This window comes from Actinoplanes sp. NBC_00393, assembly GCF_036053395.1.
GTDB lineage: Bacteria > Actinomycetota > Actinomycetes > Mycobacteriales > Micromonosporaceae > Actinoplanes.
This window is the reverse complement of sequence record NZ_CP107942.1, coordinates 172151-229821: the sequence shown is the minus strand read 5'-3', so window position 1 is coordinate 229821 and position 57671 is coordinate 172151. Positions and strand designations below refer to the sequence as shown.

49 protein-coding genes (2 of these 49 running past the window's edge) are annotated in these 57671 nt (G+C 69.0%); 29 read left to right on the top strand and 20 right to left on the bottom strand.

The annotated features are described in order from the left end of the window. Positions 1 to 2039: the 5' portion of a hypothetical protein gene (locus tag OHA21_RS00985; protein ID WP_328469129.1), read on the bottom strand. It extends 1324 nt beyond the left edge of the window; only the first 2039 of its 3363 coding nucleotides appear in the window; its start codon is at positions 2037 to 2039; the stop codon falls past the left edge of the window. Between the two features lie 93 nt (positions 2040 to 2132). Then, positions 2133 to 2771, bottom strand: coding sequence for a hypothetical protein (locus OHA21_RS00980; RefSeq protein ID WP_328469128.1), 639 nt, complete (start codon positions 2769 to 2771; stop codon positions 2133 to 2135). Between the two features lie 164 nt (positions 2772 to 2935). On the opposite strand from OHA21_RS00980, the gene OHA21_RS00975 reads away from it, so the two are divergent. Continuing rightward, the gene (locus tag OHA21_RS00975) at positions 2936 to 3715 is read left to right on the top strand and encodes a hypothetical protein (RefSeq protein WP_328469127.1); all 780 of its coding nucleotides are present in this window, start codon (positions 2936 to 2938) and stop codon (positions 3713 to 3715) included. Between the two features lie 24 nt (positions 3716 to 3739). On the opposite strand, the gene OHA21_RS00970 is transcribed toward OHA21_RS00975, so the two are convergent. The 5 genes from OHA21_RS00970 to OHA21_RS00950 form a co-directional block, all read right to left on the bottom strand. Next, the gene (locus OHA21_RS00970; protein WP_328469125.1) at positions 3740 to 3910 is read right to left on the bottom strand and encodes a hypothetical protein; all 171 of its coding nucleotides are present in this window, start codon (positions 3908 to 3910) and stop codon (positions 3740 to 3742) included. A 304-nt stretch (positions 3911 to 4214) separates the two neighbouring features. Next, positions 4215 to 5270: a tyrosine-type recombinase/integrase gene (locus OHA21_RS00965; protein ID WP_328469123.1), complete on the bottom strand. Its 1056-nt coding sequence runs from the start codon at positions 5268 to 5270 to the stop codon at positions 4215 to 4217. Further along, complete coding sequence (locus OHA21_RS00960) at positions 5267 to 5767, bottom strand: AbrB/MazE/SpoVT family DNA-binding domain-containing protein (protein ID WP_328469121.1); 501 nt, start codon at positions 5765 to 5767, stop codon at positions 5267 to 5269. The genes OHA21_RS00965 and OHA21_RS00960 overlap by 4 nt, the downstream gene beginning before the upstream one ends. Continuing rightward, positions 5764 to 6666 (bottom strand): TRM11 family SAM-dependent methyltransferase, encoded by a 903-nt coding sequence (locus OHA21_RS00955; protein ID WP_328469119.1) that lies wholly within the window; start codon positions 6664 to 6666, stop codon positions 5764 to 5766. Before OHA21_RS00955 ends, OHA21_RS00960 begins: the two co-directional genes overlap by 4 nt. Beyond that, complete coding sequence (locus OHA21_RS00950; protein WP_328469117.1) at positions 6659 to 7315, bottom strand: hypothetical protein; 657 nt, start codon at positions 7313 to 7315, stop codon at positions 6659 to 6661. Before OHA21_RS00950 ends, OHA21_RS00955 begins: the two co-directional genes overlap by 8 nt. Positions 7316 to 7711: 396 nt before the next feature. Between OHA21_RS00950 and OHA21_RS00945 the strand changes: the two genes are divergently transcribed. The 16 genes from OHA21_RS00945 (at position 7712) to OHA21_RS00870 (ending at position 25293) form a co-directional block, all read left to right on the top strand. Beyond that, positions 7712 to 8566: a hypothetical protein gene (locus tag OHA21_RS00945; RefSeq protein WP_328469115.1), complete on the top strand. Its 855-nt coding sequence runs from the start codon at positions 7712 to 7714 to the stop codon at positions 8564 to 8566. A gap of 309 nt (positions 8567 to 8875) precedes the next feature. After that, complete coding sequence (locus OHA21_RS00940) at positions 8876 to 9208, top strand: pilin (protein WP_328469114.1); 333 nt, start codon at positions 8876 to 8878, stop codon at positions 9206 to 9208. A 2-nt stretch (positions 9209 to 9210) separates the two neighbouring features. Next, positions 9211 to 10542, top strand: a complete 1332-nt coding sequence (locus OHA21_RS00935) for a hypothetical protein (protein WP_328469113.1) — start codon at positions 9211 to 9213, stop codon at positions 10540 to 10542. 13 nt (positions 10543 to 10555) lie between these two features. Then, positions 10556 to 11497 (top strand): PrgI family protein, encoded by a 942-nt coding sequence (locus OHA21_RS00930; protein WP_328469112.1) that lies wholly within the window; start codon positions 10556 to 10558, stop codon positions 11495 to 11497. Then, on the top strand, positions 11494 to 13254 hold the full coding sequence (locus OHA21_RS00925; protein WP_328469111.1) for a VirB4 family type IV secretion system protein: 1761 nt from the start codon (positions 11494 to 11496) through the stop codon (positions 13252 to 13254). The genes OHA21_RS00930 and OHA21_RS00925 overlap by 4 nt, the downstream gene beginning before the upstream one ends. Positions 13255 to 13312: 58 nt before the next feature. Then, a complete protein-coding gene (locus tag OHA21_RS00920; RefSeq protein WP_328469109.1) occupies positions 13313 to 15727 on the top strand; it encodes a type IV secretory system conjugative DNA transfer family protein in 2415 nt (804 codons plus the stop codon). A gap of 212 nt (positions 15728 to 15939) precedes the next feature. Then, the gene (locus OHA21_RS00915; protein WP_328469107.1) at positions 15940 to 16848 is read left to right on the top strand and encodes a replication-relaxation family protein; all 909 of its coding nucleotides are present in this window, start codon (positions 15940 to 15942) and stop codon (positions 16846 to 16848) included. A 313-nt stretch (positions 16849 to 17161) separates the two neighbouring features. Further along, entirely contained in the window at positions 17162 to 17854 is a 693-nt protein-coding gene (locus OHA21_RS00910) for a hypothetical protein (protein ID WP_328469106.1), read from the top strand. A 252-nt stretch (positions 17855 to 18106) separates the two neighbouring features. Further along, positions 18107 to 19171: a hypothetical protein gene (locus OHA21_RS00905; protein ID WP_328469105.1), complete on the top strand. Its 1065-nt coding sequence runs from the start codon at positions 18107 to 18109 to the stop codon at positions 19169 to 19171. Next, entirely contained in the window at positions 19159 to 19890 is a 732-nt protein-coding gene (locus OHA21_RS00900) for a hypothetical protein (protein ID WP_328469104.1), read from the top strand. The genes OHA21_RS00905 and OHA21_RS00900 overlap by 13 nt, the downstream gene beginning before the upstream one ends. Before the next feature lie 114 nt (positions 19891 to 20004). After that, on the top strand, positions 20005 to 20988 hold the full coding sequence (locus OHA21_RS00895) for a DUF4192 domain-containing protein (protein WP_328469103.1): 984 nt from the start codon (positions 20005 to 20007) through the stop codon (positions 20986 to 20988). Positions 20989 to 21078: 90 nt separating this feature from the next. Beyond that, a complete protein-coding gene (locus OHA21_RS00890) occupies positions 21079 to 21600 on the top strand; it encodes a hypothetical protein (RefSeq protein WP_328469102.1) in 522 nt (173 codons plus the stop codon). Then, the gene (locus OHA21_RS00885) at positions 21597 to 22115 is read left to right on the top strand and encodes a hypothetical protein (RefSeq protein ID WP_328469101.1); all 519 of its coding nucleotides are present in this window, start codon (positions 21597 to 21599) and stop codon (positions 22113 to 22115) included. The genes OHA21_RS00890 and OHA21_RS00885 overlap by 4 nt, the downstream gene beginning before the upstream one ends. A gap of 115 nt (positions 22116 to 22230) precedes the next feature. Then, the gene (locus tag OHA21_RS00880; protein ID WP_328469099.1) at positions 22231 to 23190 is read left to right on the top strand and encodes an ImmA/IrrE family metallo-endopeptidase; all 960 of its coding nucleotides are present in this window, start codon (positions 22231 to 22233) and stop codon (positions 23188 to 23190) included. A gap of 44 nt (positions 23191 to 23234) precedes the next feature. Beyond that, complete coding sequence (locus OHA21_RS00875) at positions 23235 to 24164, top strand: DUF2637 domain-containing protein (protein ID WP_328469097.1); 930 nt, start codon at positions 23235 to 23237, stop codon at positions 24162 to 24164. Positions 24165 to 24282: 118 nt separating this feature from the next. Further along, positions 24283 to 25293, top strand: coding sequence for an NlpC/P60 family protein (locus OHA21_RS00870; protein ID WP_328479079.1), 1011 nt, complete (start codon positions 24283 to 24285; stop codon positions 25291 to 25293). A gap of 281 nt (positions 25294 to 25574) precedes the next feature. Here OHA21_RS00870 and OHA21_RS00865 read toward each other — a convergent pair whose 3' ends face one another. Further along, positions 25575 to 26750, bottom strand: a complete 1176-nt coding sequence (locus tag OHA21_RS00865) for a helix-turn-helix domain-containing protein (RefSeq protein WP_328469095.1) — start codon at positions 26748 to 26750, stop codon at positions 25575 to 25577. A 114-nt stretch (positions 26751 to 26864) separates the two neighbouring features. After that, positions 26865 to 29360 (bottom strand): BTAD domain-containing putative transcriptional regulator, encoded by a 2496-nt coding sequence (locus tag OHA21_RS00860; RefSeq protein ID WP_328469093.1) that lies wholly within the window; start codon positions 29358 to 29360, stop codon positions 26865 to 26867. 151 nt (positions 29361 to 29511) lie between these two features. Between OHA21_RS00860 and OHA21_RS00855 the strand changes: the two genes are divergently transcribed. Then, entirely contained in the window at positions 29512 to 31344 is a 1833-nt protein-coding gene (locus tag OHA21_RS00855; protein ID WP_328469091.1) for an Hsp70 family protein, read from the top strand. 2 nt (positions 31345 to 31346) lie between these two features. Beyond that, a complete protein-coding gene (locus OHA21_RS00850) occupies positions 31347 to 33119 on the top strand; it encodes an AfsR/SARP family transcriptional regulator (protein ID WP_328469089.1) in 1773 nt (590 codons plus the stop codon). A gap of 86 nt (positions 33120 to 33205) precedes the next feature. On the opposite strand, the gene OHA21_RS00845 is transcribed toward OHA21_RS00850, so the two are convergent. The 5 genes from OHA21_RS00845 to OHA21_RS00825 form a co-directional block, all read right to left on the bottom strand. Continuing rightward, positions 33206 to 33394 carry a helix-turn-helix transcriptional regulator gene (locus OHA21_RS00845; RefSeq protein ID WP_328469087.1) on the bottom strand — a complete coding sequence of 63 codons (189 nt, stop codon included), beginning with the start codon at positions 33392 to 33394 and terminating at the stop codon, positions 33206 to 33208. A 150-nt stretch (positions 33395 to 33544) separates the two neighbouring features. Continuing rightward, entirely contained in the window at positions 33545 to 34468 is a 924-nt protein-coding gene (locus OHA21_RS00840) for a phosphotransferase family protein (RefSeq protein WP_328469085.1), read from the bottom strand. Next, entirely contained in the window at positions 34468 to 35802 is a 1335-nt protein-coding gene (locus tag OHA21_RS00835) for a hypothetical protein (protein ID WP_442875230.1), read from the bottom strand. The genes OHA21_RS00840 and OHA21_RS00835 overlap by 1 nt, the downstream gene beginning before the upstream one ends. A 236-nt stretch (positions 35803 to 36038) precedes the next feature. Beyond that, positions 36039 to 36251: a DUF397 domain-containing protein gene (locus tag OHA21_RS00830; protein ID WP_328469083.1), complete on the bottom strand. Its 213-nt coding sequence runs from the start codon at positions 36249 to 36251 to the stop codon at positions 36039 to 36041. Beyond that, positions 36248 to 37138: a helix-turn-helix domain-containing protein gene (locus OHA21_RS00825; RefSeq protein WP_328469082.1), complete on the bottom strand. Its 891-nt coding sequence runs from the start codon at positions 37136 to 37138 to the stop codon at positions 36248 to 36250. Before OHA21_RS00825 ends, OHA21_RS00830 begins: the two co-directional genes overlap by 4 nt. Positions 37139 to 38012: 874 nt before the next feature. Between OHA21_RS00825 and fxlM the strand changes: the two genes are divergently transcribed. Genes fxlM through OHA21_RS00795 form a run of 6 tightly spaced genes read left to right on the top strand, consistent with a single transcriptional unit; the run spans position 38013 to position 45713 of the window. After that, entirely contained in the window at positions 38013 to 39380 is a 1368-nt protein-coding gene (gene fxlM / locus OHA21_RS00820) for a methyltransferase, FxLD system (protein WP_328469081.1), read from the top strand. 50 nt (positions 39381 to 39430) lie between these two features. Further along, on the top strand, positions 39431 to 39604 hold the full coding sequence (locus tag OHA21_RS00815) for an FxLD family lanthipeptide (protein ID WP_328469079.1): 174 nt from the start codon (positions 39431 to 39433) through the stop codon (positions 39602 to 39604). A 58-nt stretch (positions 39605 to 39662) separates the two neighbouring features. Then, complete coding sequence (locus OHA21_RS00810) at positions 39663 to 42617, top strand: lantibiotic dehydratase (protein ID WP_328469077.1); 2955 nt, start codon at positions 39663 to 39665, stop codon at positions 42615 to 42617. After that, positions 42614 to 43840, top strand: coding sequence for a lanthionine synthetase C family protein (locus OHA21_RS00805; protein ID WP_328469075.1), 1227 nt, complete (start codon positions 42614 to 42616; stop codon positions 43838 to 43840). The genes OHA21_RS00810 and OHA21_RS00805 overlap by 4 nt, the downstream gene beginning before the upstream one ends. Before the next feature lie 17 nt (positions 43841 to 43857). Continuing rightward, positions 43858 to 44658: a thiopeptide-type bacteriocin biosynthesis protein gene (locus tag OHA21_RS00800; RefSeq protein ID WP_328469073.1), complete on the top strand. Its 801-nt coding sequence runs from the start codon at positions 43858 to 43860 to the stop codon at positions 44656 to 44658. Next, positions 44655 to 45713, top strand: a complete 1059-nt coding sequence (locus OHA21_RS00795; protein ID WP_328469071.1) for a hypothetical protein — start codon at positions 44655 to 44657, stop codon at positions 45711 to 45713. Before OHA21_RS00800 ends, OHA21_RS00795 begins: the two co-directional genes overlap by 4 nt. Before the next feature lie 410 nt (positions 45714 to 46123). Here the strand turns inward: OHA21_RS00795 and OHA21_RS00790 are convergent, their stop codons facing one another. Continuing rightward, on the bottom strand, positions 46124 to 47593 hold the full coding sequence (locus OHA21_RS00790; RefSeq protein WP_328469069.1) for a DUF6351 family protein: 1470 nt from the start codon (positions 47591 to 47593) through the stop codon (positions 46124 to 46126). 173 nt (positions 47594 to 47766) lie between these two features. Next, positions 47767 to 49095, bottom strand: coding sequence for a PQQ-dependent sugar dehydrogenase (locus tag OHA21_RS00785; RefSeq protein ID WP_328469067.1), 1329 nt, complete (start codon positions 49093 to 49095; stop codon positions 47767 to 47769). Between the two features lie 397 nt (positions 49096 to 49492). On the opposite strand from OHA21_RS00785, the gene OHA21_RS00780 reads away from it, so the two are divergent. Beyond that, entirely contained in the window at positions 49493 to 50533 is a 1041-nt protein-coding gene (locus tag OHA21_RS00780) for an NAD(P)-dependent alcohol dehydrogenase (protein WP_328479077.1), read from the top strand. Positions 50534 to 50541: 8 nt separating this feature from the next. Here OHA21_RS00780 and OHA21_RS00775 read toward each other — a convergent pair whose 3' ends face one another. The 4 genes from OHA21_RS00775 to OHA21_RS00760 all read right to left on the bottom strand — a co-directional run bounded on the left by OHA21_RS00775 (position 50542) and on the right by OHA21_RS00760 (position 54865). Continuing rightward, positions 50542 to 51936, bottom strand: coding sequence for an MmgE/PrpD family protein (locus OHA21_RS00775; RefSeq protein ID WP_328469065.1), 1395 nt, complete (start codon positions 51934 to 51936; stop codon positions 50542 to 50544). Positions 51937 to 52041: 105 nt separating this feature from the next. Beyond that, positions 52042 to 52941, bottom strand: a complete 900-nt coding sequence (locus OHA21_RS00770; protein ID WP_328469063.1) for an ABC transporter permease — start codon at positions 52939 to 52941, stop codon at positions 52042 to 52044. Beyond that, the gene (locus OHA21_RS00765) at positions 52938 to 53765 is read right to left on the bottom strand and encodes an ABC transporter ATP-binding protein (protein ID WP_328469061.1); all 828 of its coding nucleotides are present in this window, start codon (positions 53763 to 53765) and stop codon (positions 52938 to 52940) included. Before OHA21_RS00765 ends, OHA21_RS00770 begins: the two co-directional genes overlap by 4 nt. Continuing rightward, positions 53762 to 54865 (bottom strand): ABC transporter substrate-binding protein, encoded by a 1104-nt coding sequence (locus OHA21_RS00760; RefSeq protein ID WP_328469059.1) that lies wholly within the window; start codon positions 54863 to 54865, stop codon positions 53762 to 53764. Before OHA21_RS00760 ends, OHA21_RS00765 begins: the two co-directional genes overlap by 4 nt. A 449-nt stretch (positions 54866 to 55314) precedes the next feature. Between OHA21_RS00760 and OHA21_RS00755 the strand changes: the two genes are divergently transcribed. From OHA21_RS00755 to OHA21_RS00745, 3 genes are all read left to right on the top strand, one after another. Next, positions 55315 to 56730, top strand: coding sequence for an aldehyde dehydrogenase family protein (locus OHA21_RS00755; protein WP_328469057.1), 1416 nt, complete (start codon positions 55315 to 55317; stop codon positions 56728 to 56730). Between the two features lie 26 nt (positions 56731 to 56756). Then, the gene (locus tag OHA21_RS00750; RefSeq protein ID WP_328469055.1) at positions 56757 to 57497 is read left to right on the top strand and encodes an alpha/beta fold hydrolase; all 741 of its coding nucleotides are present in this window, start codon (positions 56757 to 56759) and stop codon (positions 57495 to 57497) included. A 100-nt stretch (positions 57498 to 57597) separates the two neighbouring features. Continuing rightward, positions 57598 to 57671 carry the 5' portion of an MFS transporter gene (locus tag OHA21_RS00745; protein WP_328469054.1) on the top strand. 1360 nt of this gene lie beyond the right edge of the window, so 74 of the gene's 1434 nt are visible here — the first part of the coding sequence; its start codon is at positions 57598 to 57600; its stop codon lies off the right edge, out of view.

Sequence of the window (57671 nt, the reverse complement as noted above, 5' to 3'; positions counted from 1 at the left end):
ACGGGTGGCACGGCTAGCAGGTGCCACGTCTGCCAGGCCACCTCGGCCGGGACGAGCATAAGGTCGACGATCTCGGCGATCCGGTCATCGGGGACGAGTTCTTGCTGGGCGGCGAGTACACGGATCGCTGCCGCTGCGACCCACGGTGGCCCAGCGTGCGCGATCGGCACGAGGTCGATCCATTCCTGGGTCCCGTCGGCCTGCCTTACTGCCAACTTGTGATCTCCGGCAAGCACCGCCTGGACGACGGCTTCCGACGGCCGCGCTGCCTTTTCGAGAACGTCGGACAGGATCCTTCGGGTCAGCCTTTCCCCACTGATGTACCCACCGGCACGCTCCTGCAGCAGACTGCGCCGCGCCTGCCGGATCGCGGCGCGCAACCGGCTGCTGTGGAGATCCTCCAGCGCGCTGAGGTAGCTGTCGTATGAGCCTCCGAGGAAGCTGCGCCGGTCCGGAATGCCGGCCAGAACATTCGACAGGGCGGTGAGGTCCGGCAAACCGGCCAGGGACGCGGTCTGCTCGAGGCTGGTGATCGCGCTGCGGGCGTCGCCGCCATACTCTGCACGCACCGATTCCATAAAGCTTCGGCGCCAGTGGTCAACTGATGTCTCGACATCGCCTGCGGTGGCGTACGCGCGGGCGCATCGGGCGAACGCGAGTGCCGCGGCCGCCGGCGGTATCCGGCCGGCTCCGGCGTCGATCACAATGCTGTCGTAGTGGGACGCCACGTCTCTGGTCGACGGGGCCCGCTCCAGCCGGTCAAGGCTGGCGTCGGCGACGGCGCAGCGTAAGCGGCACCGCCATACCCGGTCGCGGCAGATCGTCGCCGCATGCTGGCCGTGATCAAGCAATCGGTTCGCGGTGGTGCTGCTGTCATTGGGGTCCGCGGTGGCCGTACTAGTCGGCGGGGGTGCCGAGAATGCGCCGGTGAACAGTCCGTCGGTGAGGGCCTGTTCCATCGCGATGCACGCTAGGACGGCGTATTCCGAATCGTCCGCGTCGCGCAGGATGTCCAACGCAGGAAAGATCGCGGCAGGGCTGCTCGTCCACCCGTACCATGCGCTAACTTCATCGAGCGCGGCCCACCGGGCCGCCCGCACCGGGTCGTCAGGCAGGTGTGCCGACAGGCTACGCACATCCGGTGGCGAGTCGGCGCCGAGAAAGAATCGTGACATCGCGACATCCCACAAGATGTCGGAGGCCAACGCAGCGAGACCGGCATCGAGCAGGGTCTGTGCTGCTTCGCGGATGAAGGTGTCGGCATGTCCTCGGTAGCCGTGGGCGCGCAGTTCGCCCGCAATGCTCGCCAGCAGCTGCGCTCCGTTTTCCGGATCCTGCTGGGCGATTGTCCTCGCGCGAGAGGGCACCTCGGCGAGACCCAGCTCCTCCAAGGGGCCCTCCAGCAGTCCGTACGCCGACGGCCTGCCGGGTGTCGGCGGAGGGGGTTCGACGCCGCAGAAGGCCCGCGACCAGTCGGGGCCGAAGATGGCGTACACCAGACCGCTCGCATCACGCAGCGACCGGGACAGGTGCTCGGCACCATAGACGTCTACCGCGAGCCCTCGTTCGTCGTACTTGGCGCACAGGGACAGCAGATCGTCAGTAAAGCCCGTGTCCTCCTCGATGGGCGCCGAGGTAGCCAGGACGAACTGACTGGCTCCGAACCGCCGCGTCGACGGGTCCATACGGCTGTCCGGCTTCCCCGCGTATGCCTCAACTGCCTCACGGACATCCTCGATCGTGATCGACTGAAAGCGCTTCGCCTGATAGACAACCGTCCTTCCATCCCTGGTGGTGCCGACGACGTCAAGGCCGTACTGCTTCTGTCCTCTTCTGCCGTAGAAGTGCGCGTTGCGTAAACCCTCGACCTGCAACGCAAACTCCGCCACCAACCGCTCGAATACTTCGGGTGTCAGCTCCCGTAGCGGTAGCTGACTTTCCTGCACCATTGGCGTACGCAGTCGATCTGCCTGCCGGGCAGCGAATACCCGGGCAGAAGAGATTTCCTCAAACTCTGTCACGCTCACCTTGACCGCCATCGACGCTCGAGGCGCCGTTCAACGCTGCACTAGTAGCTTCGTCGGATGCGACCGTTCACCGTCGCCGTTCGATTCTTTCCCGAAGAACGTATCTCAGCCGAGCCGGCGGAGTCCCTCCCGCGCCGCTAATCTAGCCGCGCTCCGCTTACATTTGTCCGGCTCGTTCATATAGGCGGTTCCCGTTGGACTTGCAGATGGGCGGTTGTGTAGTAGAGCCGTCCAGACGTGAGCGACCTTCGCATCCGAGATTCGAGCCCGGAGCGGGCCGCTAGATTTCGCTGTCGGCCCGTCGTGCCAACGAGCTGGTTGCTCCGACACGATGGTTAGAGATCCTCGACTCGCTGCCCTTGTCCAAACACCGGTGTTGGTGACGCCCGGAACGGTCGAGCGCTCGGAGGTCAGTTCGACCATGTTGCGGGATGTCACGTGCTCGGCGGGGATGTCGTTGTCGGCCACCATCAACTGGATTCGGTCCTTGTACGCTTCTGCGAGCGTTACCAGCCGGGCATAGATCCGGTGGGCGAGTTCGCGGTCTCGATCACCGGCACCGATGGCTTTGCGCGGCGAGTCGATGATCAACAGGCCCGGCAGCAGTAAAGCCGGATGATCAAGCGCAGTCGTCAGCAGGGTCAAGTGATACGCAATGTTGAGCGCCGCTAGGAAGCGCTCGACCCGCAGATCCAAGACCGGCAACGGCAGAACACTGACCGGATGCCTGCCGGAGTCGTTCACCGGGCGAGGGATGCGTAGGAGCAAGCAATCGGCCATGGTACCGACCAAAGGTGACCTAATGGGCGCTGGGGGCCGCTTCAAGCGCCGTCGAGGAAGCGGGGGATCAAAGGGGCCTGACCATACGGCGCATCAGACGAGAAGCGAGTAGATCGTATGGTCGTCCGGTGAACGCCCTCATCGACGCCATCCGCTGGTTCAACGTCGACCGAGCCGCGGTACTCGTGGCAGTCGCCGCGCTCGTCGGAATCATCTTCGCCGCGCGGTCGGCAAGGTCAGCGCGAGAGCAGGCCGCAGCCGCGAGGGAGCAGGCTACCGCAGCACGCGAGCAGGTGAAGGTCAGCCGCGAGCAGACCGCACTATTGCTGCGCCAGGTTGAGCAGTCGGAGCTCGTGGAATTTCAACGGCGGACGGCTGAGCGCGATGCGCTGCTGCCCGCCGTGGTGGTGTCCATCCAGCAGGGACGCACAGACCCGAGCGTGCTGGTGCTGGTCGTTGAGAACCTGGGCAAGACAGCGGCCCGCAATGTTCGCATTACGCCCTCAACCGAGCTGATCCGATCCGATGGCAAGAAGATGCACGAGTGGCGGATCTTCACAGACCCGGTCCTGGTGATGCCGCCCGGGCACCGGATGCAGCACCTCTTTGGAATCGGAGGAGTGATATTCAATGGCAAATTCCCGACAGTCTTCAGTTTCAGGGTGGAGGCGGACGGCCCGTTCGGCGCTCTTCCCACTGAAACTTACGACGTCGACTTGGACGCGTTGCGCGACGTGTGGATCGGCGAAACCTCCTTCCACACCCTGGTCCAAGAGATCAAGCGAACAAACCGAGGGTTAGACGAACTCAAGGACGCTGTTCGCAAGCTTGACCCCGAGTACAAGGCGTGGCTCCGCCGCGGGTTGGAGGAACCCCCGTCCGAAACACCAGAAGCAGGGTATCCGTGACCCGGAGGGCGGCCGGCTACAGCTTCAGGCCTTCATCGCCGTAGCCGGCGTAAAGCCGGGCTCGGTCAGTAGGTCGAGGACACCGCCGCCGTCGCCGTAGCTGAGCGTGTCGGTGTTCCAGTCGATCTCGACGCCGTCGCGGTTCTCCTGCAACCAGAGCAGGTTTTTGAGAGCGATACGCGTTTCATCAGTCATGCCATCGACCGTAGCCAGGCTCCGCTCAGAGGTCATCTTTCGTACCACAGCGATTGCCCGGGGCTGCCGCTTCGGAGCCGCTAGACCTGTCATCTGGACATCGAGACCGAACTCGACGCCAGCGAGGTTAGCCGCCAAGACCTCGGAATCGGTTGGCCCATGCTGTTCCAGGTTGTAACTCAATCTAAACCTTGACCAAGAGCACGAAGCGAAGATCAACGTCCGGTCGGTTTACGGGAACACGCTAACCGCCCTGTTGGGACAGGACTGCGGCAATCAGGGAACCCGCGAGCCCATCAGCGGCTCACTGGCGAGAACGATCTCGCTGAGACAGCGCTAGCGGATGCGCCTCCCGACTGAGCGTCGACAACGCCACGGCGACCTCCTCGACGTCCGCCTTGATGTAGCTGGAGGTAGTTCCGGCGTCGCTCCTGCCGCTGTGGCCAGCGTAGGCGCGGGCGATCGCGTATCCGAATTGGCGTTCGACCCAGGTGAGGGTGGTGTGACGGAGCCAGTGGGTGCTGATCTGTTGGGTGGCCACCCAGGGCAGGTGCTTGCCGATGCGCTGCCAGAGGTAGTCGTAGCGGCGGCGGGTGATCGGTTGGCCGTTGCGGTACCGCAGCAGTTGACCTTCCGTTTGCCCATCACCCCGCTGCGCGAAGTGCGCTACCAGAGCTGCCGTCAGGCTGGGCGAGATTGGCTGCCATCGTATGGTTTCGCCTTTCTCGTGGAGCCGGACGAGGCATTGCTCAACGTCGAGATCACTGCGCTGGATGGCGAGGGCCCCGGCCCGTCGGCATGCCGTCTCGATGTGCAGGCGGAGGATGAGCGAGTCGAGGTCGGGATCGTTGCCGGTGCTCGCGGCGACCTCGATGATCTGCGCGAGGCCTTTGTCCGGAAGCGCGCGGCGTGTGCTGGCCTGCCGCCGGGGTTTGGCGACGCGGGCCGCCGGGTTCTTCGATTTGTCGATCAACCGGTCGGCGGCTGCGTACCGGTAGAGGCAGCGCAGGGCGGCGATGAGGTGCTCCGCCGCTGATCTGCCACCCCGGGCGTTGCGTCGAGCCACCACGGTGCTGCGCACTTCCTCCGCGAGCTGCCTGATCTCCAGCGGCGAGGGCTCGTCGATGCGTCGGTTGCCCCACTTTTCGCGGACCCGCCGCCAGTAGGTCTCGTACAGACGGCGGGTGCCTGGGCTGACCGCGGCGGCGACTTGGGGAATGTACTGGTCGAAGGTTGGCGGCTCCGGCTTCGGCCCGGACGTCTGGTCGAGGAGTTGCTCGGGGGTGATGCCGAGGTGGTTCAGCAGGGCGGTGATCGTGGCGATGCTGGCGGCTGCGGACGATTCTGCTGGGACGGTCACCGCGCCCGCCAGTTGACGTCGTGGTGGCCTTGCAGGATGGCGGCAAGCACCAGTGCTGGATAGATCTGCAGGAGCTGCGAGGTTTCGTTCGCCGCCAGCAGAAGGCGATTCCCCTGATTGATTCCGGCCCGGTGGCGCAGCGTGGCCGGAAGAATCAGTCGCCCGCTACGGCGGATCGTCCCCCGAAGACTCCGCGGGGTAGCCGTTCCCAGCGGCCGTTGCACTGTCACGACCTGCTCCTCGGAGACGGCGAAGGCGACAACGTGTCCCGGCCGCCATCCCAGCGTGTCGATGATGCTGGCGGCGACGACTCGCCCGCGGCTGTCGACCACGGACACGGCGAAGAACATCGGATGGGCAGGCCTGCGCGTGATGATCGGCGGTAGCGGCAGACCGGTGGACTGATTCGACGTACTGCGGCTTGCTGGCACATCCGAGTCGAGATCATGCCAGCCGGGCACCGCCGGAAGGGCCTTGCGCAGTGGGCGGCCGTTCAAGGCCGCCGCCTCGTCACGCGCGTAGCTGCAGGGCTCAGGACGACGATGTCGTCGTATCGGATGGCAACAGCCGTCTTCTTGTCACCGTGGGTCGTGGCCGGTCGAGTTTGCCGGCTGGCGCCGTACGGCGTGAGTTGTCCGTCCCGCAGTACGGCGTGGGCGGCGTGCCGGCGGGCGACGACGTTCAGGTCGGCGGCGACTTGCTGAACGATCTTGTCCGAGGCGGCGTCGAGGACCTGGTCGCGCGGGTGCGGCGTGGACACCAGCACGATGAGCCCGCCCGGCTTGAGCAGCGGCACGCAACCCAGCAACACGGCGGTGATGCCGTCGATCAGGTCGACGCGGTCGCGTCGGCACGATCTTCCGGGCGGCGCGGGCGGCGTTGCCGACGCGCGGACGCGTTGTGAACGCCCGGGCATGGTTCGGCTGGACGGCGGCGCGGTGAGGATCAGGCTGGCCGCGCCACGCAGCTCTCGTGGCACACCGTGCGGCAGTTCGGTGGCGTCGCCGCGCAGGATCCGGCTGTGGCCGGTGGCTCCGTTGCGGCGGGCGAGGGCGATGTTGGCGCGGACCAGCGCGACCCAACCCGGGTCGCAGTCGACGCCGAGCGCGTCGCGGCCGGCGTGGGCGGCTTCGATCAGGGTGGTGCCGACGCCGGCGAACGGGTCGACGACCAGGTCGCCGGGGCGCGTGTAGTCACGGATCAGCGTGGCCGCCAGGTCCGGTGCCATCCGGTCCGGATGCGCGGTGGATCCGGCGACGTACCGGCCGCGCCGTTGCGCGATGAGGCTGCGCTGCCCGACCAGTAACGATGCCATCGCCGGCCGCTGCGACGCAGGTTGCTCGGCTGCGACGAACGGATCGTCGCAGACGCCATACTTCGGTTCCCGCTCAGGCATGGCGACTCCGGTGCACCGCGAAGACGAGGAAGTCCATGTGCAGGGCGCCGTCGGCGTCCCGGTGCGCGACGGGCGTATCGGGTTGATCGGTGATCGCGACGATGTGCTGCGACCAGCCCAACCCGGCGAGCCGTGCGGCCGGGAGCATCGGGGTGGTGTGTTCCGCGTAGGTCTCGCTGCCAGTCGCGGCCAGGGCAACGATGGTGCAGCCGTCGGAACGCATCAACCTGCGGCAGGCACCGAACATGTGCACGAGCCGCTCCTGGCTCAGCCCGGTCCGCTGCTCATGAGGCGGCCACGGCAGCACGATCAGCGAGACCATGCCGGTCACATGCTGCAGGCCGTTCAGCGCGTCGGTCCCGGCAACCCAGCGATAGGTGCGGCCGCCGGCACCGGCCGCACCAGCGAGCGCCGGATCATGGCCGATCGACACCACTATATCGCCGGGGCTGGTGTAGAAGCCGATCAGCGACGCCGCGACCGGTGGGGTGAGTTCGTACGGATCGGGGTAGGTGCCGGGAACACGCCAGACGGAGATCGGGATCGGCGGTTCCCAGGACGCCACGGCGATGGAGCCGGCTGCGATCAGCGCGGACGGCGCGAGCGGATCCGCGGCGTCCCGGTCGAGTTCAGGTTCTTCTTCTGTCATACGCAGGTTCGGCTTCCGTGCCGGACCGGCCGTGTTCACAACAACGCATGGCCCAACCGCAGCCCCACCACGCGTCGACAGCACGGGCGCAGCCGCCAACCGGCAGTCAACTGGCCCAGCCGGGGCCGGCTCCGTCCCTGATCCCTATGCGGGATCGTCGGGCAACGAGAACCAACCACGCCCAACACGGCGGCCCTGCCTGCGACGACGGCAGCATCGGTGTCCAGCGATGTCGGAACCCGTACTGCACTGGAGCAGTACCGCGCTGAGCTGGCCCAACAGGCCAACTCAGGGCGGCAATTCGGGGTCTGGCCCGCCGGTGACTTGTTGGTCAACCGGTTCGCTCGGCGTGCGCTCCTGGATGTCGTTCCCCCGTCATCAAGGAGTGACCACGCCATGACCACCTCCCGCCGAGCCGGAACCGGCCAGTCCTGGCCGTCCACGCCGCTGGACGCAGCGCAACGTGCCTTCGACCTGCTCACCTGCCAGCCGCGGCCGCTCACCTTCGACGGCCGGCCGTTCGCCGGGCTTCCGGACCGGCAGCTGCCGCTGGACGAGCTGAAGAATCTGCTCGTCTCGAACGCGACACCCCGGGCCGTCCGCGACGACGTCTGGCGCGACCTGGTGACCAGGGCACGCCGTGACGGGCCCGCCTGGGTGCTCGCCGCGGTAGGCGTCGCCATGCCGGGGCTTCGCCGCACCGCGGGTCGGCTCGGCCGAGGGTGGACCGGCGACTCCAGCGACCGCGACAGCGAACTGCTGACCGGCTTCCTCGACCGAATGCGCACTCTCGACATCCGCCAGAGCCGCATCGCCGGCAAGCTGATCGACGCCGGCGCCCGAGCGGTCAAACAGGCGATCAGCCGGCAGTCGGAGGCCGCCGCGGTCCGGGTTGCTGGGTCGTGGTCGCTGCCGCCTCAGCAGCCGTGGGATCACCCTGACTGGGTACTCGCCCGAGCGGTCGCCGCGGCGATCATCACGCCCGACGAGTGCCTGTTGATCTCCAGCACCCGGCTCGACGGCGTCGCTCTCGCTACGGTCGCCGACAAGCTCGACATCAGCGTTGCTCTCGCCGGCGCCTGGCGGCGCGCGGCGGAGTTGCGGCTTGCCGTCGCCATACGCGCCGGAGAGGTTGATTGGGTTCCCCTGGTACCGCCGAGCGCCACGACTCGATTGGACCGGCCGTCACCGAGCTCGACCAGGCGCCGTGGCGCTAGGCACCAGGCAATGCCGGTGCCCAACCGCAGCTAGCTGCGTCCGGAGATTCCGACGCGGCGGGCAACCCGGGACGCCTGATCCGTCGCCCCGTTGGACGCTGTTGGCGACCCGGGAACGTGCAGGTGCTGGGTTGGGCGCCCAACCGGGGCCCTTGGTGGTCAAGGAATCGCCAGCGAAGCACCTCGCCGCTGGCTCCCGGCGTCGCCGCAGGGCGGGTGGAACGGCTGAGACGGCCGTGTTCACAGCCACCGTCTCTCGTACCGGTGAAGGAGCAAGGCTCCCACGGTCCGCCCGAGCTCTGCGGCGACGTCTCCCATCCACTACCGGGAGGTGTCACCCACCATGTGCCGCACCACAAGGCTCGCCGTGCTGCTCGGCACGGCCGTTCTCATCCTGCTGACTCCCGACCTGGCCGCGGCGGCGCCGACCGCACCGCCGTCGGTCAACGACCTGACCACCGTCATCAACAACCTCCGCTACTGGATCATGGGAGTTCTGGGGTCGGTCGCCACCCTGTTCCTGTGCATCGGCGGCGCCCGCTACCTGATGGCCGGCGGCGACCCGTCGGAGATCGAACGAGCCAAGGGGAGCTTCAAGTCAGCCGCCGTCGGCTACGCCCTCGCCCTGCTGGCCCCGGTCGTGCTGACCATCCTCAACAGCATCCTGGTGAAATAGCCATGACCGACTGGTTCATCGACGGCACCATCGGCTGGCTCGCCACCGCCGTACTCGCCGTCATCGCCGTGCTGTGGAAGCTGCTGTCGCACACCGCCTTCATCACCCCGGACGTGACGACGCTGCCCGCCGTGGCAGCGATCATCGGGCGGGCAACCATGATCGTGAACGTCAGCTTCGTACTCGCGATCATCGCCGCCGGGGTGACGGTGATGATGCGCGAAACCGTGCAGAGCCACTACGGCCTGGGCGAGCTGGCCCCGCGCCTGATCATCGGCTGGATCGGGTCGAACTTCGCGGTGCCGATCTGCACCCAACTGGTCGAGGTCGCCAACGCGGTGACCGCCGCTCTGACCGGTGAGGGCGTGGTCACCAGCGGCGCCTTGCTCCGCCTGCACGTGGTGATCGTGGAAGCCCTGACCAGCCCGCCGAGCATGATCCTCGCCGTGGTCATCGGCCTGCTCATCGTGGCGCTGACCCTGATGCTGATCCTCGCGTGGCTGGTGCGGTTGTGCGTGCTGATCCTGCTCGTCGGGGTGAGCCCGCTCGCGTTGGCTTGCCATGCCACCCCGTTCACCGAGGCGGCGGCCCGGCTGTGGTGGCGGGCCATGCTCGCGGTGCTCGCCATCGTGCTATTGCAGGCGCTCGCCTTGCACACGGCGCTGGCGGTGTTCCTGACGCCGGACGCCGATCTCGCAGCCTTGGGCGTCGCCCGCGATGACTCCGGCACGCTGGATCTGCTCGTCGTCGTCTGTCTGCTGTGGATCACCGTCAAGATCCCGGCCCTGTTGCGCCGCTACGTCACCGGCGGCAGCGGAGGCCGGAACCCCGCCGCGATGTTCCTGCGGATGGTCGTGGCCCAGCAGCTGACCGGCCGGCTGCGCAAGTCGTTTGCCCGGCCCCGTGGCCGTCGCGGGTTCACGAGCACTGCGGCGGCCGGGCCGCCGACGCCCGGCGCGGGTGGCACTCGCCCCGCACTGGCGGGCCTGTCAGGTACCGCCGGGCAGAGGCGGCTGCCGCGGCCGCGCGGCGCCGGCCAGGGTCGGGTCGGGGTTGCGTGGCCGACCGGTCGCGCGGTCAAGCCGTACACCCCGCAGGAGATCGCCGGTGGCGTGGACGTGTACACCCGGACAGTGCCGAAGCGGCCGACGCCTACCCTGCCGCGGTCGTCGCGTCCGCCGATCCGGGCTGCCGGGGTGCAGCCGGATCGCACACCTGCCGGGCCGCGGCCGCCGTTGCCGACGGGTGTCAATCCGGCGACCGCGATGCCGAAGAGGCGCCCGGTACGGCCGCCGACGACCGGCCCGTGGCAGCAGCCGCGGCGCCGCAGCTGAACGGGGCTCTGCTATGGATACTGACCTCGAGGTCCGTGCCCGGGTGCCCGCCGACATCGAAGCCCCTGACCGAATCGTGTGGGGCTTGAATGCCCGGCAGGTGGCAATCATGGCCACCGCTGCGGCGATCGGCTACCTGATCTTCATGAGCGCCGACGCCCTTGTGCCGGTGCCCGTTCTGTTGGCGTTGCTCATCCCGTTCGCCGCGGTCGCGGTGGCTCTCGCCGTGGGACGCCGGGACGGGCTGCCCTTGGACGCGTGGCTGTTGGCCGCGCTGCGCTACCGCCGAGCCCCGCGCCGTGCGGTGCCGGCCCCGGAAGGCGTCAGCGACGCTCCGGCGTGGGCGCCCGCGGCGGCTGGGCCGTCACTCGCGGTGCTGCGCCTACCGGCGCAGACGATCAACGACAACGGGGTCATCGATCTCGGCCAAGGTGCGACGGTGCTGGTGGCAGCGGGCACGGTCAACGTCGGATTGCGTACGGGTAAGGAGCAGGCCGCCCTGGTCGGCGGCTATGCGCGCTGGCTGAACAGCCTGACCGGCCCGGTGCAGGTGGTGGTATCGGCCCGGCGGGTGGATCTGACCGGGCACGCCGTACGCATCACCGACGCCGCCGAAGGACTGCTGAACCCGGCACTGGCGCAAGCGGCCCTCGACTATGCGGATTTTCTGCTGGACGTGGCCGCCGACCGTGATCCGCTGTGGCGCACGGTCACCGTCGCCTGCACAGCCACCGGCCAGCACGGCGCGGCCGCGGAGGCAATGCGCCGCGCCGAACACACCGCGGCGGCCCTGGCCGCACTCGGCGCGCAGACCCAAGTACTGGACGGGCCGACCGCGACGGCGGTGCTGACCACCGCCGTCGACCCTTACCAGCCGACCGACGCGTCGTGGCCGCGTACCCCTGCTGATCACGCAATCACCGCGCACGCCAGCTATCCGGAGGCAGTTCAATGAGAAAACGTGCAGCGCGAGCCGCGGAGGTAGGCGCGGGTCAGGCGGCGATGGCCGCGGCCATCGGCCCAGCCTGCGTCGAAGCCCGCCCGCACCGGCTACGCGCTGGCGACGGCTACACCGCCACCTTGGCCATCACCGGCTACCCACCGGAGGTCGGGTTGGCCTGGCTGGACGCTCTGCTCGCTTGGCCCGGCCGCCTCGACGTGGTCCAGCACGTCGAACCCGTCGCCGCCGAGACCGCGACCGTGCGGCTGCGCCGCCAGCGGGCCCGTCTGGAGGCCAGTCGGCGCCTGGACGCCGATCACGGCCGGCTCGCCGACCCGGTGACCGAAGCGGCCGCTGAGGACGCCGCCGACCTGGCGGACCGGGTTGCGCGCGGCGCGGCCCGGCTGTTCCGGGTCGGCCATTACCTGTGCGTGCACGCCGCCACCGAGCAGGAGCTCGTCGAAGCGGTCGCCGAGGTGCGGGCCGCCGCGGCGTCGGTCATGTTGGACACCCAACCGGCGACCTGGCGGCAACTGCAGGGTTGGACGTCCACGCTGCCGTTGGGTGTGGACAGCCTGCGGATGCGCCGCATCTTCGACACCGACGCGCTCGCCGCCGCCTTCCCCCTCGCCTCCGCCGACCTGCCGGCCCCGCTGCCCGGCGAGCAGATGCCGGCCGGCGGCGTGCTGTACGGGCTGAACACCGCCAGCAACGGCGTCGTCTGGTGGAACCGATGGGCCTGCGACAACCACAACAGCGTCGTGCTCGCCCGCTCCGGCGCCGGCAAGAGCTACCTGGTCAAACTCGAGACCCTGCGGTCACTGTACGACGGCGTGCAGGTCGCCATCATCGACCCCGAAGACGAATACCTGCGGCTATGCGACGCCGTCGGCGGCACCACCATCCAGTTGGGTGCGCCCGGCATCCGCATCAACCCCCTCGACATCCCGGCCGGTGACCGGCGGCCGGACGCGCTGACCCGCCGCGCCCTGTTCCTGCACACCCTGACCGCGGTGCTGCTCGGCGCCCAACCACCGGCGGCCGAACGCGCCGCCCTGGACCGGGCGATCACCGCCACGTACGCGGCGGCCGGCATCACCAACGACCCGGCCACCTGGACCCGGCCGGCCCCGCTGCTGCGCGACCTAGCCGCAGTGCTGGCCGCCGCCGACCAGCCGGCATCCACGAATCTGGCGGCCCGGCTGTCGCCGTGGGTGGAAGGCTCGTTCCGGGAACTCTTCGACGGGCCGACCACCTTCCGCCCGCGCGGGCACCTGGTCGTCTGGTCGACCCGGCAACTCGCCGACGAGCTGCGCCCCGCCGGGATGCTGCTCGCCCTCGACGCAATCTGGCGCGACGTCGACGCCACCGCGGGGCACGGGCCACGTCGGCTTGTCGTGGTCGACGAGGCGTGGACGCTGCTGCGCGACGGCGAAGGTGCCCGGTTCCTGTACCGGCTCGCCAAGGCCGCCCGCAAACGCCGCGCCGGGCTCGCCGTCGTCACCCAGGACGCCGCCGACCTGCTCGGCTCCGAGTTGGGTCAGGCGGTCATCGCCAACGCCGCCACCCAGATCCTGATGCGCCAGGCCCCACAGGCCATCGACCTGATCGCCGACACGTTCGCGCTGACCGCCGGCGAAGCCCGGATGCTGCTCACCGCCGGCCGCGGCCAGGCCCTGCTGCTGGCCGGCGCCCACCGGGTCGCCTTCCACACCGTCGCCTCCGACCGCGAACACCAACTGTGCGCCGGCCTGACCGACCTCGACGACTGACAGGAACCCGCCGATGACCCCGACGCCGCAACCCAGCACCAGCTGGCCGAAAGCCCCGATGCCGGCTCCGCCTGACTCCTGGCTCGTCGACGCCCTCACCGCCACCGTGTCATGGCTGATGCAGCGGCCGTGGCTGGCGCTCACACTACCGTTGATCATCCTTGTCGGCACCGCGACCAGCACCCAACTACGCCGACGCCGGCACCGGCGCCTGACCCGCCACGCCCACGAGGTGATGATCACCCCACCGCCGCAGGTCGAGCCGGCCGGTGCGACCACCTGGTGGGCCAACCTGTACGAGCTACTCACCCCATCGCTGCGACGGCGCGTTCTGCTCGGGATACCGCACGTCGCCTTCGAGTACCGATGGACCGGCCGACAACTGACCATCCACGTATGGCTGCCGGGAACGGTGTCTCCCGGCCCAGTAGCCGCAGCAGTGCGTGCCGCCTGGCCCGGCGCAACGGCCACCATCACCGATGCCGCCGCGCCGCTGCCGATCTCGGACCACAGCCAACGGGCACACGATGAAGGTGGACTTCTGGCTCCGACGCTCCCGGCGTGGTACCCGCTCGAAACCGATCACGATGCCGACCCAACACGAGCGTTGATCGCAGCAGGCACCAGCCTCGCCCGGACGGAAGATGCCTGCGTACAGATTCTCGCCCGGCCGGCATCGCCGCGCCGGATCACCCAACTACGACGCGGCGCGGCTGCGCTGCGCACCGGCCGTCCCACGACCGGCCTGTTGGATCCGGTCGCCTGGCTGCGGGCGGGACTCGACCTGGCGACGGAGTTGCTGACTCCCGTCCGCAGTCCTCACCCGACACGGCCTTCGGCTCGGCCGCTGTCTGCGGATCCGGTCCGTGATCGGGATGCACGGCTCGCGATGGACAAGGCGCTCGCACCTCAGTGGGAGGTGAGCCTGCGCTACGCCGTCGCGGCACGACCGGGCCGCGGCGCGGACGCGGACGTCGATGCGGTCCGCCGCCGGTTAGTCACGCTCGCCCACGGGTTGGCCTCTGCCTTCGGCACCTACACCGGCCGTAACCGGCTTCGCCGGCGCCCTCTGGCGCAGCCGGCCGCAGTACTCGCTCAGCGCCGTCTCTCCCGGGGCTTCCTGCTGTCGGCCGCCGAGTTGGCCGCGCTCGCCACGCTGCCTACTGACGTCGCCGTTCCGGGCCTCGACCGGGCCCGCGCCAAAGCCGCCCCGGCACCGATCGCCGTGCCCGGCGGTGGCCGCAACACCACCGTCCTCGGCCGAGCCGAGGTCGGCGGACACACCGTAGCGCTACGTACGGCCGACGCCCGCCAGCACGTGCACCTGCTCGGCGCCACCGGCTCCGGCAAGTCCACCCTGATGACCCACCTGGTCCTCGACGACGTGAAGGCCCGCCGCGGGGTGGTGGTCATCGACCCCAAGGGCGATCTGGCCCTGGACATCCTGGACCGGCTCCCGGCCGACGTCGCCGACCGGCTCGTCATCATCGATCCGGACCAGCCGGGCGGCGCCACCCTCAACCCGCTGCTCGGCGCCGACCCCGACCTGGTCGTCGACAACATCGTGTCCATCTTCAGCCGGATCTTCCAACGGCACTGGGGACCACGGATCGACGACGTGCTGCGCGTCGCCTGCCTGACTCTGATGCGCCGGCCGAAGCCACGGCTCACGCGAGTGCCACCACTGCTCAACGACCGCAAGTTCCGGGCCGACTACATCGCCGACCTCGACGACCCGGAAGGGCTCAAGGGCTTTTGGGAATGGTACGAGTCGACGCCACCACAGCTGCGCGCCCAGGTGATCGGCCCGGTGCTGGCCCGGCTGCGTTCCTTCCTACTGCGTGACTTCGTCCGCAGAACCCTCGGCACTCCGAAGTCCAGCTTCGACATGGCTCGGGTGCTCGACGGCGGCATCCTGATCGCCCGGCTGCCGAAGGGCCAACTCGGCGAAGAGACTGCCAAACTGATGGGCAGCCTCGTGTTCGCCTCGGTGTGGCAGGCCGCCACCGCCCGCGCCGGCATCCCCGAGGACAAACGCCGCGACGCCTGCCTGTACGCCGACGAGGCGCACAACGTGCTCAACCTGGCCGGGTCGGTCGGCGACATGCTCGCCGAGGCCCGCGGTTACCGGCTCAGCCTGGTGCTGGCCCACCAGAACCTGACCCAACTGCCTCGCGACATCCAACTGGCGTTGTCCGCCAACGCCCGCAACAAGGTCTACTTCAACTGCTCGCCGGAGGACGCCCACCAGTTGGCCCGGCACACCCAACCCGAACTCGACGAACACGACCTGTCCCACCTGGACGCCTACACCGCCGCGGCCCGACTGGTGGTAGCCAATCGGGAGACCGCCGCGTTCACCCTGCGCACACTGCCCCCCGCTCCGCTCGTCGGCGAAGCCGACACGCTGCGCAGAGCGGTCGCCCGCACCGCACCCGTAGAACCGCCCGACGGTGAGCACGACAAAAGCTGATCAGCGGGTAGGGGCCGGTCCGGGCGAACCGGCGGGTGAACCCCTGAGCGGACCCCTGGGCGTGAGATGCACTGCTCGGAACTACCCAACCACCCGCCGTCGCAGCAGCTAGGAGGCCGATGGCCAGCGATCCGCAGCAACCCCGAAATATCCCTGCGGGGGATATTCCTCGACCGGGGGAACCTACCCGTAGAGCCATCATCCGCGACGACTTGCTCGCCGTCTCCTGGCGGTTGCAACCTCGCGACTACGTGATCGCGCACCTGCTCGCCGAACACCGGTTCCTGACCACCGATCAGATCGCGGCGATCCTGTTCCGCTCCCCGCGCACCTGCCGCAACCGTCTCGACGTGCTGCGCCGGATCGGGTTCATCGACTGGTTCATGCCGGTGCACCCCACCCGCGGCCGGCTGCCGGTGCACTGGGTGCCCGGGCGGCTCTCCGCCCGCTACGTCGCCCTGTATCACGGGCAGCGGGTGCCGAGCGGCCGCGCCGTGCGCGACGAGCACGACGCGCATCCGGCGGCGGCGACCCGCATCGGTCACCTGCTGCACGCCGACGGGGTCAACCAGTTCTTCATCGACCTGCTCGTGCACGCCCGCACCCAACCGGTTGCCCGGTTGGCCCGCTGGTGGTCGGCCGCCAAAACCTACGCCAAGGTCAACCACAACACCCGGCCCGACGGGCACGGCGTCTGGGTCGACGGCGAGAAGCAGGTGGCGTTCTTCCTGGAACACGACACCGGCACCGAAGCGCACGCGGTGCGCGCCGGCAAACTGCCCGGCTACCGCACCCTGCACGACAAGGGCGGCATGAGCTGGCCGGTACTGTTCTGGCTGCCCACCACCGCGATCGAACAGCACCTGCACGATCATCTGACGGCCCGGCCCGGCGGTGCCGAGGGCGTCATCGTTGCCACCGCCGCCCGCGACTACGCCGCCGAACACGGCGGCCCGGCCGGCCCGGTGTGGCACCTGGTCGGCCACGGTTCGCAGCGGCGGCGGCTGGCCCAGCTGCCCGGCCCGGTCGGCACCGGCGGGCAGGCCTACCATCCCGGCCCACCCGCCGCCGACGAAGACCCGCTGCATCTGCTGACCGGCAACCCGGGCGCCGGTTGGTGACGACGACGAGCCGCCGGCCCGGCTGGTTGGGTCCGGCCGCTACGGTGAGACCTTCTTCTTCTCCACCTGTTAGCTCCACCGCACCACCCGGCGTGACCCGCCAGCGCAGCGACGTCGCCTTTCGCCCACCCGCCGCACGGCCGGTCGGCGGCGACTCCCGCCCTGGCGAAACCGCCCCCAGCACCACCTTCTTCGCGGCCCCCGGCCGCCCACGAGCGACCTCCGCCTGACGGCGCCCCGCGCCCGGCGCGTCCTCGTACTCCCTGCCGCCTCGTCGCGGCGCAAACCCTGATCCGCATTGGAAGGAGCCGCCATGCGCGCTTCGCCTCCCACCGTCAGTCCGACGGTCAACGCCCCCTGCATCGTGGTGGTCTGCCCCTCATCCGATTCCCGGGTGCCGTTGCCCGAGCGGGCCATCAACGCGGTCACCGCCCACGGCGTGAGCGCCGACCGGCTGGTGCCGCGCTTTCTCACCCGGTCCCGCTGGTCGCGCCAGCTGATCGGCCATCGGTACGGGCGTGCCGCCGGCGGTCCGCTGCGACTGCTGAACGTGGACGCGATGCGCGCGGCTGCGGCCGCCGCAGCCGGCAGGCAATGGCTGCTCTGGCAGCAGGTCGTCGCGGGCACCAAGCCGGCCGACCCGTTCTGGGCCTATGTCGAGCGGCATCACGCCGACCCGGACCGGCACCCGCTGCGCCGCATGCAGGCGGAGTACCTGGCCCAACCGCGGATCCTCGCGATGACCGCATACAACGCGCTGCCCGGCAAACCCTGCCCACTGCCGACGGCAGCGCTGGAGGAACTGCAGAACGGCTACCTGACGTACGTCAACCTGGCGTCGCTTGCCGCAGTCCCCGCTGACGGCCTGATCACCGCCGACGGCGCCCACCTGTCCTCCGCCAGCCAGCGGCTGGCCGACCGGTTGGCCTACCTGGACGCGGCCAACGCCCACCTGGCCGATCTGACCGGCGACACGGTCCTGCTCGCCGTCGCCACCCAACGCTGACCATCTGGCCAGCTCGCGGCTCACTGCCGCATCGCACCTGACCACGAGGTGCCCCTGATCCGCCGGTCACCGCCACCCGTGGGCGGTCGACCGCGGCGATCCCCCTGCGGATCGCGTTCGGAGCGGCTCTTCGCTGCTCCTTCTTCCATCCCGTAGTCCCCCTCGCCTCACAGGCAGACGCCAGGCGCGGACACCGGGATGGAGGTCCCGGTGCGTCTGACGTCCGGGGACGTGTCCCACGGAGGTACCACCATGCCGTGCCGGCAACCGGCCCTCACGGTCAACCCCGAACCCGCAGTACCCGACAGCCCGCAGCCTGTCTGCCCCGGCTGCCAGCAGCCCCATCCCGGTGAACTTTGCCTCTCCTGCCGCCACTGCGCCCGCTGCCGCCATCTCACCGCGCGACACCTCACCGTACGGACGGTCCGCGGCTCGACCATCTGCCTGAACTGCCGCGACGTCAGCTACTGGCAGTGCAGTGGCTGCGACGGCTGGAATCGCGACAACGATCCATGCGGCAACGGCTGCCCGTGCGACTGCGGCAACTGCGACGACTGCGACCAGCGCGACCGCGACTTCGGCGGCCTGATCCACGACTACGGGTACCGGCCGCGACCGGTCTTCTACGGCGACGGCCCGCTGTATCTCGGCCCGGAAATCGAACTCGAAGTCATCGGCGGGGATGCCTACCAGTGCGCCCGGATCGCTGCCGATGCCCTCGGCGATCTCGGCTATCTCAAGCACGACGGATCCCTGGACAGCGGATTCGAGATGGTCGCGCATCCGATGGCCTACGACTGGGCGATCGAACACTTCCCGTGGCCGATGCTGACGGAGCTGAGCCAGTACGGGGCGGAAGCCACCGACGCCACCGGCATCCACGTGCACGTCTCCCGGGCCGGGTTCTCCTCGGTACCGCACACCTACAGGTGGATGAAATTTATCTACCGCAACGAGGCCGACGTGGTCCGCCTCGCCCGCCGGCAGGCACCCAGTTGGGCGGCGTTCAGGCCGGAGGACCGGCGCGCCGTCAAGCACTACGTCAAAGGCGCGGTGTGGGCCGACCGGTACCGGGCGATCAACACCAACAACCCGGACACCCTCGAACTGCGCATCTTCGCCGGGTCCCTGAACCCGGACGTGATCAAAGCGGCGTTCGCGTTCGCTGCCGCGTCGGTGGAGTACACCCGCACCCTGACCGTCGCCGCGATCACCGCGGGCGGCTGGGCGTGGCCGGCGTTCACCGACTGGCTTTCCGATCGGCCGATGTACGCGCCGCTCACTCGGGAGTTGGAGGCGCTGTCATGTGCCTTCTGACGTTCCTGCCGCCGGGCGTGCAACCGGATCCGAACGCCCTGTACAACGGCACCCTGCTCAACGACGACGGGCACGGCTTCGCGATCGTCGCCGGCGACCGGCTGCTGGTGCGCCACAGCATGCACGGCGAGCAGCTGATCGACGAGTTCGCGGCGACCCGGCGGACGTTCGCTGACGGCCCGGCCCTGTTCCACTCCCGGTGGGGCACCGCCGGAGCAGTCGATCTGGACAACTGCCATCCGCTGCGCCTCGGCGGCGACACCCGCACCGTGCTCGCCCACAACGGGGTGCTGCCGATCGACGTGGCCGGCACCGATCCGCGCTCGGACACCCGCATCGCCGCCGACGAGCTGATCCCGGCGATGGGACCGCTGCGGCTGCGCCGCACCCGGCTGCGGCTCAAGCGGTGGATGGGCGCCCAAAACAAGATCGCCATCCTGACCGTGGACCGCCGCTACCGGCGCAACGCCTACCTGCTCAACGAACAAGCCGGCACCTGGGACGGCGGCATCTGGTACTCCAACCACGGCTACCAGGACCTCGTCGCGCCACGCCACCTGCTGGGCCGCAGCACCGCCGAGCCGGGCGCCTGCTGGTGGTGCACCATGCCGCTCGACGAGCGCCTGCACGACTGCCCGTACTGCGGCGCCTGCCAGGACTGCCAGTCCCCCGACGGCTGGTGCCTGTGCCGGCGCCCGCCGCTGCGGCAGGCCGGCTGATCCACCCGTAACCCACTCCCCAGGCCGGGGAACCCGACGTATGTCACCCCGGCAGGTGCCGGGAGTGTGTCCGTGCCCGGGTTCCCCGGTCCTTCTGGACTGGAGAAGAATCCGATGAACAATCCGAACGTCTTTCGCCTGACCAGCCTGCCCGACACCGTCGGCCTGGCCCCCTACTTGATCGGCTACCAGCCCACCGACAGCCTCGTCGCCCTGGCCCAACACGACCACCAAATCGTGTTCGCCCTGGCCACCCCACTGCCGCAGGGCGCCCGGTTCGACACCGAGGCGGCACGCATCGCCCGGCTACTGGTCCGCAAGAACACCGAGACGGTGTTCCTGATCGGCTACGGCACCGCCCAACCGGTCGAGGTCGCCGTCGACGCCACCACCGACGCGCTGCGCCAGGCCGGCATCCCGGTCATGGCCGCCGCCCGCGTCCACGACGGCCGCCTGTGGCACCTCAACTGCGCGGATCGGCTGTGCCCCGCCAGCGGCGTCCCGTTCGATGCGGCCTCCACTGCCACCGCGGCGCAGGCCACCGTCGCCGGGCTGGTCGCCCTGCCCGACCGGACCGCGGTCGCGGCCGGCCTGCAGCCGACCTGCGACGACGAACGCGACGCCACCAGCGCCGCCGTTGCGCGCGCCTTCATCGAGGTCGCCCACCAGTTGGCCGCAGCGGCGGGCGGTGACCGGAACGCCGAGACAGAGCTCGGGCGCCTTGCCGAGACGTTGGCCGCCGAGGCGGTCTCCGCCGCCGGCTCCGGCGAACGGCTCTCCGATCAGCGGGCGGCGCTGCTGTTGGTGCTGCTGAGCATGCCGCGAATCTGGGACACCGCCGCCCGCCACGTCGACCACACCGACGCCCAGATCCGCGCCTGGACGGACCTGACCCGCCGCGCGGAAGACCTGCTCGTGCCCGGCCCGGCCCTCATGCTCGTGCTCGCCGCGCTGCAGGCCGGCAACGGTGTGCTCGCCGACGCCGCCGTGCACCGGGTCCTGGACGCCGACCCGGACGACGCCCTGGCCCGCACCCTGCTGCAGGCCATCCAACTCGGCATCGACCCGCAGGTGGTCAGCCGCATCCTGCGCCACTGATTCTCTTCCACCCGGCCCATGCCCGGCCACCCACTTGGAGCACCGGGCGCAGCCGCGCCCGGTGCTCCCCTATTCACGGGAGCAAATCCGATGGCTTACACCCACTACTGGAGCGTGCCGGTCACGCACCCCGAGTACCGCACCGCCTGGCCGCAGCTGGTCGGTGACACCGTGCGCATCATCGACGCGGTCCGCCGCCACGGCATCGTCATCGCCGGACCCCGCGGCCTCGGACGGCCGGTGCTCGACCCGGCCTGCGACATCGCCTTCAACGGCGACGCCACCAGCGACCTCGACAACGACACCTTCGTTCTGCCGGCCCCGCCGGACAGCAACACCACCGTCTGGGAGGCGAACTTTTGCAAGACCAGCCGCAAACCGTACGACGCCGCCGTCGCCGCTGTCCTGCTGCGCGCCCGGCTCCTCATGCCGGAGGTGTTCCTGCTCAGCAGTGACGGCAGCTGGGATCGACAGTGGCGCATCGGCGCCCGCCTACCGGGCAGCCGCAGCCATGCACCCGCGACCCGGGCTCTGATCGCCGAACTGTTCGGGCCGTTCCCGCACACCGACCCTCTCGCGGCCGTCGACCCGAGCGTGTGGGGTCTGCGATGAGCAACCAACGACCGGACATCCCGGTCCACCTGCGGCGGCGGCCGACCAGTGCCGGCCTGGTCGTACCGGTAGCCACACCACGCACCGCCGACGGGCAGCCGCTGTTCGGCCTGCTGGAGAACTTCCGGCAGCGGCACCTGTTGACCCGGCGACTGTGCCAGATCTGCGGGCAACCCCTCGGTGAGCGGCTCATCGTGTTCGCCCGGCCCGCCGACCTGCTGCTGCACTGCACGTCGGAGCCGGCACTGTGCCCGCCGTGCGCCGCCTACAGCATCCGGGCCTGCCCGATGCTGTCCGGCCGCCTCGAGCACTACCGCCGGCAGACCCGCTCCGGTGTCGCCGGGATCGCTGCCGACACCGGCAGCGAGCTGCGCGCAGACGCGCCCGCCGACGCCTGGTGCGCGGTCTGGCTGCGCGACTACGACGTCGTCACGCATCCCGTCCGCGACCAGGTGCTCGCCGCGTCCTGGCTGCGGCACCCGCCGCTGACCATCCGGCCGATCCCGGCCCGATAACCGAACACCGCCCCCTTGCGGGCGGCCTCACCTCGCGCAAGCGGGCAGGTCGGGGTCGCCGGGTGCGGTCCCTTCCTGCCCGCCGCCAGGCGTACAGGAAAGGAGATGGCCACGCATGGCCAGCACCATCGATCTCGAACAGATCAAACAGGACTTCGACGACCGGCTCGCCCTACTCGCCGAAAGCCCCCTGCAGTGGGCCGAGTTCCTCGACCAGGTCGCCGTGTTCGGCGCCCACTACAGTCTCGGCAACCAGCTCCTGCTGCTCTCCCAGGCCGAGCAGCGCGGCATCGTCCCGTGCTTCTTTCTGCCGTTCGGCAACGCCGACGCCACCACCGGCTGGAAGGCGCACGGCCGGCGAGTCCGGCGCGGCGAAACCGCCTACAAGATCTGGGCCCCGGTGCGGCGGCGCCCCACCGACGCGCAAGCCGAGCAGTGGGAGGCCGACGGCCGCACCGTACGCCGTGACGCCAGCGGCCGGCCCGTGCCGCAGATTGTCGGGTTCCGGCTGGCCAGCACGTTCGAACTCGGCCAGACCGACGGTGACCCGTTCGACCCGCCCACCGTGCTGCGACACCGCCAAGGTCGCGTGCTGCCGCAGCTGTTGACCGGTGACGACCCGACCGGCGCTTACGACGACCTGGTCGCACTGATCCGCGCCGACGGCTACACCTTCCAGCTCGTCGCGCCGGGAAGTCGCCACCTCGGCGCGGCGAACGGCGTCACGGTGCCCGGTTTACGGCAGGTGTTGATTCGCGACGACCTCAGCGACGCCCAACGCGTCAAGACCACCGCGCACGAGCTCGCCCACCTGCGCTGCGGCCACGTCGAGCAGGTGCCGGCCGGCGAGAACCTACATCGTGGACGGTGCGAGACCGAGGCGGAAAGCGTCGCGCACATCGTCTGCGCCGCCCTCGACCTGGACACCAAGGACTACAGCGACGCGTACGTGCTCGGCTGGGCCGACGGCGACCTCGACCTGATCCGCGACTGCGCCGACATCGTGCTGCGCGTCGCCCGGCAGATCCTCACCGACTTGGACCCCGCGGCTGCAGAGCTGGAGGCGGCGCTATGACGGCCTCCGCCCTCCGATCGGAACGTTCGCGCACGGCCACAGTGATGATTGGCATCCTGCTCGGTGCCGTCACCCTGTTGCTGGGCATCGTCATCCTGACCCCGATCGTGCTCTCCAGCCAGGACCTCATCGCCTGGGCTGCAGCCGGCACTGGCCTGAACCTGTCGCACCCGTGGCCGTTGCTGGTGGCGATCAGCCTCGACTCCGCCGCCGGGGCCTGTGTACTGCTCAGCGTCTACTCGGCGTGGCGCGGCGACCCGGCCGGCATCTTCGGTGTCCTCGTCTGGGGCTTCGCGCTGGGATCGGCGTTCGCTAACTTCCGGCACAGCAGCCAGCCCGGCGCCGCGCCGGACGCCATCTGGTTCTTCCCGCTCATGTCCATCGCCGGCCCTGCCCTGTTGGAAGCCGTCCTCGGCAGATTCCGTCGCTGGATCCAACGCCAGAGCGGCCGCCGCAACCGGCAGATACCCGCCTTCGGCTGGCGCCGCTGGACACCCGGCCTCGGCGCACCCCGCGACACCTACGGCGCCTACCGCACCGCGCTGCTCCTCGGCATCGACACCGTCGACACCGCCATCACCACCTACCACCAGCTGTGCCCGGACGGCTCCCTGCGCGTCGCCGCGGCCCTACGCGAACTCCACGCCGCCGAGCAGCTTCCGGTTCCGGAAGACAGGCCACCGGTGTATGTGCCGGTCGACTTGATGCGCCGGATCCCCGCCAATGCCGACGCCTACCAGCGTTGGCGCACCGCGTGGGCCGACCTCACCAGCCAGGAGCACCCCGACCTGGCCGCCGTCGCCGCCCGGCACCATTTCAGCAAACGACAAATCGAATGGGTACGCCGCGCCGGCCAGCTCGGCTTCCTCGACTCACCGGTCCCACCCGCCTACCGGCTCGCCGGACTGACCGTCAACGGCGCCCGGCCGGACAGCCACAACAACAACCCCGCAGACCACTCCACTCCATCTTGATCGTCGGTGGGTGCCGGCAGCCGCCGGCACCCCCGCACTCAATCCCCATGTCCGGGCGCGCACAGCGCCCTTTTCGTGTTTCTGGAGGTTTCATGCTGCCGTACCTGAACGAGCCGGCATGATCGGCAAACTCCTTGCGGGAATCGTCGCCGTGGTCTTGGGTATCGTGCTGTTCTGCGCCGCCGGGCCAGCGTCGCTCCTGGGCGGCGGCACGGCCGTGCCCTGCAACCCGGTCAGCGCCCCGGCATCCGCCGGCTCAGCCCAGCTCGCCGGCTACGAGCCGGAACAACTCGAGTATGCCGCGACGATCGTCGCGGTCGGCAGCCAGCTGGGTGTCCCCTTTCGCGGTCAGGTCATCGCGGTCGCCACCGCCTTGCAGGAATCCGGCCTGCGTAACCTGGCCGGCGGCGACCGCGACTCCATCGGGCTGTTCCAGCAGCGCCCCAGCCAAGGCTGGGGCAACCCGCAACAGCTGCTCGACCCGCAATACGCCGCCACCAAGTTCTACGCCAAGCTGCTGACCATCAACGGATGGCACACCATGCCGCTCACCGCCGCCGCCCAGCAGGTGCAACGCAGCGCCTATCCCGAGGCATACGCCAAATGGGAACCCGACGCCACCCGCATCGTTCGCGCGGTGGCCGGCGGCGGCTTCGCCACTCCCCCGCCGTGCGTCGACATCTGCCCGTCCGCAGGGGATGGTTCCGGCCGATGCGCTGACGTCACCGCCGTCTTCGACCGGGCGCGATCATGGCTGACTGGCTGGTCAGGCGGGCCGGTGCCCTACCTGTCGAGCGGCAACCCCGCCGACTGGTTCCGCGGCTACCGGCGCGACTGCTCGGGCTACGTATCCATGGCGTTGGGCCTCGCCGGGCCGGGACTGAACACCTCCGGCCTGGCGGCACACTCGACGGTCATCGACAAGATGCAGCTACGGCCCGGCGACCTGCTGATCAACACCGCACCGAATCTGCGCGGCCACGTCGTACTGTTCGAACGCTGGTCAGACCAGTCGATGACCAGCTATTACGGCTTCGAGCAGACCGGCGGCTCGGGAACCCTGCACCATCTGATCCCGTACCCGTACTTCGGCACCTATCCGATGACGCCCTACCGCTTCGCTAGTTGATCATCACGGGGTCGGCCCTTCGCGATAGGCGCCGTCAGATTGACGATTCCGGTCCGGACGTGCCTGGTCGAACCGGAGGTCTTCGAATCCAGGCCGGGCAGCTGGACGGCCACGTTCAGTCCCGTTCGAGATGGGACGGCGACCGGGCTGGCAACGTCTGAGGAAGCTATCCCGGTCGCCGTCACCTGCCGATTCTGCGCCCAACCCCGCCCGCTGCCTGGAAATTCGTGTCCGCGGACAATGCGACTGTGTCCGCAATTCTGCGGACAGAGGCCGGCGGGTCAGGGGTCGCCGGTTGGACGCGCAGTAGCAGCCTCTTCCCGTAGGTCGGAGGCTTCCGGTGAACCGGCCCGGGCGACGCTGGTGACCAACTCGTCGACGCGCCACCAGTTCGACGGCACTATCCGGCCGGACCGGATGGCCGCGCGCGCCTGCGCAGCGGCTTCATCAGCGCGTGGCTTGGTGCCGGTGAGCAAGGCCAGACCGAGGTCGAGGCGGGCGGACGCGATCCGCCGTGGCCGGGCGCCGTCCGCCTCCAATTCTGCGATCACGTCTCTGGCCACCTGTTCGGCGGCCGGGTCGCCGGACCATGCCAGGGTGGTCGCCGCGTACGAGTGCGCCTTTGCCGGGTCGTACTGATAGTGATGTTCCGGATGCTGAGGTGGCGTGCGGCTCTCGGCCATGGCCTCCACCCGGCGCAGCGCCTTCCGGGAGGCCACCGGGTCACCGAGCCGCGCCCAGGCTCGCCCTTCCTGTGCGGTCGCTTGCACGATTGCCGACCCGTCCGGCGGCCCGACCGCTTGAGCGTGCCGGGAGAGTTCGACCGCCTGCCGATAGTTGCCCCGGATCAGCTCGTCCCACGCCCGTGTCTCGAGGGCCCATGCGGTGATCTCCGGTTGATCCGTCTGATCAGCCAGTCCGGCAGCGACTTTCATGTGGGCTGCGGCCGGCCCGCGCTGACCCAGATCGATGTGCAGAGTGGCCCGCAGGAGCGACAGCCAGCCACCCACGACCAGCAGGCGCCGGTGTTGCTTCAGCGTCTTGCGACCGTCGAGCAGTTGGTCGACGAACCGCAGGTACCGGCGTACGCGAGGCAGAAGTTCGGCCGGTGGGGTGGTCGCATACGCCATGGCCATCAGGTTGGCGTCGTGTTCGAGAGCTTCCAGGGTCTCACCGCTGACATCGGAGGCGGCAGCCCGTTGCGCGAGTTCCAACGCTTCGAACTCGCCTTCGACATCATCGGGCGTGGAGGTGCGCAGTGTGGCGGTGAGGCGGCCACGGGCGTTCAGTGCGGTGTCAAGCGCGGCGACGACCTTGAATGTGGGCCGGCGGTCACCCTTTTCCAGGTCGTTGATCAAGCTGTGGCTGACGGCGGAAAGCGCAGAAAGTTGTCGATACGACAGACCGCGATGTTGGCGAAGCCGGATCAGCTCGTCACGGAAAGCGGTGGTGTCCACGTGTGACCTCCTGCCTGTGGCCAGGGTACCGGTTGCCCCGCCCGCGTCGCCGGTCTGTCACCTGGCCGGCGCGGAGCAACGACGTCGCATGGAAGAGCAGCTGTTGGGCAGCGGTCAGAACCCCTCGCTGTGCCTGTCCCTGGAGGCGATCAACTCAGCGGCGAGTGTGGTGGTCTGCTCGGACGGTTCTTCATTGATGTGGTGCAGGGCCGCATGCAGGTGCTCCATGACGGATCGCGCGCCGGCGTGGTCGCCGACCGCGACGATTGCGCGTATCGCCCGGCGGGCGAGTTCTTCGTTGATCGGGTCGATTGCTGCCGCGTCACCGAGTAGGTCGGCAGCCGCCTTGGGGTCGTCCCGTTCGATGAGTTCGGCCGCCTCGAGACGGGCGCGCACGCCGAGGCGGCGGAAGTGTTCGCGGGGTTGTTCGATCCATTCGTAGTCGCACCCGGCGGCGAGGACCCCGCTGTGGGCGTCGACTGCGCGGCTGAGCAGCGCCAGCCGTGCGCCGGGTTCGGCGGTCGCGGCTTGGCGCAGGGCGTCGGCGACCTGCCAGATGTCGATGTCGAGCAGTTTCGGGTCGAGGTGATAGTGACCACCGGTGTTGATCACGGGTTGAATGCTCTTGTCGCCCGCGGCCTGGCGGATGGTGCGGCGCAGGTTGGCGACTTCGGTGGAGAGCCGTTCAGAGGCGCGGCGCACGGTGGCGGCTGGCCAGAACGCTTCCATGAGGTCGGGCAGGCGGGCGCCGTCGCGGTGGACGGCCAGGTAGACGAGCAGCCCGCGGGCGTGGTGGCGTAGGCCGGTCATCGGTTTGCCGTCGCTGTCGAGGATCGCCGGCTCGCCGAGCAGCCGGACGCGCACGGTGTGCGGTGGCGAATCGTTTGGCGGCTCACCAGCAGCCGCCGGTTGAACGACGGGCTGGGCGGGTGATGATGACGGTGGGCCGTCCGTTGCGCTCACGGCCGCAGTGACCGGCGTTCCGGTGTGCGCTTCATGCAGCACGTCCAGCAGTTGCAGAGCCGTGGGAGTGTCGAGCACGGCGATCCGTTCGGTGCCGGTTGTTCCGTCGTCGGCGACGGTCAGCGTGTCGCCGTCGGTCCAGTCGCCGAGCACCACGACCGCGATCTGCAGGGATGCTCCGAGCCGTACCGTGGTCGCCAGTCGGCCCCGTAGATCTGTTGGTGGCGCCGTGGCCAGCAGCAGCACCTGCGGCATCGGTGGGTGGAAAGGTTCGGTGGCGCGCAGTTCCGCCAGGTCGGCGGCGTCGTGTTCCTGCAGGATGCGGCGTCGTTCGACGATCAGTTCCTCGGCGCGGGTGAGCGCCTCCCCCAGGTCCGCGGTGGGGTGCAGTCGCGGCATGTCGGCGTAGCGTTGCCCGGCGGCACCGAGCAGCACCTCAAGGGTGTCCGCAGCCACGATGACCTGGCCTTTGGCGTCAGGGTCAGCGGGACTGCCCGACGACAGCGTGGCGACGAGCAGGCCGCGGGCGGCGGCGTGCGCGCCGGGGCCGGTCAACCCCCAGCCGTCCGCCGGCATGCGACCGTCGAGTCCCGCGAGTTGCAGCCCGTCCAGGCCGGTGGTGGGTTGGTCGGCGGGTGCGGCGGCGTTGTGCTGCGCGACCGTGGGTTGCGGTGCCGGCGGATCAAGCAGGGCGGGGTCGCGGCGCCGGACCTGCCGTTTGATCGTCGTCAGGACCGCGGGCAGCGGGCGCAGGTGGGAATCGTCGATGTCGGAGTCGATGACGGCGGGCGGGACGTAACGCCGGCGGCGTTGCAGCCACACCATGACTGCGGCGGCGACGAGTGCCGCGGCGAGGGGAAGGCTGATCCATCCGCCGGGCAGCGTCACGCCCTCGTCTGCCGTCGCCCTGTCCTCGTTGGCCTGCTCGGTGGCGGCGGGCGCGGCTGTGGCGGCGGGCTCGGAAGGTTTGGTGGGTGCCGGTGTAGCGGGCTTCGGGCGGGCGGGTGTGCGTGGTTTCGGGGCGGCGTCGGCCGGCAGTTGCAGCCGCCAGCCCGGGTAGATGACGTCCGGGTCGTGCAGACGTCCACCGACGTCGGGGAAGTGTTTGTTGCGGTTGAGGGCGAAGATCTCTGGCCAGCGTTCGGCGTCGCGCAGCTTTCGCTGCGCGATGCCGCTGAGGGTGTCGCCGCGGCGCACCGTGACGGTCGCACGGTGCTCCGTTTGCGCGGGTTCGAGGGTGCGGGCGACCGGCTGGTAGTCCGGGACGCTCGCCGTCACCGGAACCGCTTCGTGGGCGTCGGCCGTGGTGGTGGCGGTCGTGACGGTGGCGGCGCCGATGAGCGTCGCAGCCAGCCCCTGCAGCGGGCCGGGCAGGTAGCCGGCGGCCCGACTCCACGGCAGACGGCGCACGCGGGCGGCCACGGCCGCCGCCACCAGGACAGCCAGCAAAGCCCAGACAAGCCACATCACGGTACGGGCAGTCGCGCCCGCGTACCGGGGATGCAGCGGGTCATTGGCCCACAACTGCCACTGCTCGGCGGACGGCGTCTGCGCCGGCAGCGGACTCCCGGCGACTGCGAAAAGCAGCGCCGGGACACCGAACAGCAATGCGCAGGCGACCACGACCACCCGAATTGCTGCGACCATCCGAATCACGGCGTACCCCTCCCCGCGGCTCTCAGTGGGCTGACGCTATGCCGGTGACCAGGTCGCTGGGGCCTCACACGGGCTCACAACACCTCACAACTGCTCACACACGGGGCTGACGGATCGGCGGTCATCTGTTTCACTCATCGTCATGCTTCCGTGGCTGGCGATCGATTACGGTGCCGCCTCCACCCGGGCGGTCCTCGTCTGGCCAGGCGGATCCTCGACGGTGCTTGACTTCGGCGGCTCCCCCGAGCTGTCCAGCGCGGTGCACGTCAGCAAGGCCGGGATCGCGGTCGGGCCGGCGGCGTGGCAGCAGGCCACCTCCGATCCGGACGGCTTCGTGCTGTCGCCGTTGCGGGCCGGCACCGAGAACCTGACCGTCGCCGGGACCGAGGTTCCGGTGGCCGACCTGGTCGCCGCCACCCTGCGACAGGTCGGCGAGGAGGCCAACCGGGTCGCCGGGGAACGCCTCGAGGACGTCCGCCTGGTAGTCCCGGCCGGGTGGGGGCCACGGCGGCGTACCTGGCTGCGCAACGCCGCCCGCCGCGCCGGACTCACCGTGTCCCGCCTGGTCGAAGCACCGATCGCGGCCACCGCACAGATCAGCCGCGACGCCCGTACCGTGCTGGTGGTTGATCTCGGTGCTGGTTGCGAAGCAACCGTGCTCGCCGAAGGCGAGGTGCTCTCCACGCTGGCCGACCCGGACTGCGGCGGTGACCGCATCGACGCTGCCCTGACCATGACCCTGACCGGCGCCGAACTGGACACTCTCGCGGCGGATCAGCGGTGGCCGCTGCTCGCCGCGGTCCGCACCGCCAAGCAGGCCCTCGCTGAGCAGCCGGCGGTGACGATGCCGGTGCCCGGCGGCAACCCGCCGATCGTGGTCAACTCCAGCGTCGTGCGGCAAGCCGCTCAGCCGGTGCTGGAACGGGCCGGGCAACTGGCCGCCGAGGCTGTCACCGCCGCCGACCTCAAACCGGACCAGCTCGACGCCGTCTACCTGATCGGCGCGGCCGCGACGACACCGGGAGCTGTCGACACGGTCGCTGCAAAGCTCGGCACCACGCCGCAGGTGCTGTCCCGCCCGGAGCTGACGGCCGCGCTGGGCGCCGCCGACAGCGGAGCCGGCGACGTCGCTGCCACGCTTGGGAGCCCGGATGCGGCACTACGGGTCCCGCCGCTGCGCCGCATCGTCGCCCTCGCGCTGCCCGGGCTGGCGTCGCTCGCCCTGTTCGGGCATTTCGTGTTCACCGCCGACTTCAACAACGGCACCCCCACCTGGCGCGGCGAGGGCTACTACGTCCTCGCGGTCTGGGGTGAACTCACCGTCGCAGCCGTACTCGCGGCGATCACGTTCCTGCAGGCCGCGTCGCTGTTCGCGGCGATCCTCGACCAGCAGAACAAAGCGCCGGCCCGTGCATACCCCGAATCGCGCATCACCAGCGGCATCGCCCTGGCGGCCGGCGCCGGCGCCGCGGTCGCGTGCCTGTACGCGATCACCGCGGCCGTCTACTTCGCCTACCCGACCGGCCAGTTGCTGCGCTGGTCGCTGATGCCGATCCTGCCGCTGCTCGCCTGCGTGCTGCTGCTCGCCGCGCTCACCTGGAAACGCCGGCCCGCCCCGGCCGGCGGCTGGGACGCGTTCCTCACCTTCTCCCCCAGCTCGATGATCACCGCCGCGGTCGGCACCGTCGCGGTCGCCCTGTGGTGGCACGCCGGCCTGCCGTGGTGGGCCAACGACTGGAACGAACTCGTCGGCTACACCGGGGGCCTGCTCATGGGCATTGGCATCACCTGCGCCCTGGTCCGCCACCCCGCCGCCCGGATCGTGCTGGCTGTGCTGCTCGGCTTCTTCACCGTGATCATCTCGCGGTCCGGGCCGAACATCCTCGCCGTCATCTACGCCCTCGCGGTCGCCGCCTGGTTCGCCCAGCGCACCTGGACGCTGGCCCGCACCACACCCACCGCACCGTCTGGCTGATCATGCGGTGGGTGAACCGGCTGGCCACCGCGGCGATCCTGCTCGCCGTCGTCACCGTGCCGCCGCTGCTGGCCACGCTGTGGCTGGCCCACCACCCGTGGCGGTGGCCCAGCCGCACGCAGGTCGACAGCTGGTTGCAGCAGCCGCTGACAGCCGGGACGATCGTCGCCTGCTGTGGTGCCGTCGCCACGATGGCCTGGCTGGTGCTGGTCATCTATCTGGGGCGCCGCGCCGTGCGGTGGGCGGCGACGGTTTGGCGGCGGCTGCGCCGCATGCCGCTGCCCACCCCGGCACAGGTGACGGCCAGCTCGATGGCCGGGGTCGCGGCGTTCACGCTGCCTGGCGCCGCGTCCGCGGACACCGGCGTCGCCCGGCCGGCGGTCGCTCAGCAACTCCCGGAACCCCGCGCCGCTGACGGCGGGATCACGTTGCCCGGCGGCGGGTGGATCCCCTACCCCACCGCCGCGGCGGTCACCGCTGCTGGCTCGCTGATCTGGTTCCACCGTCGGCGCCACTATCGTCCCGGGCCACCGCGCGCAGACGGCCACACCAGCGACCCCGACCTGCAACGACTCCCCCCAGCCGCGGAAGCCATCGCCGTCTCCGGCCCACCGCCGCAGGCTTCGGTCCCGCTTGCCGCACCACCTTCCGGCGTACTTGCGCTCGCCGGGCCCGGCGCGGCCGCAGCCGCGCGCGGCCTGCTGGTGAGCGCAGCGCTCACCACCACCAACAGCACACCAACCCACGACGTACGCGTAGACGCCACAGACATCGACGCGCTGCTACCCGGCATCGATCCTGACCTGCGACAGGCCATGACCGTCCGACCATTCCCAGGCAGCCCTGCTGGAAGCGTCACGGTTCTCACCTTCGACGCCACCGTAGCTGCGTCAGCCCGGTGGCACGTCGCTACCGACGGAATGATCATCGGTGCGGATGCCGCAGCACCGCGCCGGGTCTGTGTACTCGACCAACAGACCGCCACCGACCTGATCGATCTGGTACGGCACACCCGGGACGACGCGGCCGCCCCGAACCAGCTCGTGGACCATCGACCCGGCGTGGCGCACACGGTGGTAACCGGAAAGCCCGATGCGCCCGGCCGCCTGGAACTCCTCGGCGGTTGCCAGCTCGTCGTCCAGGGACAGCCCACCCGGCTGCGCCGCAGCGCGGGCCTGCAGATCCTCGCCTACCTCGCGGTCCACGCAGACGGCGCCAGCCCTGCTGAACTCATCCGCGCCTGCTGGCCCGGCGTACGGCCGGCGTCCATCACCCAACGGCTACACACCACGATCAGCGACCTGCGCAAACAGCTCCAGCCCGAGCTCGGCAGCAACCCGGTGAACCGGCACGACACCCGCTACCAACTGAACACGGCGGCCATCGACACCGACCTGTGGCAGTGGCGCACCGCGGTCGCCGCGGCCGGGTGCGCCATCGAAACCGCGGCCCGGATACAGGCCTGCCACGCTGTCGTCCGTCGCTACACCGGGGAGTTCGCCGCCGGACAGGACTGGCCGTGGCTCACACCCGTCCGCGAAGCGCTCCGGCGCGACGTCATCGACGCCTACGTCGTCCTCGTTGAGCATGAACCGCCGCCCGGAGCTGTCCGGCTGCTCCAGACAGCCATCACGATCGCGCCCGACAACGAAGATCTGCAGCTACGGGCCGCCGAGGCGCTGCGACGCACCGGTGACCACGACGGCGCGAACAGCCTGCTAGCGAGCTTCCGTCGGCGCGTCGCTCGCACGACGAACACGCCGGGTCAACCGTGAGTCTTGCCTGATGCCAACCGCTGACCGGAAGACGAATCCAACTCTCCACCGGATCCCGGGCAAGAACTCCATCTCGCAGTCGCCCTTCACCGCCGATGACTGGCGATCCACGCCAACACGTCATCGGCGTTCCACACCTTGCCCTGCGCGAGATCGGCAACCGGCGCAGGAAAGTCGGCACGACGAGTCAACTGGTAGACCCGCTGCCTGCTGACACCGCCGAGAAGCACGCTGATCTCGGCAGCACCGACAAGGCGGAGGCTCGTCTGCGCCATGGCGACTAGTATAGGCGCCAGACAAGTTGTCACTAGCCGCGCTTTGGATGCCTGTGGGTTTCGTGCCCGTGCTGGCCGGGGACGTCACTCGCCGTTTCTCTACCCGGCTCCCCGACGCGCGCGGCGGGTACGGGACCCCGCGAGCTGCGGTTACTGAGCGGTCAGCGGGGGCAGGTCGCCAAAGGCCGTCCATCTGGTTTGCCCGTCGTTGTTGCGCACGGAGTCGAGGCGCAGGCGGAACTCGGCGTGGACGCCGGGAGCCGAGGCGAGCAGCGGGGCTCCGGCTGCGATCATCTTCAGTTCCCGAGCTTCTCGGAGCAGCGGCCAATCCGGGTCGGTGGTGATGTCGTATCCATAGGCACGGGCAAGGTTTTGGTGCCCGCCTGTGCGACCGAAGCGAGCCTCGTTCGCGGGAGCGGGAACGAGGTCGACTTGCCACGGTCCACGGCAAGTCGCGTCGAAGTCACACAACACCACTCGGCCGTCCGGCTGTCGCAGCAGATTGCCCTCGTGGGCGTCGGCGTGGACCAAGCCGACCTCCGCGCTGGCGATGAAGGCGGCCAGACGGGGTTCCAGCCGGTCACACCATTCGAGCAGGAATTCGCGATCGGCTCCGTCGAGGGCTTCGGCATCGGCGATCCGGGTACGTGCGTCTCCGATGGGATCCCACGCGGGCAGCTCAAACGGAGGTAGGCCCAAGTGGTGGAACGTGCGCAGGGCTGCGCCGAGGTCCGACGCATCCGGCTTTGGCTCTGTTGCGGGGACGAGTTCCCAAACCGTGGCCAAGAGTTGGCCGTCCTGGACCGGCTGGGAGAACTGCTCGGCGAGCCGGATGGTAGGCGCGTCTACGGTGGCGAACCAGACACCGAGCGCTGCCACCTTGTGGACACGAGCGTGCAGCCGATGGCTGCGGGTGATCCGTACGACCAGATTGGCGGAGGGCAGCGCGAAGACCGCGTTGTTGGTCAGACGCAGCAGAGTTGCCTCGCTGGCGTCCGCCCCCAGTTGGCTCGCAATTCGTAGGAGGGTCTGGCGCATCGCTGTTTCGGTGAATCTGCCGGCCACGGCACTCATTAACAGACGCTCCGCTGCGGCTGGATCGAGGGCAAGTCGTGGAGGAATTCCACGACGTCGGGACGGTCGAGGTGATCGGCGGCATCTCGTCGCAGATTCGCGATGCGCTCGACGACTCGCTGCGATGTCAGTTCGGTGGCGAGTTGCTGCGCTGCCCGGCCGGCCTGCACAGCCAACTCTGGGGCTCCGGCCAGGAAGTACGCACTGCACAGGCCGACCTGGTTGAGTACCGAGCTGCGGACGTTCTCCGGGTCGAAGGAGGCGATGGCATCGTCGACCCAGCGCACGGCGTCGTCGCCGTAGCGGCGATCCGCACGGGCGAAGTCTCGATACACACGTCCGTACTGGGCCAGGAGCTCGCCGAGGTCGAGGAAGCCCATCCATTCGGGTTCTTCGCCCGGCCGGACCGCTCCGAACGCTTCGCTGGATTGTCCGAGCGCCCGCCTGGCCCCCTCGGCGTCACCGAGGGCAGCACGCGACGCTGCTTCCGCACCGTGCAGGATCGCGAGGATTCCCGGCGTGGGATCCAGGCCGTGATGGGCTGCCTGCAGGGTGTGGAGCGCATCGCGGTTGTGACGCAGATGCTGCAGCTGTTTGGCCTGGCCGTAGCGCACATAAGCCAGCAGACGCCGATCACCGGATTCGACCGCGTAGCGCTCCGCGGCGGCGAAGTGTCGTTGGGCGTCGGCGTGCCGGGTGGCGTCGAAGGCTGTCCAGCCGGCGAGGTACCGGGCGTTGGAGATTGCTGTGAGCAAGTGGGGCCGCAACGCGTCGGAGACGACGTGGTCCAGCAGGCCAGTCGCCGATTCGGCGAACTTGCCGAGATCGTCGACCAGCATCCCGCCGCCGAACTCGTGATCAACGGAGCGGTAGAGGGTGGTGACGGCATTGAGCCGTGACAGATCGGTGGCGCCGATTCGCCGCCGATGCCCGCTTTCCGGTCCAGCAAGCCCCGCGGCGCTCACCACAGCTGCCATGCCGAACAGCATGGAACGCCGACGGAGCTGGGTGGTGGCGATGTTCGCTTCACCCAAGATCAGGGCTTCCGCAGCCAACTCTGCCTGATGCGCATCGAGCTTTCGATGCCGGACAGCGTCATGTCCTTGGTCCAGGGCGCCGGTCCACCGAGGGCTGTAGAGGTCGATGTCGAGGTCGGACTCGACGTTGAAGACCTCGCGGAGCGCTGCCCGACGTTCCTCCGTCGGCCAGCGAGTCTCGCCGCGTTCGAGTTTGCCGACCCAGCGGAAGTCCACGTAGAAGGCCGCAAGGTTTCGGCCTGGATACAGGCGGTCCAGCACTTGGTTGATCGCGTCGGCGAGTTCGGATCGAGACATGCACTGGCGTTGGCGGCGAGGTGACGGCAGTCGCTCCCGCGCCGCCTTGATCACCGTATTGGGGGTGATCAGCGCGTCGGGTCGGCGAGGCATCAGCACCTCCCTCAATACTCGACTACTCGCCACATCCGGCTGAACCTAGCGTGAGCGGCGAGGTTCCGTGCCGCTGAATTGTCCGTTATATCGGCGATCCCGACAACACCGCCGCGGCTGCGCCACTGCATGATTCGAACCGTTCATGGCAACCTTGGGTCGAATTCCCCGGAGCGGACGGCAGCGAGAAAGGCTCGCCATCCGCCCTGGTCGAACTGCAGGATGGCTCCCTGAGGATTCTTGGAGTCCCTCATGCCGACGGTCGCCCCGTCCGTCGAGACGGCGACTTCTACGCAGTTGTCGCCGGCATCGCTGGCGGTGGCCTTGCGCCAGTTGGTGTAGGCGGCTCGGGTCATGCCGCTGCTCCTTCCGTCGGGCAAAGCCGTGGGGCGATGGTGGCCAGCATCTGCATCGAGGCGCGCGGCGTCAGGGCGGCAGCCTTGAGCCGGCTGTGCAGGCTGAGGTAGGCGTCGACGTCGGCGAGTTCGGTGAGAACGAGGTCGGTCGTCAGAGTGTCCACGGCTACGGCGAGGGTGCCGTGTTCGTCGCGGTAGCGGTAGATGGAGTACGCCGATCGTGGCGCACGGTGTCCCTTTATCGGGGCGTCGATCGGCAGGATCCGTACGGTGATGGACGGGTGCCGAGCGCAGAGGTCAGCGATGTGACGCAGTTGGGCGGCCACGACGGCAGGGTCGGCCGCACAACGCCGGACCGCGAACTCGTCAAGCACCAAGTCGTATCGCGGACCCGATTCAGCCAGCAGGAGCCGTTGCCGATGTGCTCGCGCTGCCACGGCGGCGTCGGGATCGAAGTCGGCGGTCTGACGGGCCGGGTCGCTGCGCATCCGGGCGCTCGCGAAGTCCGCCGTTTGCAGCAGGCCTGGGATGAGCCCGAGGGCGTACTCCTCGATGGCCTGGGTGCCGCTCTCCAGGTCGGCGTAACGCGCTTGCCGGTGTCCCATACGAGCTGCGCAAGCCTCCCACCAGCCGACACTCCAGCCATCGGCCGCGGCGTGCATGATTTCCTCGCGTCGGCGCGAACCGACGCTCAAGTAATCGCAGACAGCGGCGACAACGTCGATGTCCGGGCCTTTGCGTCCGTTCTCCAGATCGCGGAGCTGATGCCGGGGAATCCCCGCGGCCTCCGCGAGTTGGTCGCCGGAGCAGGCATGTTCGTGACGCAGCCGACGGATCTCCCTTGCGAGCCAATGACGGCGCACAAATGGGCTCGGTACGGTCACCATCGACCTCCGCACAACACGTTAGACGTGGTGTCTATTCGATGGGCTGACTGTAACTCGCGAACGCCGTGAGCAATACCGGCAGAATCCGGCGACGTACGCATAATCGCAGTTCAGCGCAGAGTCGGACCGTAAGTAGGTACGAATGGTCGAATCGCAAGTAAGGATTCCCACCCGTCTCCGCTTGCGCAATCGTGATTGTGTGCCGCACAGCCGGCCAGCCGAAGATCGGAACGTCATACAGCCGGGAGACCGAGATGACGAGCAGCACGTACTACGCGACGTCGGCTGCGCAACAGTTGAGCGCAGCTCAGACGACTCTGGACACCCACGTCACCTCGAGCGCCACCGGCCGGTGCCTGGCCTGCGGCGCACCGGGGCCGTGCTGGCGACGGGAGAGCGCAGTGGCGATCTTCTCGCGAAGCCTCCGGCTGCCCGTACGCCGCGCCGGCGCCAGCAGACCTGAGTTGATCAATGCTCGCCCAGTTCGGCTCGCTCAGGCGAGTTAGCGGCATCCGCGGACGTGGGCGATCGCCGGCAACGGCAAGGCGATCGAGCGGCGACCGACGGCCACGGGGGAATCCAGGTGAGGAACGGTGATGGCGGGGATCGCGGCGTTGCTGCTGGGCTACCTGGCAGGCTGTGTCACCACCACTGCCAGGCATCGATGGTGCACTGTCTGCGGCGTCTCACTGGAGTGTCCGACCCACGGAAGCACCGCCACGTTGTTTCGGGCGCCGGAGTGACCGGTGGAGCGGAGCACACGAGGGTCAGGCCGAGCTGGGACTGCTCGGTCTGCGGCAAGCCGTGGCCGTGTGCTGACGCCAAGGCCACGCTCTCGCACGAGTTCCGCGCCTTCCCGTCGATCCTGAGGGTCTTGGTAGCGGCGCAGATGTACGACGCTCTCGACGACTTCGCCGCCGCCGGTCAGCCGTTGCCGGCCGACCTCTACCAGCGGTTCGTGTCCTGGACACGCCGCGCTCCCCTGGCCAGCGTTGATCACCACATGCCTGCGACGGAAAGGAACGAGATGGAGAACAAGTCCGAGGAGCGTGCCGGCTGGTTGCGGGAGGCCATGGTGGTCAAGCTGCGCGAGCAGGACGCGATCGTCTCGGATGAGGTGGCGGCGGCGTTCGCCGCCGTGCCCCGGCACCAGTTCGCACCCGGCGAGCCGCTGGAGCGGTCTTACGACCTGAACGTCACCCTTGCGCCGAAAACCCTCGCGGACGGAACGGAGACCAGCGTCGTGTCCGCCGCCGAGATCCAAGCCGCCATGTTGGAACAGACACAGATCGAACCCGGCATGAACGTGCTGGAGATCGGCTCGGGCGGCTACAACGCGGCCCTGATCGCCGAGTTGGTCGGCCCGACCGGCTGGGTGACGACCGTGGACATCGACGCCGACATCACCGCCCGGGCAGCTGCCTACCTGAGGCAGTCAGGTTACGGCCGGGTCAGCGTCGTCACCGCCGACGCCGAACACGGCGTGCCCGACCACGCCCCGTTCGACCGGATCATCGTCACCGTGGGCGCGTGGGACATCCCGCCCGCCTGGATCGAACAGCTCACCGAGACCGGCAGGATCGTGGTCCCGCTGCGCTTCGCCGGCATCACCCGGATCATCGCCTTCGACCGCGCTCCGGGCAGCTCGGTGCTGACCGCGGCCAGCTACCGGCTCGGCGCGTTCGTGCCAATGCAGGGTGACGGCGCCACGCAGGAACAGCTCGTCGCGATCACCCCGGACGTCGCTTTGCGGCTCGACCCGCAGCAGCAGGCCCGGTTCGACATACCGGCGCTGCGCAAGGCCATCCACGAACCGGGCATCGAACGCTGGTCCGGCACCGCCTTCGACATGCCCGACGAGCTGCAACTGTTCCTGCTCACCAACGGCGGCCCTCAGATGCCAATGCTGCACGTCAGCCAAGCGATGATCGACCAGGACGTGTTCCAACCCAGCGCGCGCCTCGGCGTACCGGTGCTCATCGCAGGCGGCAGCTTCGCCTACCGCACCAAACGCACCAACCCGCAGACCAGCAGCGGCTACGAGACCGGCGTGATCGCCCACGGACCGGACGCCGAACAGGTCGCCAACCGGCTCCTCGAGCTGATCCGCGACTGGGCCCGCGACCATTTCCTGCGCGGCTCGGCGCACATCGCGTATCACCCGGCTGGCGCTGACGCGACCGGGCCGGCCGGGTGGAACACAGTCAAGCGGCACGGCACCCTCGCCGTCACCTGGTCCTGAAGGCTTCCGGAATTCCCGGAGGAACCACATCTCTCTTGCAGGAGGTTGTTGTGACCATCCAGCTCACCGATCCCCCCGCCCCGCAGCCTGCGCCCGTCGCGGCCGAGGACTTCGAACTCGACATCGAGTTCGTCGAGGCCGGCGACACCGTCAAGCACCTCATCTACGCGACCAACGACGGCTGCGGGTCAACCTGCCAGTCGGCCTGCACCAGCTGCGGATGATCGCGTCCCTGGCCCGGGGTCGCAGCCCTGGGCCAGGGCAGACTTCGGGAGGTACGGCATGTACCGATGCCTGGAAGACGCACTGCTGGCACGCGTCGCGGTCTGCTGCATCGACCAGATCGGCGCATGGCCAGACTTGAACAGCGCAGCAACGTGGCGGCCGTGGCTGTCCCGGACGCTGCAGATCTCCGGCTTTGCCGGCGCTCTCCGGCAGGCCAGCCCCGATCTTAGCGCCCGCGTCGACACCGTCTTGACCATGTCGGTCTCCGAGCGGGATACACGCGGCGTGGTGCTCGCGGTGATGCGGTATCTGCTGCGAGCCACCACCCGCGCCACGCCTTACGGATTGTTCGCCGGAGTCGCTCCCGCCAGCGTCGCAGCGACCGGCACCGCCCGACTCGGCGTCAACCATCGCCCGATGGCGCGGATACCGTCGGCCTGGCTGACGACGCGAATTGATGAACTCGAAGCCGATCCGAGCCTGCGGCCGCACTTGCAAATCCGTGCCAACAACCTCGTCGTCCAGCGCGGCGCGCATGCCCTGCTGGAGCATCGCGCCGGCGAACGGCCTGACGGCGCACCCGTGCATCTACGAGTTCGCGCCACCGCTCCGGTGCGGTCCGCGCTCGCCTTGGCCACAGACCCGATCAGCTGGGGCGATCTCACCGCCAAACTCGTCGCCGAAACCGGCGCCGCACCGGCCGCCGCAGATCGCCTGGTGGAACAACTCGTCCGACAGCAACTGCTGTTGACCAACCTGCGGCCACCCACGATCGTCACCGATCCCCTGACCGCCGTCGTGACCCAACTCGAAGGGCTGCCTGGCGAACCCGCCGACACGCTACGGAGCCTTCGCGCCCAACGCGTCCATCACGATGCCTCGATCAACGTCGACGCAGCGGCGTATCGCCGCCAGGCAATCACGGCCACTATCGGTGAGCCAGCCGGTGTTGACCTGCGCGCAGACTGCGACGTCACGGTGCCACGGACGGTGACGTCTGAAGCGTGTCGCGCTGCCACCGCGCTGGTGCGCCTCGCTCGGCCCGCCACCATCGGCTGGGCGGCCTGGCACCTACGATTCCTCGAACGCTACGGCCTGCACGCCCTGGTCCCGGTCCGCGACGCCGTCGACGCCGAGATCGGCCTCGGCTACCCGCACGGATTCACCGGCACACCGCCCGCGCCGGCGCCCGCACTGACCGACCGCGACCGTGCTCTGCTCGCTCTCGCGCAACGCGCCGCCCTGCGCAGGCAGCAAGAAGTGGCGCTGGACGACGATGCCGTGGCCGCATTGGTCGGCGATCAGTTGTCTGAAGCGCCGCAACCCACGACCGAACTCACGGTACGTGTGCACGCGCCAACGATGGAGGCGATCCAGGCCGGCGACTTCCGTCTGTCTGTCGTTCGGGTGTCCCGGCACGCCGGCAGCACCACAGGCCGGTTCCTCGATCTGCCTGATGCCGCCGACCGGCAGCGGATGGCCATTGCCTACGCGGCCGGCACGCCGGCCGCAGTGGAAGGCGCGCTGATCGCCCAACTCTCGGCCGCAACGAGATACATCAGTACGCAGGACGTAGCGCGATCCCCGCGCGTACTTCCGTTCCTGGTCTCGATCGGTGAATACATCGGCAACGCCCCCGACGTCATCGAGCTGGACGACATCGCGGTCACCGCCGACGCCGACCGCCTTTACCTGATTTCGATGTCCCGGCGGCGCCCCGTCCAGCCGGTACCGGTCAACGCGGTCGAACCCGTGCAGCGCACGCTGCCACTCGTCCGCTTCCTCGCCGAAGCGCCCACCGCCTTTATGAACCAATGCACGCCGCTCGACTGGGGACCGGCAACCCGCGACCTTCCGTTCCTCCCGTCGCTTCGGTACGGCCGCACGGTCCTCGCCCCGGCACGGTGGCTGCTGACGAGAGCCGATTTGTCTGGCTCGCCAGCCTGCACGTCGGCCCTGGCCGACTGGCGCGAGGCCACCGGCTGCCCGGATCGGTTGTCACTCGGTGGCAGCGATCAACAAATCACGCTCGACCTGCGCGAGCCCGCCCACGAAGCACTGCTGCGTGACCACCTCGACCGCACCGACCGCGCCGTCCTGCACGCCGCTCCGCCCGCCGACGCCTCCGACTGGATCAACGGGCACGCGCACGAGATCGTCATCCCACTGGCCGCCACCACTCCCCCGCTACCCGCACCTCGACTGCCCGACCACATCATCGACGTCCGCCGGCACGGCAGCTTCCCCGGAAGCATCAACCGGCATTACCTCAAGATCTACACCGTGCCGGGCCGGCAGAACACCATTCTGCTGGACCACCTGCCGGCGTTGCTCGCCCAGCTGCCGTACGGCGCCAAGTGGTGGATACAGCGGTACAGCGACCCGGAGCCACACCTGCGACTACGGATCACGGGCACCCTGTCCACGACGACGATCACCGGATGGACGGAGCAGCTGCGCGACGCTGACGTGACATGCCGGGTCCAGTGGGACACCGACTTTCCCGAGACAGCTCGCTTCGGCGGACCAGTCGCCTACCCGGCTGCCGAGGCCGTATTCGCGGCCGACTCCGCAGCAGCACTCACCCAACTAGCAGCCGCCCGGCGCGGATCAGATCCGCAGGCGCTGACCGCCGCCAGCCTGCTCGACATCACGACGGCGCTGATCGGCGACCCCAGCGAGGCGGCGCGCTGGCTCATCGGCCACACCCGTACCCACCGGCCAGCACCAAACCGTGCGGTCTACGACCAGGCCATCGAGTTGGCAGGGCCATGCGGCCTGACCGCGCTTCCGGAGGTCCGCAAGGCCTGGCGGCGCCGACAGATAACGCTCGGCACCTACCGCGACATACTCTCCGGCACCGGGACCGCCACCACGGACCTGCTACCCGACTTGCTGCACCTGCATCACGCCCGCGTTATGGGTCCCGACCTGGACAGCGAACGCGCCTGCCTGCACCTGGCCCGCGCCGCCGCGCTGAGCTGGAGCACCCGAGCCAGGAGTAGCCGGTGAACGAGACAATGCCTACCGTCGATCCGCAGATCGTTGACGCGTTCGCCGCTGGCCTCGCCGACCCGGCAATCCTCAGCGCGACATCCGATCCTCGGAACGGGCCTCAGTCACTCGCCGGCGGGGCCGTCGGCATCGCCCTTCTGCACATCGAACGCGCCGTCTCCGGGCACGGTCCCGAAGCCGCCGCCCACCACTGGCTCCGCGCAGCAGCCGGCCAGATCAGCGCCGGCGCTAACGCGAACCTGTATCACGGCGTACCGGCGCTGGCCTTCGTGTTGCACACCGCAAGCGCACTCGGCGGCTACGCCCGCGCCCGGCGAACCTTGGATGACAAAACGATCGCCATCACCCGAGCACGACTCGACGAGGCGTACGCACGGATTCACCGCGGCGAGCCCCTGCCAATGCACGAATTTGACCTGATCCACGGCCTGACTGGGCTCGGCGTCTACCACCTGCACCGCCACCCCGAGCACCCGATTACCCGCGACGTCCTCGCGTACCTGATCCGTCTCACCTACCGACTACCCGGCAGCACGCCACCAGGGCGACCACCGTGGTGGCTGGCATCCGGGCTTGCCGGCACCGCCGACCCACGGTACCCGCACGGGCACGGCAACCTCGGCGTCGCCCACGGCATCAGCGCCGTCATCGCCCTGCTCTCGCTCGCCGCCATCCACACTGAAGGCGCTCCCGCCGTGGTGGATGCGATCGCTGAGCTGTGCGCTTGGACCGACGAGCATCGCCACGAAACAGGTGGGGAATCGTGGTGGCCGGGATTCGTCACCGACGCCGCCGGCACGCCGCTGCGGCACCGGCCGTCCTGGTGCTACGGCACCGCAGGCACAGCCCGCGCCCAACAACTCGCCGGCATCGCCCTCGGCGACAGCGTACGACGGCGCCGCGCCGAGACCGCGATGCTGGCTACCCTCCGCGATCCGACCCAACTGGCTCGGCTGCCAGAACTTGGACTGTGTCACGGCAAAGCCGGGCTGCTGCAGTCCGCCCACCGCATGGCCACCAGCAGCAGCGATCCCGACCGGGCAACCCAACTCGCCGCCCGCCTTCCGGTGCTCGCCGCCCAACTCACCGCTCAGCTGGCGTCCATCACCGCTGGGGTTCACGAGTTGCTGGACGGGACTGCCGGCGCCCTGCTCGCCCTACACACCGTCCGCCTCGGCGAACCGGCCACCAGCTGGGACGCGTTCCTCCTACTCACCTGACACTCCTGGAGGCAACCGTGACACGATCCGCCTGGCGCCAACTCACCCTCGGCTTCCCCGACCCTCACCAGGCCGAGAGCACCGCCACAGCCCAGCTGGCTCCCGTCATGGCGACTGCGGAAACTCGCCAGCTGATCACGGCTTGGTTCTTCGTACGCAAAGGCACACGTTGGCGGCTGCGCTACTCAACCACGTCCGCCGCCGACAGCTACCTGATCGACCGCCTTACCCGCCTTCGCCGCACCGGTCATCTCACCGAGATCATCCGCGGCATCTACGAGCCCGAGTTACACGCCTTCGGCGGCGCCAGCGGCATGGACGCCGCTCACCGGCTCTGGCACATGGACAGCCGGAACATCCTCATAGCCTCCCCGGGGCGCCGTCGCGAGCTGTCGATCGTGATGTGCGCCGCGATGATGCGGGCCGCCGGACTCGACTGGTACGAACAGGGCGACGTCTGGGCGCGAGCCGCAGAACATCGCGACCCGACCGGCCTCGTTCCTTCCCTACAGGCATCCGTTCAGCGCCTGATGACCGTCGACCCGGACAGCCTCACCCACAACGACGCGCCCCTGACTGCGGCCCGAGCCTGGATCGAAGCGTTCAACAGCGCCGGTGCCGCTCTGGGTCTCCTGCACGAGAAGGGAAGACTGCAACGCGGACTCCGCGAGATCCTCACCCATCACGTCCTGTTCGCCTGGAACCGCCGCGGACTGTCCAACCCTGAACAAGCCGCCCTCGCCGTCGCAGCCAAGACCGTCGTATTCGGCGCCGACCCTCGAGTAACAGCACCCGCCGGAAGCGAGGCAACGTCGTGAACCCGGACATGCTTCGCCGGATCCCGCTCGTCGCCCGACCGCGACCGGCCTGCACACCCCTGCACCAACGGATCGCCGACCTGAATCACCGCGCCACCCTCGCCGCACGCACCGGCGATGTCACCGCCGCGGTCGCGGTGTTCAACTTGGCGGCGTTACTGGCCTCCGACTGCGGCTGCGCCGACCTCGCCCGCCAGTGGTGCCACCAACTCGCCAACACCGTGTTCCGCCACCGGCGAGACCCGCGCCACGGACTCGAACCGATCGTCAACCTCGCACGGCTGCACATCCGCGCCGGCGATGGAACTACCGCATGGCACCTACTGGAGAGCCTCTACCAAGCCGTCGACAACCGGACCGACACCGTCATCGGCGGGCTTACCATCCCCGTCGAACAGATCACTTCTACCGCCGCGGTTCACGGCCGGTTGCGCTCCTGGCTGTGGACAGTGCTGCTCTCCACCGGCGCCCAAGCCCTCGCTGCCGCCGGCCGCTGGGACGACGCCCGCCACCGCCTCGAACGCCACAAAGGGATCGGACGCCGCATGCTGGACGGCCGACAGATAGCCATCATCGCGCACATCGTTGCCGGTGACCGAGACGCAGCCTTGACGATGCTCCGCACCACCCCGCCCGGAGAACCCTGGGAAGATGCAGTCACTGCCTGCTTCCGCCTCGCTTGCGGAGACAGCAGCGCGTCGATCGAAGCGACAGCCACCTTCCTAGCCCTCGACCAGGCCGAACCCCACTTCGCAGTGTTCCGAACACGACTGGGCCTAACCGTGATCGACGCCCTCAGCGCCCCAACCCATCCGGCCTCACACGCCATCGCCGCCTGTCTCACCCGATACGCGGCGGAAGACGGGTACGCAGCCCGAGAGCTCTTGACACACCCGCTCATCCACAACGCCCTGACTGACTATCAGGCTCGCCAGCTAGCCGCACTCGTCGAGGATTGCGGCCTGGACCACCGGGCCAACCCGCAGGATCTCCTGTCGCAGCTCGGCGCAACTCTTGATATCGCCGATGCCGTTGTTACGCGGAGGAGTCACTGACGCGGTTCGAGTGGCGCTTGTCCTAGAACGGCCTTTCGACGGGGTCGCAAGCAGGCGGCGGCTGGCAACCCGGAGGCGGCGGTCCGTATCGCTTACTGCTACGCCGTCGAGCATCGGCACGACCCCCTCCTCTGACCGTCACGAGGTTGGTCGTAGCCAGGTGAAGGCCGCCTGCCGCCCGTATGCAATCTGAACGGGTCGTACCGTTCGGGCTTGACGTGATGGCCGGACCGCGACGGTCGTCGCCAGATACTCACCTAGACCAACGATCCGCGGCGGGGTGCCCCCGTGCGGCGCCGCGGGCCGACCCCCAGCTGCCTGGTCGCGATCCTCTCATGCGCTCCGAGGCCGTGGCACCGACAGGCGGCCTCGACTGGATGCCCCCGGCCTGCGGCTTCTGCATATGGCGATTACTTCTTCACCCTGTACCTGTCGTTCGACCAGAATCCACCGGCGAATTTGGGGTTCTGGTATTCGATGAAGCGCGGCACGAGCGCCGGGTCGATCTGGGTGGCGCGATCGTTCAGGGCGGCGGACGACGTGCTGGGCCAGACGCCGGTGCGTACGCGCTCGTTCATGGTCTCGATGGCCGCCACGGATTCGTTGGCGCGGAAGGAGCAGTGGCCGGCGCCGTTGACGTGGATCAGCCGTACCAGGTTTCCCTTTCCATGCTTCCTTGCTTCCTGCAGGTATCCGAAGTTCGCCACCGGCTGCACCAGCGGGTCTCCGATCAGGTTGTTCATCAGGAAGGGCCTCCTGGGCTTTGTCGTGTAGTCGCCGTGAAGGTGGATCTCCTTGACCGCGGCCGGATCGGCTTCGATGCGGGGAGCGTTGTTGACCTTCTTGAGGTCGGCCGCCAGATTCAGCCCGGCCTGCTGGTAGAACTTGCGCACCGTCGCCTGCTGTTCGGGACGGGTCATCGTGAGGAAGATCTTTCGGTAGTCGAATCCGGTGGTCCAGTTGAAGGCTCGCCCACCGACCTGCTGCTCCTGGTTGCGGCGGGTGTTGACGTCGAAGGCGTACAGGTTGCGCAGCGTGTCGTACATGTACGCCTGCACCTGGTCGAGATCGTTGATGTCCGGCGAGGGCAGGGCGCTGTTGGTCCAGGTGTTCATCTGGCCCAGGGTCAGCGCCAACGCGATGCGCGCCTTACCTTCGGGGGTGGCTTGCGCCGCATCGATCGCGGCCCGCCAACTGTTGGCGTCAGCCTGGAAGTTCGTCCCGGGATGCTGGACGATCGGCAGGTCGATGTCGAAGAAGACCTTCGCCGCGAACAGCGAACTCAGCCTGGGCGTGAGGTACGGGATGTATCCAGGAACGGTGCAGTTCGCCACGGCGCCGTCGATCCGGTCGGGGTAGCGCTCCATCGTGTATCCCGCGACCACGCCGCCGCTCGATCCGCCGGTGGTGATCACGTATTGCGGCTCGCCGTAGTGTTGTGTGAAGACGTCGATGACCTGGATGAGCTGCGCTGCTGATACCCGCGAATCGCGGCCGCCGAGCTCGAAGGGAATCCGCCGAATGCCGGCTGCGGCGTAGCCGCGGTTGAACAGCGCGGTGTAGCTGGCGCCGACTCCCCCGGTGACAAAGTCCAGGTCCAGAAGCAGCGTGCCGTTCCACCCTCGGTCCGGCATGGTGATCCGCCAGTCCATGCCGTCGGGGAGCAGACCCGTGGTCGTGGTGACCGGGATGTCCTCGGCGGCCGCCGCCGGCAACGGGGCGACATGCGGAGCGAGGACGAGGACGAGGACGGCGGCCAGAACGGCCCGAAGCATGCGGGTTCGCGCAAAGCGTCTGGGTTTCATGGCAGCGCCTCCGTATATACGAACACTCAAACGGATATACGAGATATGTGTAGCGAGCCGAACGAAACAAGTCAACCGTCGATGTCTGACCGCGCCTTGCCAGCGACCAACCAGGCCGCAACGACTTCCGGAGTATGCGGCCGGAACTGCTGCGAACCGGGCCCGGCTCAATGAAGCCGCCAAGAATCTCGCCGCCCTCCGCCCTGGGGCCCGGGAGCCCGGTCTGCCACCGGGTTCCCGGACTTCGGTCAGCGCGCCGGGGTCAGGCGATAGACCAGGCCGGCCGCGTCGTCGGTAACGTAGATCGCGCCGTCCGGTCCGGGAATCGCGTCCACGCTGCGGCCCCATCGGGTGCCGTCCGCGTTCTGGAATCCGGTCACGAGGGCTTGGGGCGGGGTAAGGGTGCGCCTGCGGTGATCCCAGGTGCTGTAGACGACGGACGGCTCACGCGGCGGCTGGCGGTTCCACGAACCGTGCGACGTGATCAGCGCGCCGCGGGCCAGCGACTTCGGCAGTGCGGAGCCCTGGGTGAAGGCGAAACCGAGCGGGGCGCTGTGTGCGGGCAGACCGAGCAGGGTGCGGCTGACGGTGGAGCAGTCGAGTGCTTCGCCGTCCGGATTGGTCACCGGCTGGTTCACGTACGCCAGGTTGGTGAGATCTTGGTGCCCGGTGGTGTCAGGAAGGCAGTAAGGCCAGCCCATCTCTGTGCCGGGGGTGATCCTGGCGACCTGATCGACGGGATTCTCGTTGATATACGACTGGACCCGCTGGCCGTACTGCCCGGTCTCGTCGCGGAACGGATAGGGCTGGTTGTCGGCCTGGTTGATCGCGGTGAACAGCGTGCCATCGGGGGCGAAGGACAGGCCGGAGCCGTTACGCACCCCGGTGGCGATGGTCCGGTTGCCGGTGCCGTCCAGCCCAACCTGGGCGATCGTGGCCCGTTCCGGCGTGGAGGTGCGATCGATCGGGTCGCTGTTGGTCAGCGATCCGATGTTGTAGAAGATCTGGTTGCCGCGGACCACCACGGTCTTGCTGCCGTGTCCCCCGCCGGGCAGCCCGTCGAGGATCACCCGCTCGTTCGACGCGGAGCCGGCGGCGTAGTCCCACGCGGCGATCCGGGTCTGTTCGCCCACTACGAGGATGTGGCGGCCGCGCTGCTTGGCGAAGGCGATCCCCTGCGGGTTGTCCAGGCCGTCGAGCAGGGTGGTCGCCTCCGGCCCCTGGCCGTCGGCCGCCGGCGTAAGCAGCACCACCGATCCGGCGTCGCCGGTCGAGACCAGGAGACGGCCGTCCGGCGTCCACGCCAGGCGCCGCGCCTCGGGAATGTTCGCCCAGACCTCGGCGGACCAGCCTCCGCGCAGGTTCAGCGACCGGCCGGCGGCGGCGCCCGGATCGACACCGCCGGCCACGGTCAGCGCCACCGGCGACAGGGTGCCGGGCACCGGCGCCCTGTCGGTGCCGTACGTCGTGAATGCGCCGAGCGTCAACACCAACCCGAGCGACAGCGCCGCCGCGGCGGCGACTCTCCGCTTGCCGCGGACGCCGGGCGGTGCGGCGTCGGGGAACGAGATAGGCATGGCTGCACCTTTCAACCAAGGGGCTTGACCTGCTATTTGTCGGTCAACGCATCGATGCTAGTCACTTGATTTGCCGCCCTGGGAGACCCTGCCAGGGACCCCCTGACGCGGGTCGACCTTCTCCTGTCGATGCCGGCGGTGGTCGCCGTGGGGTGCCCCGCCAGGACGCCACGGCAGGCGAACTGACGGCGACAGAGGGCCGGCGGGCTCAGGCCACAGGTCTCATTTGTGAATCCGGCATCGCGTTGCGCCACCGCAAGTGCCATACGGGCGTTGACCGCGACAGGACATCGCGCTAGCGTCGAGGTCACAGTAAGGAACGGCTATTCGTATATACGCCGCATCGGGTGCTCGCGTGATCGAGCGACACGCTGATCAGTGGGGACGAGAGGCGCACATGATCACTGCCGAGGCTCGGGCGATGACCGGCCCGGCTACGCCGTTTCGCACCATCACGGTCGAACGCCGCGACGTCGGCCCGAACGACGTGCTGGTGGAGATCGCGTACGCCGGGGTCTGCCACACCGACGTCCACCACGCCCGTGCCGAGTTCGGGCACACCCATTACCCGATCGTGCCGGGCCACGAGATCGCCGGCGTCGTCCGCGAGGTGGGCCCGGCCGTCTCCGGCCTAGCGGTCGGCGACCATGTCGGCATCGGCTGCCTGGTCGACTCGTGCCGGGACTGCGCGGTCTGCCGGGCGGGACAGGAGTCCTACTGCCGGAGCGGCAAGGTGCTGACGTACAACGCGATCGGCCGGGACGGCCAGGTGACGTTCGGCGGTTACAGCGAACGGGTGGTCACCGATCAGCGGTTCGTCGCCCGTGTCCCGCAGGCGCTGCCGCTGGCGAACGCGGCCCCGTTGCTCTGCGCCGGCATCACGATGTACCAGCCGCTGCGCCATTGGGGCGCAGGCCCCGGCAAGCGGGTCGGCATTCTCGGCTTCGGCGGGCTCGGACACGTCGGCGTGCAGATCTCGTACGCCCTGGGCGCACACACGACTGTCCTCGAGCTCACCGAGGAGCGGCGCGCTGACGCCGAACGTCTCGGGGCGGACGACTACCGCACGACCGCCGATCTGGCCGCGCTGCGCGACTCGTTCGACCTGATTGTGTCGACCGTTCCGTCGGCCTACGATCTGTCCGCCCATCTCGACCTGCTCGACTTCGACGGCACCTTCGTCAACCTGGGCGTGCCGGACGAACCGTTGCGCATCGACCCCTACGCCCTACTGACCAATCGGCGCAAGCTGGCCGGGTCGATGAGCGGTGGCATGCCCGAGACTCAGGAGATGCTCGACTTCTGCGCCCAGCACGGCATCACCGCCGAGATCGAGGTCATCTCCGCGAAAGAATTGGATGACGCGTACGACCGGCTGGCGGCGGGCGACGTGCGGTACCGCTTCGTGCTCGATGTTGCGACCATCGCCGCTGCCTGAGTCCGAGTTCAGCGCACCAGGATCGCGACGAGGTCGCCGACGTCGTCGATGGTCTCCATCGTCATGCAGGCCCGGTAGAACTCGTCCGTGCGCTGTTCGCCGATGCGCGAGACCAGCAGGTCGGCCCACTTCTGCTGCAGATCGCTCCACCCAGGCTGGGGTTCGCGGAAGCGGTGGCCCTTGGGGTGCTCGACCCGCTGCTCGACCGTGGTGCCGTCGGCCAGGTGGATGGTGATGACGGCGCCGCGGGGCTGGCTGACCTCGAAGTCCGGGTCGCCGGTCAGCGTCACCAGCGACTTGAGGCGCAGGACCTCGCGGTCGGACTGCAGGGCGGCCGAGTGGGCCTCGTCGAAGCCGAGCTTGCCGGCGACGAGTGCCACGCCGAGCATGTGCTGCAGGCTGATGGTCGGCATGCCGCGGTCGTCGACCACGCCGGCCGGATGGTCCGGCAGCCGGGCGTGGATGCCGGTGATGTCGGCGAGGTCGATGGTGTGGCGCTGTTTGAGGATGAGCGCGGCCTCGACGGCGGAATGGATGGGATATCCGGCCGAGTAGAACTTGAAGTTGGCCCCCATGACCGTGAATTCGCGGCCGAGGTCGCGCACGAGCTCGCCCTCTCGACCGACCTGGCCCCAGCTGGGCAGGATGCCGCCGCGGCCCTCGAAGACGTCCTCGGTGCCCTCGAACCCCAGCGAGGCGAGGATCGCGCCACTCACCCCCGCGGCGGCGGCCTGACCGGCGGTGAACAGGGCCTTGCTCATGTGCCGCTGCTCGGCGAAGAAGGAGTACCCGCTCATCCCCTGGTTCAAGGCGAGGGCGGCGGCGTGCAGCGTGCGCCGCTGGTCGAGGCCGAGCAGCCTGGACGCGGCAAACGCCGCGCCGACCGAGTAGAAGGATCCGGCGTACAGCCCGTAGTGCGCCTGCATCGGCTTGGACCCGCCGGTCGCCGAGACGACCCGCGACCCGGCGTCGTAGCCCAGGGCCACCGCGTTCACCAGTTCGGCGCCCGTGGCGGACTGCCGCTCCGCGACGGCAACGGCGGCGGGAACGATCACCGGGGCCGGGTGGCCCGTGGCGATGAAGTCCGACGTCGAGTGGACGCTGTCGAACTCGTCGGCATGACCGCAGGTGCCGTTGGCCAAGGCCGCGAGCGCGGCGGGCGCGCGGCAGCCCGCGAGGCCGAAGACCGCGGCCTCGCCCACCCCTCGGTGTGCGTCGACATAGCGTGCGATGATCTTGCCGGCCGGCAGGTCACCACCCACGAAGCCACAGGCCAGTTGGTCGTAGATCAGCATTTTGGCGCGCTCGGCCGCACCTTCCGGCAATGCGGAGTACGTCGTGGCGACCGAGTACCGTCCGAGCTCTGCCGCAGCGGGCCCGGCTGATGCTGCTGTCCTTGACACGAATGCGACACCTTTCCGAATGGTCGTACGGCCGAACCAGCGGTTGCGGCGGACGGGCCCGCCAGGGGTTCCCGGCGGGCCTCGTCAGCGCAAGGATCGAGCGGCTCAGCGCGCCGATTGAAGGTTGCGGGGCTTCCAGCGCAGCAGTCGCTTCTCGAGCAGCGTCACGAGCGCGTTGATGACGACCGACACCAGGACGAGCACCACGATCCCGGCGAAGACCCCCGCGGTGTTGAACGTGCCGGCCGACCGTTGGATCAGGTACCCGATCCCGGTGTTCGAGCCGATGATCTCGGCGGTCACGGCTGCCACCAGCGCATACGGGATCGAGACCTGGAGGCCCTGGATGATCCACGCCATGGCCGAGGGCACCCGGACCTTCATCTGCAGGGTGAGCCTCGACGCGTTCATCACCTTGAGTACGTCCAGAAGGCGCTGCTCGACGTCGCGCACTCCTTCGTAGGTGGCATAGAACACCAGGAAGAAGACGATAAGGGCGACGAGTGCGACCTTCATCTTGAGCCCGAACCCGAACCACAGGATGAACAGCGGCACGAGCGCCAGGCGGGGGATGGAGTTGAGCGAGACGAGGAACGGCCGGAAGATGCCGCTCAGCACCGGGCTGCTGCCGAGGATGATCCCCACCACGATGCCGAGGACGGCGCCGAGCGCGAACCCGACCATCATCGCCTGGACGGTGGACCAGATCGCCTCGAGCAGGACGCCCTCCTCCACCCAGCCCGTGAGCGCCTCCCAGATCTGGGACGGCTTGCTGACGTAGAAGTCGTCGATCAGCGCCCCTTCGTCGGGATCGCCGGAGGCGAACTCCCAGAGGATCAGCACCGCGATGGGCAGCAGGACCCGCAGGACGTTGACGACGATCCGCTTCACGTCCCTTTCCCGGCGGTCGTCGCGGTCCGTCGCGGTCACCGGCGCGGGGTTCTGGTGGGGCGTCGCAAGATCCGCCACGCCGGGATCCGGGGTCGTCGTGTGGATGCTGCTCATGACGCCTCCTTGGCCGCCGACGGGTGGTCCAGCAGTTTCCAGAGCCGTTCCCAGATCTCGCCGTAGGCCGGGTCGGCGCGAAGCTCCGCGAGATCCCGGGGCCGCGCGAGTGGCACGTCCTCGACATGGACGACACGACCAGGGCGGGTGCCGAATACGACGATCTTGTCGGCGAGCAGGATCGCTTCGTCGAGATCGTGCGTGACGAAGATGATGGTCTTGCGATCCCGCTCCCAGATCCGGAGGAGCTCGTTCTGCATGTTCAGCCGCAACTGGGCGTCGAGCGCACCGAACGGTTCGTCCATCAGCAGCGTCGAGGGCTCGTAGACCAGACCGCGGGCGAGCGACGCGCGCTTCTGCATGCCGCCCGACAGTTGCGACGGGAACCGCTGGGCGAAGCCGGTCAGCCCCACCAGGTCGATCACCTCGGCGACGCGCCGGCGGCGCTCTTTCCTCGGCACCTTCTGGATCTCGAGCGCGATGCCGATGTTCTTCTCGACGGTTCGCCACGGCAGCAGGTTGTCGTGCTGGGTGATGAACCCGACGCTGGTGTTGACCCCCTTCAGCTTCTCGCCGCGGAAGTAGATCGAGCCGCCGCTGGCGGGCAGCAGACCGGCGGACATGTTGAGCAGCGTGGTCTTGCCGCAGCCGCTGGGCCCGATGAAGCAGACGAACGACCCGCTCTCGATCTCGAGGTCGACATCCTTGACCGCCACGAACTCCTCGTCCGCATCGGACCAGAACCGCCGGGTGACGCGCCGGTAGGCGAACTCCGGAGTTCCGTCCGGCTTCCTCGTCTCTTCTGCCTTCGCCGGCCCGGTCACGGTTTGCCCGCCTCGACCGGGCCGAGGTCGTAGAGGTCCTTGAACCCGAAGGTGATCGGCTTGTCGCGGCCGTAATTCACGAGCTTCACCTGATTGTCGAACATCTCCTGCGTCGTGAGCGGCGTTCCGTTCTTGTAGGCCCCGAGCGACAGCTCCCATCCCAGGTCGAAACCCTTCGGGTTCAGTCCCTTGAAGCCTTCCAGGTTTTTGATCTTGTTCTTCAGCTCGTCGGTGGGGTTCTGCAGGTCCGCATAGGCGAGCCAGAGAGCCTGCATCAGCCTCTTGGCGGCTTCGGGGTTCTTGTCCAGCCATTTGCGCGTCGTGTAGTACTCGTGAGAGGCCAGCGGGAGGATGGACGGCAGGTCCACGGCCCAGTTGAGCCAGAGGACGCCCCAGCCGTCGGCTTCCGCCATGTTCGTGTTGGGGAAGGAGTTCGCGAAGCCGTTCACGCGTCCTTCTCGCGCCGCCGCCAGCTGCGCGGCGTTGTCGGCGTTCGGCACCAATTTGACGTCGCGGTCCGGGTCGACCCCGTGCTCGCTGAGCATGATCCGGAGGTATTTCTGCCCGGTTGAGCCCTCGGGAGAGGACGCGAGCGACGTGCCGGCCAACGCCTTCACGCGCTGATCGACGGGCGAGTCAGGCGTCACGCCCTTCGCCGCGAACTGCTGCGCCGTCTCGTTGTTGATGGCCAGCCCGAAGGTCACGGCCGGGTTGGCCGTTCCCAGGCTGACGAGCTCGGTCCTGCCCTCCGCGTAGGCGTTGAAGAGCGACCCCGCCCCGCCCGAGGCGACGTCCATCTCGCCGGCGATCAGGCCCTGGGTGGCGGTAGCAGCGTTGCTCGCGAGGATGAATTCGAAGTCAGCGTCCAAGCCGACCTTCGTGTAGTAGTCCTGCGCGACGATGACCAGGGTCACGAGGTCGGTGAAGGTCGGCCCCGTCGACCTGATGGTGATGGGGATGCGGTCCCCCGATCCACTGCTTTCGTTGTCTTCGCCCCCGCCTCCGCATCCGGCAAGGACGAGCGCGGTCGCGGCCAGGCCGACGAGCCATGTCCGACGCGCACGCCGTTTCGTGGTGCGCTTTGTCCGCCAGGTCAGCATTCAGACTCCCTTGTGGTGTGCGGGGCATCAGCCGGAACCGGCGGCGCCCAGTCGCGAGTCCAGTTCTCATCGCGCCGGCGCCGCCGCCGGTCGATGACCGCCCTCGGCGCCTGTCTGAACTTGAGTGCAGATAGTTCGTATTTACGATCGTGTGATCGAAGTAACGAATTCCACGAAACGTAGGACGGCATTTCGTCTGTGTCAACAGCACGGACGATCGAGGCGGAAGTTTCGCCACTCGGCGACACCTCATACCGACCGCCCACTCCGCAACAAAAACGTACGAACTGGCCACCCTGGACCTGCCTACCCAGCGTTTTCGCGATGATCAGACCGTGGACATCCGCCGACGAGGTGCCCTAGGGTCGTTGATATATAGGAAACTTAGTTCGTACTTACGAACAGCAAGGGCCGTGGGATCGCGGCCCTCCGGCGGGAGGACAGGTCTCGTGATCGAGCATCGACAGATCTACGTCAACGGAAAGTGGATCGACTCAACCGCCACCGACGTCATCCCGGTCGTCAACCCAGCGACCGAGGAGACCATCGCCACGGTCGCGCGGGGGACGGCGGAGGACGTGGACCTCGCGGCGCGCGCAGCCGCCGCGGCCTTCGATGAATGGTCACGGACTCCCGTGCAGGTTCGGACCGCCGTCCTGCGCCGGATGGCCCGGCTCCTGGAGGCCCGCTCCGACGACCTCACTGACACGATGGTCGCCGAGGTCGGCACGCCGATCACGATCGCCCGCAACTCACAGACCGCGTCGGCGATCGCGGACCTGAACAACTTCGCGGACGCCATGGCCGACGTGCGCTGGGAGGAACGGATCGACGAGAGCGTCGTCCACCGCGAGGCCGCAGGTGTCGTCGGGGCGCTGTGCGCGTGGAACGGGCCGCTGCGTTCGGTGGTGCTCAAGGCCGGCGCATCGCTCGCCGCCGGATGCACGGTCGTGCTCAAGCCGGCCGAGGTCGCCCCGCTGACCGGCTACGTCTTCGCGGAGGTCGCGACCGAGGCGGGCCTGCCCGACGGTGTGGTCAACCTCGTCTCGGGCACCGGTCCGGAGGTCGGCGAGGCGATCGTCCTGCACCCGGCGGTGGACATGGCCTCGCTCACCGGCTCCGTGCGCGCCGGCAGCCGTGTCATGGAACTCGCCTCGCGCTCGGTCAAGCGAGTCGCCCTCGAGCTCGGCGGCAAGTCGGCCAACCTCATCTGCGAGGACGCCGACCTGCCGGCTGCGGTCGCCTCGGGAATCGAGGACGCATTCCGCAACGCCGGGCAGGTCTGCGGTGGCCTGACCCGCCTGCTCGTGCCGAGGTCCCGTCTCGCCGAGGCCGAGGACGTCGCCGTGACCACCGTAGAGCGTTTCGTCATCGGTGATCCGCTCGATCCGGCCACCACCCTCGGTCCGGTGGTGTCAGGTGTGCAGCGAGAGCGCGTACGAGGCCACATCCAGCGCGCCATCGACGACGGCGTGCGCCTGCTGACGGGAGGCCCGGAGGCGCCCGAGGGTCTGGACCGCGGCTACTACGTCAGGCCGACCGTCTTCTCCGGCCCCAACTCCGCGCGCATCGCCCAGGAAGAGGTGTTCGGGCCCGTCGTCATCATCATCCCCTTCACGGACGAGGAGGACGCGATCTCGATCGCCAACGACTCGCAGTACGGCCTGGCGGGCGGCGTCTGGGCTGCCGACCGGGAGCGGGCGCGCGGCATCGCGAGGAAGATCCGTACCGGGCGCGTCCGGATCAACGGCACCGCCATCAACATGAAGGCGCCACACGGCGGTTTCAAGCTCTCCGGCATCGGCCGCGAGATGGGCAAGGCCGGAATCGAGGACTACCTCGAGTACAAGGCTGTGCACGGCTGATGCCGCCCCGCCCGGAAGGAGATCAAGTGTCCGGCAAGCCACCGTTCGTCCTCGTCCACGGCGGCAGGCACGGTGGATGGGCGTGGCGCAGGGTGACCCCCTACCTGCGCCAGGCCGGGCACGACGTCCACACCCCGACGCTGACGGGACTCGGGGAACGGGCCCATCTGCTCAGTCCCGCGATCGGTCTCGACACGCACATCGCCGACCTCGTCGGGGTCTTCGACTACGAGGACCTCGAGGACGCGGTGCTGGTCGCACACAGCTACGGCGGGGCCGTCGTCTGCGGTGCGATGGAGCAACTGGCCGACCGGGTGCGCAGTCTCGTGCTCGTGGACGCGCACATGCCGAAGTCGGGACAGTCGGTCCTGGACCTGGTCGGGCCCGAGCGGGCCGCGGCCATGCGGCAGCGTGTGAAGGAGCACGGCGACGGCTGGTTCGTCCCGGTGTCCGACGCCTCTTGGTGGGGCCTCACCGACCCCGACGACATCGCCTGGGTCAACACGAAGATCACACCACAACCGGCGAAGACGTACGAGGATGCGGTGCCCTCCACGGAGCGCGCCCGGGCCTCCTCGTACACCTTCATCGAGTGCTCCCGGTCCCGGCTGCCGGCGGAGGAACTCGCATGGCAGCGGGCCCGGTGCGAGAACTCACCCACGCTGAGGCATCGCGTGGTCGAGGGCTCGCACGACGTCATGGTCGACTCCCCCGAGGCGCTGGCCAAGCTCCTGCTGGAGGCCCAGGACCCGCCTGCCGCGGGGTAGCCTCGCACGTCCTCGATGCGCCCGGCCAGGTACTCGTCGTCGGAGCCGATGAGCCCTTCTCCCGACACGACGATGAGGAGCTACTCGCATTCATGAACAGGTGGGCGATCCCGTGACCCTGCGGGTGTGGCCGGGGCACGGTGTGCGGCCGGGTCCGGTGCTCGCGATCGTGCT

What these genes read in the sequence shown, in the direction of transcription:
- OHA21_RS00970 (WP_328469125.1), bottom strand. Translation starts at nt 3,910, where the DNA reads ATGACTGATGAAACGCGTATCGCTCTCAAAAACCTGCTCTGGTTGCAG.
- OHA21_RS00955 (WP_328469119.1), bottom strand. Translation starts at nt 6,666, where the DNA reads ATGCCTGAGCGGGAACCGAAGTATGGCGTCTGCGACGATCCGTTCGTC.
- OHA21_RS00950 (WP_328469117.1), bottom strand. Translation starts at nt 7,315, where the DNA reads ATGACAGAAGAAGAACCTGAACTCGACCGGGACGCCGCGGATCCGCTC.
- OHA21_RS00945 (WP_328469115.1), top strand. Translation starts at nt 7,712, where the DNA reads ATGACCACCTCCCGCCGAGCCGGAACCGGCCAGTCCTGGCCGTCCACG.
- OHA21_RS00940 (WP_328469114.1), top strand. Translation starts at nt 8,876, where the DNA reads ATGTGCCGCACCACAAGGCTCGCCGTGCTGCTCGGCACGGCCGTTCTC.
- OHA21_RS00935 (WP_328469113.1), top strand. Translation starts at nt 9,211, where the DNA reads ATGACCGACTGGTTCATCGACGGCACCATCGGCTGGCTCGCCACCGCC.
- OHA21_RS00930 (WP_328469112.1), top strand. Translation starts at nt 10,556, where the DNA reads ATGGATACTGACCTCGAGGTCCGTGCCCGGGTGCCCGCCGACATCGAA.
- OHA21_RS00925 (WP_328469111.1), top strand. Translation starts at nt 11,494, where the DNA reads ATGAGAAAACGTGCAGCGCGAGCCGCGGAGGTAGGCGCGGGTCAGGCG.
- OHA21_RS00920 (WP_328469109.1), top strand. Translation starts at nt 13,313, where the DNA reads ATGCCGGCTCCGCCTGACTCCTGGCTCGTCGACGCCCTCACCGCCACC.
- OHA21_RS00910 (WP_328469106.1), top strand. Translation starts at nt 17,162, where the DNA reads ATGCGCGCTTCGCCTCCCACCGTCAGTCCGACGGTCAACGCCCCCTGC.
- OHA21_RS00905 (WP_328469105.1), top strand. Translation starts at nt 18,107, where the DNA reads ATGCCGTGCCGGCAACCGGCCCTCACGGTCAACCCCGAACCCGCAGTA.
- OHA21_RS00900 (WP_328469104.1), top strand. Translation starts at nt 19,159, where the DNA reads ATGTGCCTTCTGACGTTCCTGCCGCCGGGCGTGCAACCGGATCCGAAC.
- OHA21_RS00895 (WP_328469103.1), top strand. Translation starts at nt 20,005, where the DNA reads ATGAACAATCCGAACGTCTTTCGCCTGACCAGCCTGCCCGACACCGTC.
- OHA21_RS00890 (WP_328469102.1), top strand. Translation starts at nt 21,079, where the DNA reads ATGGCTTACACCCACTACTGGAGCGTGCCGGTCACGCACCCCGAGTAC.
- OHA21_RS00885 (WP_328469101.1), top strand. Translation starts at nt 21,597, where the DNA reads ATGAGCAACCAACGACCGGACATCCCGGTCCACCTGCGGCGGCGGCCG.
- OHA21_RS00880 (WP_328469099.1), top strand. Translation starts at nt 22,231, where the DNA reads ATGGCCAGCACCATCGATCTCGAACAGATCAAACAGGACTTCGACGAC.
- OHA21_RS00875 (WP_328469097.1), top strand. Translation starts at nt 23,235, where the DNA reads ATGATTGGCATCCTGCTCGGTGCCGTCACCCTGTTGCTGGGCATCGTC.
- OHA21_RS00870 (WP_328479079.1), top strand. Translation starts at nt 24,283, where the DNA reads ATGATCGGCAAACTCCTTGCGGGAATCGTCGCCGTGGTCTTGGGTATC.
- OHA21_RS00860 (WP_328469093.1), bottom strand. Translation starts at nt 29,360, where the DNA reads ATGGTCGCAGCAATTCGGGTGGTCGTGGTCGCCTGCGCATTGCTGTTC.
- OHA21_RS00855 (WP_328469091.1), top strand. Translation starts at nt 29,512, where the DNA reads ATGCTTCCGTGGCTGGCGATCGATTACGGTGCCGCCTCCACCCGGGCG.
- OHA21_RS00850 (WP_328469089.1), top strand. Translation starts at nt 31,347, where the DNA reads ATGCGGTGGGTGAACCGGCTGGCCACCGCGGCGATCCTGCTCGCCGTC.
- OHA21_RS00845 (WP_328469087.1), bottom strand. Translation starts at nt 33,394, where the DNA reads ATGGCGCAGACGAGCCTCCGCCTTGTCGGTGCTGCCGAGATCAGCGTG.
- OHA21_RS00840 (WP_328469085.1), bottom strand. Translation starts at nt 34,468, where the DNA reads ATGAGTGCCGTGGCCGGCAGATTCACCGAAACAGCGATGCGCCAGACC.
- OHA21_RS00835 (WP_442875230.1), bottom strand. Translation starts at nt 35,802, where the DNA reads ATGTCTCGATCCGAACTCGCCGACGCGATCAACCAAGTGCTGGACCGC.
- OHA21_RS00830 (WP_328469083.1), bottom strand. Translation starts at nt 36,251, where the DNA reads ATGACCCGAGCCGCCTACACCAACTGGCGCAAGGCCACCGCCAGCGAT.
- OHA21_RS00825 (WP_328469082.1), bottom strand. Translation starts at nt 37,138, where the DNA reads ATGGTGACCGTACCGAGCCCATTTGTGCGCCGTCATTGGCTCGCAAGG.
- OHA21_RS00810 (WP_328469077.1), top strand. Translation starts at nt 39,663, where the DNA reads ATGTACCGATGCCTGGAAGACGCACTGCTGGCACGCGTCGCGGTCTGC.
- OHA21_RS00785 (WP_328469067.1), bottom strand. Translation starts at nt 49,095, where the DNA reads ATGCCTATCTCGTTCCCCGACGCCGCACCGCCCGGCGTCCGCGGCAAG.
- OHA21_RS00780 (WP_328479077.1), top strand. Translation starts at nt 49,493, where the DNA reads ATGATCACTGCCGAGGCTCGGGCGATGACCGGCCCGGCTACGCCGTTT.
- OHA21_RS00770 (WP_328469063.1), bottom strand. Translation starts at nt 52,941, where the DNA reads ATGAGCAGCATCCACACGACGACCCCGGATCCCGGCGTGGCGGATCTT.
- OHA21_RS00760 (WP_328469059.1), bottom strand. Translation starts at nt 54,865, where the DNA reads ATGCTGACCTGGCGGACAAAGCGCACCACGAAACGGCGTGCGCGTCGG.